This is a genomic window from Clostridium perfringens, from assembly GCF_016027375.1.
GTDB lineage: Bacteria > Bacillota > Clostridia > Clostridiales > Clostridiaceae > Sarcina > Sarcina perfringens.
This window is the reverse complement of record NZ_CP065681.1, coordinates 265,172-322,842: the sequence shown is the minus strand read 5'-3', so window position 1 is coordinate 322,842 and position 57,671 is coordinate 265,172. Positions and strand designations below refer to the sequence as shown.

Here is a 57,671-nt window from a genome sequence, read left to right as displayed (position 1 = left end):
ATACTTTTGTATTGCTTCTAGTGCATATTGAGAACAAGTTGGATAAAATCTGCAACAAGGCCTCTTTAAAGGTGAAATATATTTTCTATAGAATTTAATCATTACTATGAACAATTTTTTCATTATCACGTAGACCTGCCTTTTTTATTAAATTATTCATGGCTTTCCCTACTTGCTTAAAATCCTTACCGTTTATAGCAACTCTAGCAATAAACACAAAGTCATAGCCTTCTTTAAGTTCACTAGAATTAAGTCTGTAATTTTCAAGTATAAGTCTTTTAACTCTACTTCTAACTACACTTTTTCCAACCTTCTTGCTAACTGAAACTCCTACCTTATTGAAACGTTCTCCATCCTTTGTAACATTTTTTCTGTTAGGATAAACATAAAGAACTAGTAGGTCATTAGCATAAGACTTTCCTCTTCTATAAACTGTTCTAAACTCATTGTTCTTTCTTAAACTTAGTAACATTTAAATTTGCTCTCCTTTTTTCTGCTTTTTAGTGCAGAAAAAGGCCACAAAATGCGGCCCTTATGCTGTTAATCTTTTTCTACCTTTTTGTCTTCTTCTCTTTAAAACATTTCTTCCAGATTTAGTTTTCATTCTCTTTCTGAAACCATGCTCTTTGCTTCTTTGTCTTTTTTTAGGTTGATATGTCATGAACATTTAAATACACCCCCTTCAACCAATATTTTATTCTAGTAAAAAGCTAAAAGCTTTTTTACTTATTCGCTAATTTAGGTTTTACTGTTTAATTATATCTTTCAAGTCGCCCTCTGTCAAGAAAATAACTCACTTAAAGATTTGTTACATCTACCTTATTTTCCTTTTTTAAATATATAAATAATAATTGTTTATACATTAAATTAAATCCCTACATTAATAACTCTAAAAAATATATAAACTGTATTCTAAATAAAACTATCTATTATTTTATCCACAATTTATTAAATTACTCATCTACTTAATTAATACTAATTACTTCAATAAAAAGTTTATTTAAATCTTAAAGATATACAATTACATATATATAGATAAGATTAGCTCATTTATCATAAATAAACTTAACTTTATAACTTTAGTTATAAAGTTATCCACATATAAATAACAATATGTTATTAACTTTTTACCTTTATATTATCTCTCCCTCTTTTTACACCCTAATTTATCCTTATTATATTTAAATATTGATTATCTTAACTTCTATTATGTTAAAAATTCAAATTTCAAAAGATATTTTTCCTAATATGTACCTTTAAATTTTAATATTTTCACTTAACTATAAATCTAAATAAGTTTTACACAAAATAAGTTATCAACAGCTGTTATTTTTGTGGATAACTTATTGAATCCAACTATACCTTTATGTTATCATATTAATGCATTGTGAATAACTTTATCTAATATAACAACTTATCCACACTTGTGAATAATCCTGTTGATAACTTGTATATTATTCTTATTATTTTTTATTTATAGTCTTTATAATCCTTTTATTTCAACGGTTTTATATATTTTAAACTTTCAACAAGAACTGTGTATATTTCTTGTTGATAATTTTTTTATAATAAAATTTATCCACATTATCAACAGCCTGTTAATAATTTTATTCACAACATGTAAAGTAATAATCTAATATGTTAATTATATGTGCATAACTAAAAGTTAAAATCATTTTATGATTGGAGGATAGAAGATGGATGCCCAACTAAATAATCTCTGGGAACAAGCATTGAATATAATAAAAGGAGAAATTTCTGAAATAAGCTTTAATACTTGGATTAAAAGCTGCACTCCTATATCAATTTCAGATAATATATTAAAACTTTCTGTTCCTAATGAATTCACTAAAGGGATTCTAGATACAAGATATAAAGACTTATTAATTCAAGCTTTAAAGATAGTTACATCTAGAAAGTTTAAAATAGAGTTCTATCTTGAGTCTGATTTAGAAGAAGAAAAAGAAAATGAGGAAAAGCAGAAAGAAGAGAAGAAAGAGAATACAAATGATGTCGATGGATCTATAGTTGTAAGTGATGAAATGTCAGCTACATTAAATCCTAAATATACTTTCCAATCCTTTGTAATAGGTAATAGTAACCGCTTTGCTCATGCAGCATCTTTAGCCGTTGCAGAATCACCAGCAAAAGCTTATAACCCATTATTTATCTATGGAGGAGTAGGACTTGGAAAAACTCACTTAATGCATGCAATAGGACATTATATTCTTCAAGAAAATCCTAAAGCAAAAGTAGTTTATGTATCATCTGAAAAATTCACTAATGAACTTATTAATGCTATTAAAGATGATAAGAATGAAGAGTTTAGAAACAAATATAGAAAAGTCGATGTTTTATTAATAGATGATATTCAATTCATAGCAGGTAAAGAACGTACTCAAGAAGAGTTCTTCCATACCTTTAATGCTCTACATGAAGAGAATAAACAAATTATACTATCATCAGATAGACCGCCTAAGGAAATTCCTACATTAGAAGACAGGTTAAGATCTAGATTTGAATGGGGTTTAATAGCAGATATTCAACCACCTGATTTCGAAACTAGAATGGCAATACTAAAGAAAAAAGCTGATGTTGAAGGCTTAAATGTACCAAATGAAGTTATGGTATATATAGCTACTAAAATTAAATCAAATATAAGAGAATTAGAAGGCGCACTTATAAGAATAATAGCTTATTCCTCTCTAACTAATAGGGATGTAAGCGTTGATTTAGCTTCAGAAGCACTTAAAGATATAATATCTAATAAAGAAAGTGCTCCAGTTACAGTAAAAACTATTCAAGAATCCGTAGCAAATTATTATAATTTAAGAATAGAGGATTTAAAATCTCAAAGAAGAACTAGAAATATAGCTTATCCTCGTCAAATTGCTATGTATTTAAGTAGAAAACTTACAGATATGTCTTTACCTAAAATAGGTGAAGAATTTGGTGGAAGAGATCATACTACAGTAATTCATGCTTATGAAAAAATTTCTGAAAATTTAAAGACTGATGAAGGTCTCCAAAGCATGATTAATGACATTACTAAAAAGCTTACTCAAAAGTAATTAACAAAGTACATAATAACTGTATATTATCTGTGGATAACCTGTGAATTATTATGTTTATTATTTTTTGCCTGTTATTTTATTGTGGATAATTGTTCACAGTAATCTACAGGTTATCCACAAGCAAAAAATCCCTGTAAGCCTTGGTATACAAAGGTGTCCAGGTTTTATCCACAAATCCACAGGTACTATTACTATTATTATTATATTTATTATCTATTAATATATCTATTATGCAAAAATTCACACTGTGTATAACTTATGTGAATAAGTCCTAAAAGGAGGGTTTTTATTTTGATATTTACATGTGACAAAAATAAATTACAAGAATCTATAGCTATAGCTCAAAAAGCTATAACTGGAAAATCAACAATGCCTATCTTAGAAGGTCTATACATAGAAGCTTCTGAGAACATAGTAACTATAATAGGATCAGATAAAGATGTTAGTATAGAAACTAAATTTGAAGCTGATGTTACTGAACCAGGGAAGTTAGTTGTTGATGCTAAAATATTTGGAGAGATAATAAGAAAGTTACCTAACGATAAAATTAAAATAGAAACAGTATCAGAAGAAGCTATAAGAATAACTTGTCAAAAGTCTGTATTTGATTTATTACATATGAATGCAGAAGATTTTCCAAGCTTACCTAAGATAAACGAGAACATGATATTCTCAATAAACCAAGGAATTCTTAAAAATATGATAAAAGGAACTTCTTTTGCCATAGCTCAAGATGAAACTAGACCTATTCTTCAAGGTATATTATTCGAAATTAAGGACTCTAAATTAAACTTAGTAGCTTTAGATGGATATAGATTAGCAATAAGAACAGAGAATATAGATACTAACAATACAATTAATGCTGTTATACCAGGAAAGACACTTAACGAAGTGGCTAAGATATTAGAAGATTCAGAGGAAATAGTCAACATAACATTTACTCCAAATCACATATTATTTAATATGGGAGATACAAAAGTTATTTCTAGATTGCTGGAAGGTGAATTCATAAAGTATGATGCCTTATTACCAAAAGAACATAAGTTACAAATTGAAGTTGATAAACAAACTCTTCAAAATGGTATTGAAAGAGCATCTCTTATGGCTAAGGAAGGAAATAGTAACTTAGTTAAGTTTGATATAACTGATGAAAATATAGTAATCACATCTAATTCTCAATTAGGAAAAGTTAGAGAAGAGGTTACTATCAAATTGCAAGGAGATGAAATTCAAATTGCATTTAACTCAAAATACTTACTAGATGTTTTAAAAAATATGGAAGAGGACAAAATAGAATTAAGAATGACAAGTAGCATATCTCCATGTATTATAAGAAATAAGAACAATGATTTATGTGAATATTTAGTTCTACCTGTTAGAATAGCAAGATAATTTAAATTAGATTTTTATAACTATGGTGAGTTTAGTATTGCTAAACTCACCATAGACTATTTTTTTATTTTATTTTTTTGAAAGGAGAAACAATGTAATTTTTAAATATACATTGTGTGTATAATTATGCAAGAAGTAAAAATTAATACAGAGTTTATAAAGTTAGATTCATTTTTAAAATGGTGTGGAGCAGTTAGTTTAGGATCAGAAGCTAAAATGTTCATAATGGACGGAGAAGTTTTAGTAAATGGTGAAGTATGTACTCAAAGAGGAAAAAAATTAAGAGTTGATGATACTGTAGAGTTCAATGGGGAAATTTATAAGTTAATTTAAAGATACATAGCCTAAAGAACATAAGAATATGGTATAATTAAATATAGGTGTTTTTATGTATATAAAAAGTTTGCAATTAATTAATTATAGAAATTATGAAAATTTATCAATTAAGCTTTGTCCTAATGTAAATGTCTTTATAGGTGATAATGCACAAGGTAAAACCAATGTAATAGAAGCTATATATTATTGTGGATTTGCTAAGTCACACAGAACTAATAGAGACAAGGAGCTAATAGAGTGGAATAAGGACAGAGCTTTTATAAGGTTAGATGTTCATAAGGATAGATTAGACAAAATCATAGATGTGAATATTTTAAAAGACGGAAAAAAAGCTATTAGCATAAATTCAATAAAGATAAGTAAAATTGGAGAATTAATTGGAACATTTAACGTAGTTATGTTCTCTCCAGAAGATTTAAAAATAGTAAAAGAATCTCCTGGAATAAGAAGAAGATTTATTGATATGGAACTTAGCCAATTAAACAAAAGGTATTATCATAATTTAGTTCAATATAATAAAGTCTTACATGAAAGAAATTTAGTTTTAAAGAATAAAAATATAAATGAGGAAATGTTAGACATATATGATATACAATTGGCTCAATATGGAGAGAATATTATAAAGACTAGATTAAAATATATAGAACAGTTAAACAAATATTCTAAAGAAATTCATAAAGAGATAACTTCAGGAAAAGAAGAAATTGAATTTAAATATATTTCCACTGTAAAAGATTTAGATAATATTAAAGATTCTATGATAAAACTATTAGAACAAAATAGAAAAAAGGATATAGATAAAAGAGCTACATCTATAGGTCCACATAGAGATGATTTTAATATATATTTAAATAATATAGATGCAAAGATTTATGGTTCACAAGGTCAGCAAAGAACTAGTGTATTAACAATAAAATTTGCATCTTTAAAAATAATAAAAGAAATAACAGGTGAATATCCTGTGTTATTATTAGATGATGTATTGTCAGAATTAGACTTTAATAGAAAAAGATATGTTTTAACATCAATAAAAAATATACAAACAGTAATAACATGTACGGGAATAGAAGATCTAACCAGTTATTTAGATGAAAACTCAAAAGTATTTAGAGTTATAAATGGACGTATTCAATGTTAAAGGAGGAGTATTTGTGTTTTTACACTTAGGAGAGAATGTAGTAGTTCCAGTTAAAGATGTTATAGGAATATTCGATATACAAACTGCTATGTATAGTTCAGATACTATACAATTCTTAAGAATGGCTGAAGAGGATGGCTTTGTTGAAAGAATTACAGATGAAAAGCCAAAATCTTTTGTTATAGCTGAGATAGATAAAATGAGTAAGGTATATCTTTCACCTATTTCATCATCTACATTAACAAAGCGTACAGATATTAATTATAATCCTTAAATTTTTGAATTAAGATAAATTTGAGGTTATTACTAAAGATTTATTTTTAAAAGATTTTATAAAAATAGGATTGCCACATTTATTTTGGGAAGGGTTAACCCATAGCCTTTAAATTAATAGCTCTTAAATAATGTTTACATTAAGTGTGAGGATTGAAGGAATTTCGACTAAGTTGTTTGAGATTATTCACGGAAGACCCTATAAAAGGTAAATTGCTGCTATATAGGAGGAGTTATATGTTGGAGCAAAACAATCAAAATTATGATGCAAGTCAGATTCAAGTCTTAGAGGGACTAGAAGCTGTAAGAAAAAGACCAGGAATGTACATTGGTAGTACTAGTTCAAGAGGTCTTCATCATTTAGTTTACGAAATTGTTGATAACAGTATTGATGAAGCATTAGCTGGATACTGTAAAAATATAAAAGTATACATACACAAGGATAATTCAGTTACTGTAGTTGATGACGGAAGAGGTATGCCAGTAGGAATTCATCCAAAGATGGGAAAACCAACTGTAGAAGTTATAATGACAGTTCTACATGCTGGAGGTAAATTCGGAGGTGGCGGATACAAAGTATCTGGTGGATTACATGGTGTTGGTGCATCTGTAGTTAATGCTCTTTCAGAATTATGCGAAGTAATTGTAACAAGAGATGGATATGTTTGGAAACAGTCTTATAAAAGAGGGGCTGTGCTTACAGGTTTAGAGAAAATAGGAGAAGCTGAAGGTAGTGGAACTAAAGTTCACTTTAAGCCTGACCATGAAATATTCGAAGAAACTGAATATGATTTTGAAATTTTATCACAAAGACTTAGAGAATTAGCTTTCTTAAATAAGGGAATAAACATAACTCTTATTGATGAAAGAGAAGATGAAGTTAAAGAAGAAGTATATCACTATGAAGGTGGTATAAAATCTTTTGTAAGTTATCTAAATAGAAATAAAGAGGTTTTACATGATGAACCAATTTATGTAGAAGGTCTTAAAGATGGAATTGCTGTAGAGGTTTCTTTACAATACCATGATGGTTTCAATGAAAATATCTTTACTTTTGCTAATAATATAGACACTGTTGAAGGTGGTACTCACTTAGCAGGATTTAAAACTGCTTTAACAAGAGTAATGAATGATTATGGTAGAAGATTTGGTCACTTAAAGGAATCAGATAAGAACTTATCAGGAGATGACATAAGAGAAGGTTTAACTGCTGTTGTTTCTGTTAAAATATCTGAGCCTCAATTTGAAGGTCAAACTAAAACTAAATTAGGAAATAGTGAAGTTAGAAGTGCTGTTGATTCAATTTCAGGAGAAGGAATTTCTACTTTCTTAGAAGAAAATCCTGAGGTTGGTAAAATTATAATAGAAAAAGCTTTATTAGCATCAAGAGCTAGAGAAGCTGCAAGAAGAGCTAGAGAACTTACAAGAAAATCAGTACTTGAAAGAAGTTCATTACCAGGTAAGCTTGCTGATTGTTCATCAAAAGATCCAAAGGAATGTGAAATTTACATAGTTGAGGGAGACTCAGCTGGTGGATCTGCAAAGCAAGGAAGAGATAGAAAATTCCAAGCTATATTACCTTTAAGAGGTAAAATAATGAACGTAGAAAAGCAAAGATTGGATAAAATCTTAGGTTCAGATACTATAAGATCAATGGTAACTGCAATTGGAGCTGGTATAGGACCTGAGTTTGATATAGAAAAAATAAGATATAATAGAATAATAATCATGACTGATGCTGACGTTGATGGTGCTCACATAAGAACTCTATTATTAACATTCTTCTATAGATATATGAGAGACTTAGTTGAGCAAGGACACGTTTATATAGCGCAACCACCACTATATAAAATTTCTAAAGGAAAACAAGAGAGATATGCATACTCAGATGCTGCTGCAGATGAAATAATAGAAGAGTTTGGTGGAAAGGATAGTAGTGTAAATGTTCAAAGATACAAAGGGCTTGGAGAAATGAACGCAGGACAACTTTGGGAAACTACTATGGATCCAGAATCAAGAATATTATTAAGAGCAGATATTGAGGATGCTATGGTAGCTGATGAGATATTTACAATTCTTATGGGCGATAAAGTAGAGCCAAGAAGAGAATTTATTCAGAAGAATGCTAAAAATGTTAGCAATTTAGATATATAGTACTAATATGAGGTGAAGTACATGAGCTTAAATGAGGGAAAAGTAATACCCATAGATATAAATAAAGAAATGAAAAAGTGCTACATAGATTATGCTATGAGCGTTATTGTTGGTAGAGCATTACCAGATGTTAGAGATGGTTTAAAACCAGTTCACAGAAGAATTTTATATTCAATGCAAGAATTAGGACTATATCCTGAAAGAGGATATAGAAAATGTGCCAGAATAGTTGGGGAAGTTTTAGGTAAATACCACCCACATGGTGATTCATCAGTTTATGATGCATTAGTTAGAATGGCACAGGATTTCTCTTTAAGATATATGCTTGTTGACGGACATGGTAACTTTGGTTCTGTTGATGGAGACTCAGCAGCGGCAATGAGATATACAGAAGCTAAAATGAATAAAATAGCTTCTGAAATGCTTAGAGATATTAATAAAAATACAGTTGATTTTATTCCAAACTTTGATGGTGAGGAAAAAGAACCAGTTGTATTACCTTCAAGATATCCTAACCTTTTAGTTAATGGTTCGTCAGGTATAGCTGTTGGTATGGCTACTAATATACCACCACATAACTTAGGTGAGGTAATTGATGGAACTATAGCTCTTATAGACAATCCAGAATTAACAAGCTTAGAATTAATGACATACATTAAAGGACCAGATTTCCCTACAGCAGGAATAATAATGGGTAAATCAGGAATAAGAGCTGCTTATGAAACTGGAAAAGGTAGAATAGTAGTAAGAGCTAAAGCTGAAATTGAAGAGGAAAATGGAAGACATAAAATAATAGTAACTGAACTTCCATACCAAGTTAATAAGGCTAAGCTTATAGAATATATTGCAGATCTTGTTAAGGACAAAAAAATTACTGGAATATCAGATTTAAGAGATGAATCTGATAGAGAAGGTATGAGAATGGTTATAGAACTTAAGAGAGATGCAAATCCAAATGTTACATTAAACCTTTTATATAAACACACAAAAATGCAAGACACATTTGGAGTTATAATGCTTGCTTTAGTTGATAATCAACCACAAGTATTAAACTTAAAACAAGTTTTAGTTCACTATATAAACTTCCAAAAGGATGTTATAACTAGAAGAACTCAATTTGAGCTTAATAAAGCTAAAGAGAGAGCTCACATATTAGAAGGATTAATAATAGCCCTTGATAATATTGATGAGGTTATAAATATCATAAGAAGTTCTAAGACTTCAGAAATAGCTAAAAACACACTTATTGAAAGATTTAGTTTAAGTGAAAAGCAAGCTGCTGCAATCTTAGAAATGAGACTTAGAAGACTTACTGGTCTTGAAAGAGATAAGATTGAAAATGAGTATAATGAGCTTATGAAGTTAATAGATTACTTAAATGCAATCTTAGCTAGTGAGGAAAGATTATTAGAGGTTATAAAAGAAGAGCTTCTAGAAATAAAAGCTAAGTACTCAGATGAAAGAAGAACACAAATAGAAAAACAAGAAAATGAAATAGATATAGAAGACTTAATACAAGAAGAGGATGTTGTAATAACTCTTACTCACACTGGATATATTAAGAGAATATCTTCAGATGTTTACTCAGCTCAAAAGAGAGGTGGTAAGGGAATACAAGCAATGACAACAAAAGAAGATGACTTTGTTGAAAATGTACTTGTAACATCAACACACTCAAACTTATTATTCTTTACAACTAAGGGTAAGGTTTATAAGATAAAAGCTTATGAGGTACCAGATGCAGGAAGAACTGCTAAGGGAACAAATCTTGTAAATATATTACCATTAGAAGCAGATGAAAAAATACAAACTGTTCTTTCATTTAAGGATGTTCAAGAAGATGGATACTTATTTATGGGAACTAAACTAGGAATAGTTAAGAAAACACCATTAAAAGACTTCAAGAATATAAGAAAGAATGGATTAATAGCATTAAACCTTAGAGAAGGTGACGAGCTTCTAAGAGCTAAAATAACATATGGAGACGCAGATATTATATTTGTAACTCAAGACGGTAATGCTATAAGATTTAATGAAACAGATGTTAGACCTATGGGTAGAACTGCATCTGGAGTTAAAGCTATAAGCTTAAGAGAAGGCGACGTTGCTGTTTGTATGGATATAGCTGTAGAAGACGAAAAATTACTAGTTGTCAGTGAAAATGGTTATGGTAAGAGAACTAACCTAGATGAATATAAAGTTCAAAATAGAGGTGGAATAGGTCTTATAACATATAAAGTATCTGATAAGACTGGTAAAGTAGTTGGTGCTACTGTATGTAAAGAAGATGATGAGCTTATGCTTATAAATAACCAAGGGGTAGCTATAAGAATAAATGTAAGTGATATTTCAGTTACAAGTAGATCTGCAATGGGAGTTAAACTTATGAGGACTCTAGAAGATGAAGCTGTTGTAACTATTGCTAAAATCTCTGGAGATACTAATGAAGAGGAAGAAGAAATGACTTTATTAGATGAATCAGAAGATACAAATATAATTGTAGAAGAAGTAGCTACTGAAGTTAAGGATGAAGAAAACTAATAAGTTTTAATGAAACTCTGGTGCTTTTAGCATCAGAGTTTTTTTATTTTTTAAATTTTTCTATTAAAATTTATATTTTTTAAGTTAAATAATAAAATATAAATAAAATTAAATTAGATTAAAAAGGGTTTTATTAGGCAAATTATTATATTAAAATACCTAAAAAAACTTATAAATAGCAAATAAATAGTATAAATATAATATAAACTTTACCAAGTGTATCAATAATTGAATTTTTGAGAAAAATAAAGAAATTAATAGAAAATATAATATAATTTTATAATATAGCATATAAACTAAATGTTTATGTAACCTTATGTGATAAGATATTACTTGTCGCTGACGAACAGCAACAAAACAAAAAACAAAACTTAGCAAATAAGTTAAAAAAGTTTTTTGAAGAAAAATGTTGACAAAGTTCGAAAGTGATGATAAAATAAAGAAGTCGCTTGAGAGCGATAAAGAAATGGTCTTTGAAAATTAAACAGAAGATATTAACATAAACCAGCAATTCTTTTATAAGTAATATGAGTATAGATTAAACTTTTAAATTGAGAGTTTGATCCTGGCTCAGGATGAACGCTGGCGGCGTGCTTAACACATGCAAGTCGAGCGATGAAGTTTCCTTCGGGAAACGGATTAGCGGCGGACGGGTGAGTAACACGTGGGTAACCTGCCTCATAGAGTGGAATAGCCTTCCGAAAGGAAGATTAATACCGCATAACGTTGAAAGATGGCATCATCATTCAACCAAAGGAGCAATCCGCTATGAGATGGACCCGCGGCGCATTAGCTAGTTGGTGGGGTAACGGCCTACCAAGGCGACGATGCGTAGCCGACCTGAGAGGGTGATCGGCCACATTGGGACTGAGACACGGCCCAGACTCCTACGGGAGGCAGCAGTGGGGAATATTGCACAATGGGGGAAACCCTGATGCAGCAACGCCGCGTGAGTGATGAAGGTTTTCGGATCGTAAAGCTCTGTCTTTGGGGAAGATAATGACGGTACCCAAGGAGGAAGCCACGGCTAACTACGTGCCAGCAGCCGCGGTAATACGTAGGTGGCGAGCGTTATCCGGATTTACTGGGCGTAAAGGGAGCGTAGGCGGATGATTAAGTGGGATGTGAAATACCCGGGCTCAACTTGGGTGCTGCATTCCAAACTGGTTATCTAGAGTGCAGGAGAGGAGAGTGGAATTCCTAGTGTAGCGGTGAAATGCGTAGAGATTAGGAAGAACACCAGTGGCGAAGGCGACTCTCTGGACTGTAACTGACGCTGAGGCTCGAAAGCGTGGGGAGCAAACAGGATTAGATACCCTGGTAGTCCACGCCGTAAACGATGAATACTAGGTGTGGGGGTTTCAACACCTCCGTGCCGCCGCTAACGCATTAAGTATTCCGCCTGGGGAGTACGGTCGCAAGATTAAAACTCAAAGGAATTGACGGGGACCCGCACAAGTAGCGGAGCATGTGGTTTAATTCGAAGCAACGCGAAGAACCTTACCTACACTTGACATCCCTTGCATTACTCTTAATCGAGGAAATCCCTTCGGGGACAAGGTGACAGGTGGTGCATGGTTGTCGTCAGCTCGTGTCGTGAGATGTTGGGTTAAGTCCCGCAACGAGCGCAACCCTTGTCGTTAGTTACTACCATTAAGTTGAGGACTCTAGCGAGACTGCCTGGGTTAACCAGGAGGAAGGTGGGGATGACGTCAAATCATCATGCCCCTTATGTGTAGGGCTACACACGTGCTACAATGGCTGGTACAGAGAGATGCAATACCGCGAGGTGGAGCCAAACTTAAAAACCAGTCTCAGTTCGGATTGTAGGCTGAAACTCGCCTACATGAAGCTGGAGTTACTAGTAATCGCGAATCAGAATGTCGCGGTGAATACGTTCCCGGGTCTTGTACACACCGCCCGTCACACCATGAGAGTTGGCAATACCCGAAGTCCGTGAGCTAACCGCAAGGAGGCAGCGGCCGAAGGTAGGGTCAGCGATTGGGGTGAAGTCGTAACAAGGTAGCCGTAGGAGAACCTGCGGCTGGATCACCTCCTTTCTAAGGAATACGTCTTAGGACAACTAAGATGATAATGAATTCTGGATAATATCTCTGTTTAATTTTGAGAGACTATCTCTCAAAATTGTTCTTTGAAAATTGCACATAATTTAATTTATAGAAACAACAAGCCAAATTGGCAAAACCAATTTCTATTCTTTGTAAAATGAGAACTATAACTAATATAGGTCAAGCTACAAAGGGCGCATGGTGAATGCCTTGGCATCAGGAGCCGATGAAGGACGTGATAAGCTGCGATAAGCTTCGGGTAGGCGCACATAGCCTGAGATCCGAAGATCTCCGAATGAGGAAACTCACATGGGAAACCCCATGTATCATTAAGTGAATACATAGCTTAATGAAGGTAACCCAGGGAACTGAAACATCTAAGTACCTGGAGGAAGAGAAAGAAAAATCGATTTTCTTAGTAGCGGCGAGCGAAAGGGAAAGAGCCCAAACCGGAAACTTGTTTCCGGGGTTGTGGACATAGCATCAAAGTGGAGGCTATTGTAACTGAAGAGAACTGGAAAGTTCCACCGTAGAAGGTAATAGTCCTGTAAGTGAAACGAGAAGACCACGAGTTATGATCCAGAGTACCACGAGACACGTGAAACCTTGTGGGAAGCAGGGAGGACCACCTCCCAAGGCTAAATACTACCTGATGACCGATAGTGAAGCAGTACCGTGAGGGAAAGGTGAAAAGAACCCCGGGAGGGGAGTGAAATAGAACCTGAAACCGTGTGCCTACAACCGCTCAGAGCCCCTTATGAGGGTGATGAGGTGCTTTTTGTAGAACGAGCCAACGAGTTACGGTATGTAGCAAGGTTAAGTACTTAAGGTACGGAGCCGAAGGGAAACCGAGTCTGAATAGGGCGACTAGTTGCATGCCGTAGACCCGAAACCGGGTGACCTATCCATGGCCAGGTTGAAGCGAGGGTAAAACCTCGTGGAGGACCGAACCACGTTGCTGTTGAAAAAGCATGGGATGAGCTGTGGATAGCGGAGAAATTCCAATCGAACCCGGAGATAGCTGGTTCTCTCCGAAATAGCTTTAGGGCTAGCGTCGAGTATGAGTAGTGGAGGTAGAGCACTGAATGGGCTAGGGGGCATAGCGCTTACCGAACCTTATCAAACTCCGAATGCCACATACTTTGAGCTCGGCAGTCAGACTACGAATGATAAGATCCGTGGTCAAAAGGGAAACAGCCCAGATCGTCAGCTAAGGTCCCAAAGTGTAAGTTAAGTGGGAAAGGATGTGAGATTTCTAAGACAACTAGGATGTTGGCTTAGAAGCAGCCATTCATTAAAAGAGTGCGTAATAGCTCACTAGTCGAGAGATCTTGCGCCGAAAATGTAACGGGGCTAAACTTACCACCGAAGCTACGGGCTTGAACATAGTTCAAGCGGTAGGAGAGCGTCGTAACCGGGCTGAAGTCGTACCGTAAGGAGCGGTGGACTGGTTACGAGTGAGAATGTTGGCATCAGTAGCGAGATGTGGGTGAGAATCCCACAGGCCGAAAACCTAAGGTTTCCTCAGGAAGGTTCGTCCGCTGAGGGTTAGTCGGGACCTAAGCCGAGGCCGAAAGGCGTAGGTGATGGACAACTGGTTGATATTCCAGTACCACTACCATCGTTATTATCGATGGCGTGACGCAGGAGGATAGTGTGTGCTAGCTATTGGATGCTAGTCTAAGCGTTTAGGCAGTGAGAGTAGGCAAATCCGCTCTCATAATGCTGAGGCGTGATGGGGAAGGTTCTACGGAACCGAAGTACATGATTCCACGCTGCCAAGAAAAGCGTCTAGAGAGAGAAGTAGTGCCCGTACCGCAAACCGACACAGGTAGGTGAGGAGAGAATCCTAAGGCCGGCGGAAGAATTACAGTTAAGGAACTCGGCAAATTGACCCCGTAAGTTCGCGAGAAGGGGTGCCTACGAGAGTAGGCCGCAGAGAATAGGCCCAAGCAACTGTTTAGCAAAAACACAGGTCTCTGCTAAAGCGTAAGCTGATGTATAGGGGCTGACGCCTGCCCGGTGCTGGAAGGTTAAGGGGAACACTTAGCGCAAGCGAAGGTGTGAACTTAAGCCCCAGTAAACGGCGGCCGTAACTATAACGGTCCTAAGGTAGCGAAATTCCTTGTCAGGTAAGTTCTGACCCGCACGAATGGCGTAATGACTTGGGCACTGTCTCAACTGTAAATCCGGCGAAGTTGTAGTGCGAGTGAAGATGCTCGCTACCCGCGATTGGACGGAAAGACCCCGTAGAGCTTTACTGTAGCTTAGCATTGAGTTTTGGTATTGTCTGTACAGGATAGGTGGGAGACTAGGAAACCAGGGCGTCAGCCTTGGTGGAGTCAACCTTGGGATACCACCCTGACAGTACTGAAATTCTAACTGGCGGCCATGAATCTGGTCACAGGACATTGTTAGGTGGGCAGTTTGACTGGGGCGGTCGCCTCCTAAAAAGTAACGGAGGCGCCCAAAGGTTCCCTCAGAACGGTCGGAAATCGTTCGAAGAGTGCAAAGGCAGAAGGGAGCCTGACTGCGACACCCACAAGTGGAGCAGGGACGAAAGTCGGGCTTAGTGATCCGGTGGTACCTCGTGGGAGGGCCATCGCTCAACGGATAAAAGCTACCTCGGGGATAACAGGCTGATCTCCCCCAAGAGTCCACATCGACGGGGAGGTTTGGCACCTCGATGTCGGCTCGTCGCATCCTGGGGCTGAAGTAGGTCCCAAGGGTTGGGCTGTTCGCCCATTAAAGCGGCACGCGAGCTGGGTTCAGAACGTCGTGAGACAGTTCGGTCCCTATCCGTCGCGGGCGTAGGAAATTTGAGAGGAGCTGTCCTTAGTACGAGAGGACCGGGATGGACTGACCTCTGGTGTACCAGTTGTTCCGCCAGGAGCACAGCTGGGTAGCTAAGTCGGGAATGGATAAACGCTGAAAGCATCTAAGCGTGAAGCCAACCTCAAGATGAGATTTCCCATAGCGTAAGCTAGTAAGATCCCTTGAAGAACACAAGGTTGATAGGTCGGGGGTGTAAGCATGGTGACATGTTCAGCTGACCGATACTAATAGATCGAGGGCTTGACCAAATATAGTAAATTAAATATGTGCAATTTTGAAAGAACAAAAACTTTCAAAAATATGTTGACAAATTATTAGAGATTTGATAACATATACATGTCATCTGGTGATGATGCTCTTTAGGGTAACACCCGTTTTCCATTCCGAACACGAAGGTTAAGCCTATTGAGGCCGATAGTACTGCACGGGAGACTGTGTGGGAGAGTAGGTGGTTGCCAGGTAATATGGATCTTTAGCTCAGTTGGTTAGAGCAACCGGCTCATAACCGGTAGGTCCGGGGTTCGAGTCCCTGAAGGTCCACCATTTTTGGGGGTATAGCTCAGTTGGGAGAGCACCTGCCTTGCACGCAGGGGGTCAGGAGTTCGAATCTCCTTACCTCCACCAAAAACTCTAAACATTTGTTTAGAGTTTTTTTATTTTTCTTAAATATATTCAAATCTAAAATAAATCTATTGATTTAACTAATCTTAAAAGTTTTCCACAAAATTTTAAAAAGAATAACAAGTTATCCACAGAAAACAAATAAGTTATCTACATATAAGGAGTATTTAGTGGATAAATATTTTAACGGAAAGATAATATATAATAATTATCTTTATATGGTATAATTTACAGTATTAATATCTTTAATGAGAATAGAAGGTGAATACCTAAAGATGTCGTATAGAATAAAGCAATTTTTATGGGCTATTTCTGCAAATTTTAAAGAGTTAGATTATAGTTATGTAATATCAATCTTAAATGATTATGAGTTTAGCTTATTTAAGAGATTGAAAAAAGGAGAACAGTTACATTCTATAAAGGTTTCTAAGGATTGTGTTAATTTAGCTAAGAGGAAAGGAATAAATTTAGAGAGTGAATTAAAAATTTTTTCTAAGCTAGGATTATTACATGACATAGGAAAATTATATTATCCTTTAAATATAATAACAAAGTCATTTTTAGTGTTAGGTAAAAAAATATCTAAAAATAGAATAAGTAAATTTCAAAATATAAAACCAATATATATTTATTATAATCATGGTGATAAGGCATTTGATTATCTAAGGGAAGATGATTATGATAAGGAGTTTGTAGAAGCAATTAGAGGACATCACTCTATTAAATCTAGTGAAAACATATTGCTATGTATATTAAAAGAAGCTGATGATATGAATTAATTTTAATAATAGGTGCATAGTTTTTAAATAAATTTTATTAAAGCTAATATTCAGTATAAATTATGTTGAAATAATTTCAATTTATATTCTGTGGAGTTAAATAATTTACTTTAACTTTAATTATAAGGATAATACTTCATATAAATTTTATGTCTAGAAAATAAGCTATAATCTAAAGAATATTCTATATAAACTTATATTGCTTAGATTAAAACTCTATATAAATTATATTATTTAGATTTAAGACTTATATGAATTTTAGTTTTAGTGAAGTTTTATTTTATATATATGAAATGTCAAAATTTAAGGAGGGGAAGTTTTGAAAAATAAGATACTTAATACAGTTCTTATTAGTATCTTACTTCTAGTTGTAGTTTTTTTCGTTTCAACTAATTTTATTATTAATGTTCAATGGTTTAAGGAAGTAGGATATTTAAATGTATTTTTTACTAAGCTTATAGCTATATGTAAGTTATTTGTACCTATATTTATTTTATATTTTTGTGTAATAGCTATATATTTATTTACTTTGAGAAAAAGTATTAGAAGCTTGGTAGGTGATACTAAGTTTAAGTCAGTTAAGAAGTACTTTTTATTATCAAATTTAGTAATATCAATATTAGGAGCTGGAGCTACTGCCACAACTCAGTGGTATAAAATTCTTCAATTTACTAATGCGGTTCCTTTTGGAGAAGTAGATCCTATTTTTAATAAGGATATATCTTTTTATGTCTTTAAATTACCTTTAGTACAGTCTCTTTTTAGTACAGCTATTTCCCTAATAATTATTTTAGTTCTTATAACAGTTATTATATATTTAGCTTTAGGGTTTAAAGATAAAATTTATCAAAACAAGGATAACGTTATAAATATAAATAGTAAAACTTATGGAATAAGAAAGTTTGCAGGAAAACAACTAGCAGTTTTGGCTTCAGTATTATCACTGCTTATAGGGTGTAGCTATTTATTAAAGTCATATAATTTAGTTTATAGTACTAGAGGAGTATCCTATGGAGCTGGTTATACAGATGTTAAAATAACAATGATATTTTATAAGGTTATAGCTGTAGCTTGTGTAATATCTTCAATAGTAGTTTTTATTTCAATTTTAAAGCTTAAATTTAGACCTATTATAATATCAATTGCATCAATTGCTGTACTTATTGTTTTAGAGCCTGTAGTAGCCATTTTTACTCAACAGTTTGTAGTTAAACCAAATGAAATGGAACTTGAAAAACCTTATATTTCATATAGTATTGATGCTACTAAAAAGGCTTTTAATATTGATGAGATTGAAGTTAAAGAAATGGAACCAAACGAAAATATAACTAGTGAAAAATTAGAAGATAATAAAGATATCATTGAAAACCTAAAGGTTAATTCAACAGGACCTTTATTAAGTTTTTATCAGCAAGTTCAACTTATAAAAAATTATTATGAATTTAATGATGCAGACACAGATAGATATAATATAAATGGCAAATATACTCAAGTATTTGTATCTCCAAGGGAAATAAACAGAGATTCTATGACTACATGGCAAAATAAGCATCTTAGATATACCCATGGGTATGGCTTAGCTATGAGTAGGGTTAATAGTGTAACAGAATTTGGACAACCTGACTTTGTTATGAAAGATATACCGACAGTAAATACAACAGATATTAATCTTGAAAATCCAAGAATTTATTTTGGAGAAAGTGATAATGATTATGTTATTGTAAATACTGAAGGAGGAGAGTTTGACTATCCAACAGGAGATACTGAAAATACATTTAATTATAATGGAACTGGTGGATTAAAGATGACACCTTTTAATAGAGTGTTATTTAGTATTTATGAAAGAAATCCTAAAATATTAATGTCTAGTTCCATAACTTCAGAAAGTAGAATAATTCTTAATCGTAATATAGTTAAGAGGGTTCAAGAAATAGCTCCATTTTTAACTTATGATAGTGATCCATATATAGTAGTTCATGATGGAAGATTGGTTTGGATGATGGATGCATATACATCAACAGATAAGTACCCATTTTCAGAGCCTCATGAAGGAGTAAACTATATAAGAAATTCAGTTAAGGTTGTGATTGATGCTTTTAATGGAAATGTAGATTTTTATGTAACAGATGAGAATGATCCTATAATTAATTGTTATTTAAAAATATATAAAGGTTTATTTAAACCTTTGTCAGAAATGCCAGAGGATTTAAAGGAGCATTTTAGATATCCTCAAGACTTATTTGAATTACAAAGTAAGGTATTAACAAAATATCATGTAGATGATCCTATTAAACTATTTACTGAGGAAGATTTATGGGATAGATCACTAGAGGTTGTTAAGCATGGAGGAGAGAACCTAAGTCAAGGAGATGAAGGGAAGGAAGAATCTATTCTTAATAAGGCAAAAGAAAATAAAAACAATGAAGCTGAAAATGAAGGCCTTTATCTTATGACGAAATTACCAGATGAAGAAAATGTTGAAATGATGCTTCTAGATTATTTTAATATGAGAGGCAAACAAAGTATGGTAGCACTTTTAGGAGCTAGAATGGATGGAGATAAATATGGAGAACTAGTTATGTATAAATTCCCTCCTCAAAGAACTATATATAGTCCAATTTTATTTAAGAATAGAATACAACAGGATCCTAATATTTCTAAGGAAATAAGTCTTTGGGCTGGAAAGGGATCAGAGGTTATATATGGTGATATAATTATTGTTCCTATAGAAGATTCATTACTATATTTAAATACAATTTATTTAAAGGCAAATTCAGAAAATAGTATGCCTGAAATGAAAAGAGTAATTCTTTCTAATGGAGATAAAATAGTTATAGAAGAAAATATAGAAAAAGCACTTTTAAAGCTATTTAATTATAATTCATCTGAAGAGAATAAAAACTCAAATAAGGATGAAACTCCAAATACTGAAAAAACTTCAGATAAGAGTGGAGTAAAGGAAGCTGCTGATTTATTTAATAAAGCTATAGAAGCTCAAAAAAATGGAGATTGGGCAACTTATGGGGAATTTATAAATAAATTAGGAGATATTCTAAACAAAATATCACAAGAGTAAATTAATTATTAGTTCTTAAAAAATAACTAAGGACTAGTTAAAAATTTTATATTGTGATTTATATAAAATAAATTTGAGTATTTTAAGTGGATTTTTTTAATTTTAATTTATTAAGATTTTATAGAAATTTACTTGAATACTCTTTTTTTATATTGCTATAATTTTAGGAATGATTACAATAGTATATATATTTTATGATATAATTTTTAGTGGAATATATCTAAGAGCTAGGGGTGAAACATATGGATTATGATGTGTTGATATTAGGTGGAGGAATCATAGGATGCTCTGTTGCGTATGAGTTATCAAAGTATAACTTAAATATAGCTCTTATAGAGAAGGATTTTGATATTGCAGATGATGTTTCCTTTGTTAATACAGCAATTGTATATGACGGTTCTGAATGTAAGGACAATTTAATGAGTTACTTAGAGAATATGGGAAACATGATGTTACCTGAAATAACTAAAAAATTAAATGTTCCATTTAAGAGGGTAGGACATTTAACTATAGCTGATAATGATGAAACAGTTAGAATAATTGAAGAGAACTATAAGAGAGCTAAATCAAGAGGAATAAATAATATTTATTTAATTGATGAAAAAAGAGCAAGAGAAATAGAACCTAATTATAAAGGTGAAATAAAGAAAGCTATGTATTCAGAAAATATAGCTGTTACAAGTCCATATGATTTAGCTATAGGATTTGCTGAAATAGCTTATGATAATGGAGTAAGCTTTAGACTAGAGGAAGTAGTTTTAGATATTCAAAGTATAGCTAAAGGCTTTAAAGTAACTACAAATAAGAATAAATTTACTTGTAGATTTGTTATAAACACAACTCCAAGTGAACATTATACTATAGATCAAGATAAGGATTATGAACAAAAAAATGCTTTAAAAACATATTATCTATTATTAAATGATGAAATAAAAGAGAAAACATCAAATATAGTTGTTAAATTAAAAAATGAAGAGGAGTTTATAATTCAAAAGAATACTGTTAATGGGGATACTTTAATAGGAATAAACTCAAATAATTCATTAGGATTTATGAAATCATTAAAAATAGCTAAAGAGATGATAAATAGCATTAGTAGAAAACATGTTAAGGATATTTTTTATGATAATCATAATCAGGATAGACTAATTATAGATGATAGTAGAAAAAATAAGGGATATATAAAGGTTATGGGTAATCACTATGGAGAGGTTACTATAGCCCCAGCTGTATCTAAGATAATATGTGATGAGATAATAGATAAATTAAATTGTAGTTTAAATAAAAACTTTGTAGATAAAAGAAGGGAATTCTATCGTTTTAGAGAATTATCTAATGAGGAGAGAAATGAACTTATATCTTTAGATAAGAGGTATGGAAAGATAGTATGCCTTTGTAATGGTATTAGTGAAGGGGAAATTGTAGACTGCATAAGACGTCCACTAGGGGCAAGAACTGTTGAGGGTGTAAAAAGAAGAACAGGTGCTACCTTTGGAACTTGTCATGGAGCTTACTGTATAAGCAAAATAATAAATATATTAGCAAGAGAGCTTGAAAAAAAGCCAACAGAAATAGTTGAGGATTCAAAGAATTCCAAGGTTTTAGCATCTAGAATTAAGGAATTTGATAGAGTCTAAAGGGGTGGTTTAATGCATAAAGATATATTTACTAGTGTGGTAAGAGTTAGAGGATCTAAAAAATATAATGTAGTTCCTGTAAAAAGTAATAAACCAGTTGAGATATCTAAGTGGATTGATTTTTCAAATGTTTTAAGTAGATTATACGTTGGAGTGCCAACTAAAAGTGGAAATGTGGTATGCAAAAATATAATGAATACTGGCGTAGACATTATATGCACAAAAAATCTACCAAAAGATAGTTAAGAATTGACAAAAAGCAAATATTAAAGTATATTTTTTATATATTATGTTTAAATTAATAATAAACCGTTGATCAGGCTAGTAATGTTATATATTGCTTTCAGAGAGCTAGTGGTTTTGGTGTGAACTAGTACAATATTTTCATGAATCCACCTGTGAGGGACTGTGATGAGCAGTACGGAATTAACCGTTAAAGTTTTTAAGAGGATAAAATCTTTTTTTGATTTTATCAATTAGGGTGGCAACGCGGAGTCTTTTCGTCCCTTTTTATAGGGAATGGAGGCTCCTTTTTTATATATTTTTTTAGTTAATAAAATTTTAAATATAAATAAGGTTCTTGAAAGGAGAATGGCAATGTTAGATTTAAAAAAGTTAAGAAGTAATACTGAAGAAGTGAAAAAAGCTTTATCTAATAGAGGAGAAGACTTTGATGTAAATGTTATAGACGAAGTTATAGCTTTAGATGAAGAAAGAAGAAAAATTTTAGTTGATGTTGAGGCTTTAAAGAAACAAAGAAACGAAGTATCAGCTGAAATTCCAAAGAGAAAAAAAGCTGGAGAAGACGTTACAGAAGTAATGGCTGAAATGAGAGAAATAGGGGATAAAATAAAGGCTGATGATGCTAAAGTTGCTGAGTTAAACGATAAAATTAACTACATCATGCTAAGAATTCCTAATATACCAAACCCAGCTGTTCCAGAAGGGGAAACTGATGAGGACAATGTTGAAATAAAAAGATGGGGAGAACCTACTAAATTCAACTTTGAACCAAAAGCACACTGGGATTTAGGAACAGATTTAGATCTTTTAGACTTCGAAAGAGGTGGAAAGGTTGCTGGATCAAGATTTACAGTTTACAAAGGAATGGGTGCTAGATTAGAGAGATCTATAATAAACTACTTCTTAGATAAACACACATTTGAAAATGGATACACTGAAGTATTACCACCATACATGGTAAATAGAGATAGTATGACTGGTACTGGTCAACTTCCAAAATTCGAAGAAGATGCTTTCAAAGTAGAAAACAATGGATATTTCTTAATACCAACAGCTGAGGTTCCTGTAACTAATATGTACAGAAATGAAACTTTAGAGGGAGATAAACTTCCAATAAAACATGCTGCATATAGTGCTTGTTTCAGAGCAGAAGCTGGTTCAGCAGGAAGAGATACAAGAGGGCTTATAAGACAACACCAATTTAATAAAGTTGAGTTAGTTAAGTTCTGTAAACCTGAGCAAAGCTATGAAGAATTAGATAAATTAGTTCAAGATGCTGAATCTGTATTACAAGGTTTAGGATTACCATATAGAATAGTTAGAATATGTAAAGGTGATTTAGGATTCACTGCTGCATTAAAATATGATATAGAAGTTTGGATGCCAAGCTACAATAGATATGTTGAAATTTCAAGTTGTTCAAACTTTGAAGATTTCCAAGCTAGAAGAGCTAACATTAAATATAAAAATTCTCCAAAGGAAAAACCACAATTTGTTCATACATTAAATGGATCAGGGGTTGCTATTGGAAGAACTGTAGCTGCTATATTAGAAAACTATCAACAAGAAGATGGATCAGTAGTTATACCAGAAGCTTTAAAAGAATATATGAGATGTGATTTACTAAAATAATTACAGTTTCTTTTAGAAGAAATATATAATTAGATTTATGGTTATATATTAAAATAAATAAGTTTAGTATAGAGTTAAAAAACGGTATTTTAATACCGTTTTTTTTATTTTTGTGTCAAAAAATAAATCATTAACATAGTATAAATTAGGTGAAATAAAAGTGAGGTGTAATTATTATGGATAATTGTAAATATAACTATAAATGTAATTGTGAATGTAATTGGGATAAATATGAGGATAATTGTCATAAATGTAGAAAGTTAGAGAAAGTAGCTGAAGAGTTAACTAGAGAATCTGCTGAACTTAATGAAGCAGTTGAAGAAAAACTTGAAGGTGTAAAATATATTCAAAAAGAAATTGATGAATTAGAAGAAAGATTAGAATGTTTAAGAAAAAAACAAAAATCTTTATTCTGTGAAGCAATGGAACTAGATAGGGAATTAGACAAAACAGTTTTTGAAGCTTTTAAACACTTATTTGCTACAATTGAATGCTATAAAAAATGCAAAAATAATGAAAGACCTGAAAGACCAGAAAAACCTGACAAACCAGGAAGACCTGGATGTGGTTGCAAATATTGCTGTAAGGATAGATAATAAACTTATTTTTGTATAGGTTTTAAATTTTATATAAAAGATACTGTATTTAAATCAAATATAGTATCTTTTATTTTTATTTTTTTATAAAAAAAGTATTGACATAAATTTAAACCGTTGATATAATAATTATCGTACCGCGGAGAGATGGTCGAGTTGGTTTAAGGCACCGGTCTTGAAAACCGGCGTGCGTGTGAGCGTACCATGGGTTCGAATCCCATTCTCTCCGCCATTTTTTTTATAAAAAATAAAAATGGGATATTATGGAGAATTACTCAAGTGGCTGAAGAGGCTCCCCTGCTAAGGGAGTAGGTCGGGCAACCGACGCCCGGGTTCAAATCCCGGATTCTCCGCCAAAGCATCTAGTTTTACTAGGTGCTTTTATTTATGTTTAATGTAAAATAAAAAATAATTTGAAGAGACATTTACTTTATAGAGTATTTTAGATAAACTTCTTTATGTAATTAATAAGTCTTAAAAAAACAGGTTTAAGCAAAATATTTTTATAATTTATTAAATACAAAAATTGTTAATATAAAATTTATAGATAATATAATCTTGTTTGTAGTTAAAAATGTATAATTTAATTATATGAATTTTATTGGGAGGAGATATTTTGAAAGGATCATCAGGGCCAGTTAGACCTAAAAAACCAAAAAGATCAACAGCATATACACTATCTTTATATTTAGGATGGAGTAGTATTTTTGCAGCACTATACTTTTTTATTGTAGGATTACCTTTTTCAATTCCTGGTATTATTGCTGGTTACATAGCTTTTAAAAAGCACAATGAAGGTAAATTACCATTAATATTAAATATAATAGGATTTCTTTTAACAGTATTTACTTGGGTATTATTTATGAAGATACCATTAAAATAATTATTAAGAAAAAAGATACTATAATGGAATAAAAAATAGTATCTTTTTTTATAAAAAAATAGTTGACATATAAAATGAAAATGATATAATAATAAATGTGTCAAACATGGAGAGATGGTCGAGTTGGTTTAAGGCACCGGTCTTGAAAACCGGCGTGCGTGTGAGCGTACCATGGGTTCGAATCCCATTCTCTCCGCCACAAGTGGAGAATTACTCAAGTGGCTGAAGAGGCTCCCCTGCTAAGGGAGTAGGTCGGGCAACCGGCGCCCGGGTTCAAATCCCGGATTCTCCGCCAAAAGCATCTAGTTTTACTAGATGCTTTTTTTTGCTTAATTTTTATTTCTTTTAGAGAAGTCATGTTCTCTAAGACATTCCTTAATAAATAGCTTAAGCTTTTCATTATCTTCATTTAAAAGTTCAATAAAAGCTTCCTTAAAAACCTTTTTAAAAAATCCAGTAAGTAATATATAAATAATAAAAGTAAAAAATATAAAATAAAGAAATGTACTCATATAGATTTCCCCTCCTTAATTAAAAAATATTATACCATAAATTTGAATTTAAGTAATTAAGAGTAATTAAAATAAAGAGTTTTTATGAGATTTTATTAATTTAATATAATATTATTCTTAAGAAGAAGTAATTAAGTTATATTTATCTTTAATTAACTTTAAATTAGTTAGCATAGAGAATATATCAATGTAAGAAAAATATAAATATATATGAAGCAGTATTTTATGGAGTTATGAATGAAAGTTGAAAAACTAAATGATATTAAAAATAATTCTAAAGAAATTATTTTTAATAGTAATTCTAAAATAGTCTTATTTAGTGATTGTCATAGGGGAGATGGAACATATAAAGATAGTTTAGCTCCTAATATCAACATTTATCTATCAGCTATAAGGTATTATTATAAAAATAAATTTACTTATATAGAAGTTGGAGATGGTGATGAATTATGGAAGTTTAAAGATATACAAGAGATATATGATATGAATTATGAGATCTATGAAGTTTTAGAAGAATTTAAAGAAAAAAATAGACTTTATATGATATATGGAAATCATGATAAGGATAAGAGTAAAATAAAGTTTTTAAGGAAAAACAAGAGAAGAAATAGATTTAATCACTCTGCTTCAGATTTTTATAGTACTTTAGAGATATATGAATCTTTAGTACTAGTGCATGAAGAAAGTAAAAAAGATTTTTTTGTAATTCATGGTCATCAAATAGACTTTTTAAATAATGAATTAGCCTTTTTATCAAAATTTTTAGTGAGATATGTCTGGGCTATTTTAGAGGCTTTTATGGGATTTAAAGATCCTACAAGTCCTGCAAAAAGTAATAATAAAAGAAATTTATTTGATGAGAAAATAAGTAAGTGGGCAGAGGAAAATAAAACTAGAGTTATTTTAGGACATACGCATAAAACACTATTTCCTAAGAGTAGGAATGAATCAACATACTTTAACATAGGGTGCTGTGTATTACCTAGAACTATTACAGCTATAGAAATTGAGAGGGGCGAGATTTCACTTATAAAGTGGACAATAAAGGCTGATGAAAAGGGATCACTTTTTGTTGGAAGAGATATTATAGGTGGACCTATTAGAATAGAAAATTATTAAAGAAAAAACTCTAATGTTATACACAAAAAACATTAGAGTTTTATATTTTCTGTTGATAATTTCAATTTTTATGTTAATAAATTATATTTTAATTATCATTCTTTCCCTTAGCTTTTACTTCTTTATGGTGTGCTTTTTTCTCTTTTTCTTCTCTCTCTTGCTCTTCAAGAAAACATGCCATTGGATTGCCAAGCTTAGTTTCAATTTCAGCTGTAGTATCCATAAATTTTTTGAAAGTATCACCTATTTTCATTTAAAACACCCCTTATTGGTTAATAACCATCTTTATGATTATTTATGATTTCACCATTATTATATAATGTATTGTAATCTATTTCTATAATAAAATACCTTATATATTTTTTTTGTCATATTGCTATTTAAAAGGCATAATTAAGTATAAAATGTTATTATAAGAGGTAATAATTTGGAAATATATAAATAAATTTCGAGGTGTAAATATGGGCTTAAAAATTATATATGGAAGAGCGGGTACTGGTAAAAGTACTTTTTGTATAAATCAAATAAAAAAGAAAATAAATAATTCACCTACCAATAAATTAATTTTAATTGTTCCAGAACAATTTACTTTTCAGACTGAGAATAAAGTGTTAAATGCCATAGGAGAAAGGTATGTTTTAAATGCTGAGGTTCTTAGTTTTAAAAGACTTGCTCACAATGTTTTTAATGAGTGTGGAGGAGCAACTAGAACTATTATGGGGGATGCTGGTAAAAGCATGCTTATTTTTAAGGTACTAGAAGATTTAGGGGATAATATGACTGTGTTTAAAAATGCTTCTAGACAAAAGGGTTTTATAGACATAGCATCAAAAACAATAACTGAGTTTAAAAAGTATAATGTTAATAATGAAGTTTTAGATTTAACTATTAATGAAATAGAAGATGAAAATCTAAAAATGAAGATGGAAGAATTAAAGGATGTTTTTAATGAATTTAACTCAAGACTTCATGAGGGATATGTTGATGAAGAGGATCAACTTTTACTATTAAATGAGAAGTTAGATGGATGTTCTTTATATGATGGAGCTGAGATTTGGATAGATGAGTTTAGTTCCTTTACTCCAAATCAGTTAAGTGTTATAGGAAAATTATTAAAAAGAGCTAAAAGTGTTAACATAACTTTATCCATAGATGAAGTAAATTCACCTAAAGGGGAAAGTGATCTTTTTGTTGCTACAAAAAATACAGAAAAAAGATTAATGAATTTAATACAAGAAGAAGGAATTGCTTTTAATGGATATATTAATTTAAATGAGGATATTTCCTATAGATTCAAAGAAAATAAGGAATTAGCACATATAGAAAGGCAACTCTATGCATATCCTTTTAAACAGTATAGAGGGAAAAATAATAGTTTAAGGCTTTATAGAGCAAATAATAACTATGATGAAATAGAGTTTGTAGCTAAGGATATATTAAGACTTGTTAGAGAGAAGCAATACAGATTTAAGGATATTTCAGTAATATGCAGGGATGTAGATAATTATGAGAAGGTTGTATCAGCTATTTTTGCAGAATATGAGATTCCTTATTATATAGATAAAAAGATAGATATAGCTAGTAATCCACTTATTGTTTTTATAAATTCAGCAGTAGATATAATAAGCAAGAATTGGACTTATGAAAGCATGTTTAAATATCTTAAAACTGGACTTATTAAAGAGTTTAGAGGGGTTGAAGGAGCAGAGCTTATTGATGAACTAGAAAACTATGTATTGGCCTATGGAATAAAGGGTAAAAAGTGGATGGAAGAATGGGTTAACTATAGTTCTAGCATTTTAAAAGAAGAAGAGGTATCAGAGGAAAATAAGCAAAGATTAGAAAGATTAAATGATATTAGAGAGACTATAGTAACTCCTTTAGATGAGTTTAATAAGCAGTGTAAAGGAAAGAAAACCTTAAAGGAATTTGCCACAATTTTATATGAATTTTTAGACTCTAAATTAGATATTATGGATACCATAGATAAATATGTTGAGTATTTCAAGGAAAATGATATGGCAATTGAGGCAAAGGAATATTCTGAGGTAAGAGATATTTTCATAGATGTTTTAGAGCAAGCAGTTGATGTTCTAGGAAATGAAGTTATGAATTTAGATGAATTTATGAAAGTATTAAATATTGGATTATCTCAATATGAAATGGGTTTAATTCCTGTAGCCTTAGATCAAGTAAACATAGGGGATATAACAAGAATAAAAAGTAGGGGAACAAAGGCTTTATACATTATAGGAGTAAATGATGGGGTGCTCCCTTCAGCTAGCAAAGAAGAAGGAATATTATCAGATAATGATAGAGAAATTTTACTTGAAAAAGGGATTTCACTAGCTTCAGATACTAGAACAAAAATCTTTGAAGAGCAATTTTTAGTTTATACAGCCTTTACCATAGCAGAGGAATACTTAGTTGTTACTTATCCTTTAGCAGATTTTGAAGGTAAATCTCAAAGACCTTCTATTATAGTTCATAGACTTAAAAAGATACTTCCAAATGTAAAGGAAGAAAGTGAAGGCTTTAAATTAGTAAATGATAAGTATGATAAGATTTCTGCTAAAATTCCTACTTTAAATGAGCTTATGATAGCAATTAGAAAAAATTATGATGGTGCTGAAATAGAGGACTATTGGAAATATGTTTATGATTGGTATTTAAGAGAACCTAAGTGGAAAGAAAGAATAGAGTATGTAAGGAAGGGGCTTGAATACACTAATTTAGAAAATAATATTTCCAAGGAAAAGGCTAAAAAGCTTTATGAAGATAATAAAAATAAAATTTCACTAAGCGTTTCAAGATTAGAGAGATATGCCCAGTGTCCATTTGCTTACTATATACAATATGGATTAAAAGCTAAGGACAGAAAAATATATGAGTTTACAGCACCTGATTTAGGTAGCTTTATGCATGAAATATTAGATGAGTTTACCAATGAAATTAAAGAAAAAGATTTAAAGTGGAGTGATTTAAGCAAGGAGAATTGTAGAAACATAATAAATTCTTTAGTTGATAATCAGGTTAAAAACAATAAGTCATCCATATTAAATAGTTCAAAGAGATATTCTTATTTTACAGATAGATTTAAGAGAATTCTTACAAAATCAGTTATGGTAATTAGTGAACAAATGAAGAGAAGTGATTTTGAAATTTATAAAAATGAATTGGCTTTTGGATTTTCTAAAGATGTGAACTCAATAAAACTAGACCTTCCTTCAGGAGAAAGTTTTTATTTAAATGGAAGAATAGATAGAGTTGATAAATTAAATTTAGATGGTGAAACATATTTAAGAATTATAGATTATAAAACTGGTTCTAAAAAGTTTGATTTAAATAAATTTTATAATGGACTCCAAATGCAACTTTTAGTTTACTTAGATGCACTTATAAATAATTCAGAAAATATAGTTGAAAATCAAGCTATGCCAGGCGCAATACTTTATTTTAGAATAGATGACCCTATATTAAAGTCTAAGGGAGATTTAACAGAAGAAGAAATAAAAAGTGAGGTTTTAAAAGAGTTAAAATTAGAAGGTCTTTTACTAGACGACGTAAAAGTTGTTAAGGCAATGGATAATACTTTAGAACCTGGAACACACTCTCTTATAATACCTGCAAATATGAAAAAGGCTGGGGATTTAGGGAAAAATAAAGCTTTAATAACCATGGAGCAGTTTGAATTATTAAGAAAGTATGTAAATGAAAAAATGATTGAGATATGCCAAAACATGATAGAAGGTAAAATTGATATAGAACCATGTAAGGAAAATAAAAATATAGTGTGTGATTATTGCAACTACTCACATATATGCCAGTTTGATTCTAGTTTAGAAGACAATAGATATAAAGTTATTCCAAAGAAAAAAGATGAAGAGATATGGAAGAGTATAAATGAAAAAGTAGGTGGTGAAGTAAATGGGGACTAAATGGACTGAAGAACAAGAATTAGCTATAAATACTAGAAAATGCAACCTTTTAGTAGCGGCTGCGGCTGGCTCAGGAAAAACTGCTGTATTAGTTGAAAGAATTATAAAAATGATAACAGAGGGAGAAAATCCTGTTGATATAGATAAGTTACTAGTTGTTACATTTACTAATGCTGCTGCTTCTGAAATGAGAGAGAGAATAGGTGATGCGATATCTAAAGCTTTGGAGAAGGATCCTAGTTCTGAAGTGCTTCAAAGACAATTAGCTCTTTTAAATAGAGCTAGTATAACAACTATGCATTCTTTTTGTTTAGAAGTTATAAAAAATAATTTCCACTTAATAGACTTAGACCCAGGGTTTAGAATAGGAGATCAAACAGAATGTGAACTTATAAAGCAAGATATTTTAGCTGACCTTTTTGAGGATATGTATGCTAAGGATGATGATTGCTTTAAAGATTTAGTTGAGGCTTATGGTGGAAGCAAAAGTGATGATAATTTAAATAGCATAATATTAAAATTCTATAATTTTATAATGAGTGGTCCTTGGCCAGAGGCTTGGTTAAATGATAAGGTAGAAGAATTTAATATAAATTCTATAGAGGAACTTGAAGGTAAGAAGTGGATAGAGGTATTAAAGGAAAGTATAATTTTAGATTTAAATAATGCCTATTCAATGCTTACTCAAGCTAGGGATATAGCTGAAATGGGGGGAGGACTTGAGCCTTATTTAGTCAATATATATCCTGAAATAATTCAAGTTGAAGAGCTTAGAATTGCTTTAAGTGAAGGAATAGTAAAGTTTTATAATAAGCTTATGGGAGCAAGCTTTGGAAGACTAAAATCAGTTAGAAAAGCTAGTGTTGATGATGAAAGAGCCTTAGAAAAAACTAAAAGCCTTAGAGATGAAAGCAAAAAAATAATAGAAAATTTAAGGGATAATGTTTTTGAAACTTCTTTAGAAGAAGCTGTTTTAGGCATGAAAAAGATGTATCCATTAATGAAATGTTTAAGTGGTTTAATAATTGAATTTTCTAATAGGTATAGAGATAAAAAAAGAGAAAAGGATATTTTGGATTTTAATGACTTAGAGCATCTTTGCTTAGAAATATTAATAGATAAAGATGAAGATGGGAATATAAAACCTTCACAGGTTGCCTTAGAATTTAAGGATAAATTTGAAGAAGTTTTAGTTGATGAATATCAAGATAGTAATACCATTCAAGAAACTATTGTAGGAATGGTATCAAGAAGAGATGTAGAAAATCCTAATGTATTTATGGTTGGAGATGTTAAACAAAGTATATATAAGTTTAGACAGGCAAATCCAGAACTTTTCTTAGAGAAATATATTAATTATAGAGAGTTTGAAGATTCTAATAGAAAAATAATGCTTTATAAAAACTTTAGAAGCAGAGAAGAAATTATAAATGGAGTAAACTATATCTTTAAAACATTAATGAGCAATACTGTAGGAGAGCTTGAATATGATGAAAAAGAGGCTTTAAACCTAGGGGCATCCTATGGGGAGTTAAATGAGGAAAATGTAGAGAAAGAATATATAGATGAAATAGAAAATCTAAAGGTAGCTGGTGATATAGAGCTAAACATATTAAATAAAGCAGGTAACAAGGATTATAGCAATGAGGATGAACTAGGAGAAGAGGAAGAAGATTTAGATAGCATACAGTTAGAAGCTAGAATAATTGGCAAAAAGATTAAGGAGCTAATGAATCCTGAAGATGGAAGTCACTATATGGTTTTTGATAAGGATTTAGGAAAATATAGAAAGATTAAATACAAGGATATTGTTATCCTGCTTAGAGCAACTAAAAATTGGGCAGAAACCTTTGTTGATGAGTTAGGAACCTATGGAATACCTGTTTATGCTGACACAGGAACAGGATATTTTCAAACTATTGAAATTAGAACTATATTAGCCTTATTACACATAATAGATAATCCAATGCAGGATATTTATATACTATCTGCTTTACGTTCACCAATATTTTCATTTACATCTGAAGAATTTGCAGATTTAAGATTATTAAATAGAGATAAATACTTCTTTGAAATAATAAAGGAAGTTGTAGATGGAACTTATGATGAAAGTATATCTAAAGATTTAAAAGGAAAGTGTAAGTACTTCCTAGACTATTTAAATAAGTGGAGAGAAAAGGCAGCTTATATGCCAATAGATGAATTTATTTGGTTCTTATATTCTGATACATCATACTATGGGTATGTTGGAACAATGCCAAATGGAGTTCAACGTCAAGCAAATTTAAGAATACTATTCCAAAGAGCAAAGCAATATGAATCAACTAGTTTTAAGGGATTATTTAATTTTATAAACTTCATAAATAAACTTAAAAAGTCTTCTGGAGATATGGGAAGTGCAAAGATTCTTGGAGAAAATGAGAATGTTGTAAGGATAATGAGTATTCACAAGAGTAAAGGTCTAGAATTCCCAGTTGTTATATTAGGTGGAACAGGAAAGCAATTTAACAAGATGGACTTAAGAGAAGATATACTACTTCATGAAACCTTAGGTATAGGAACAAATTGTATAGATGTTAAGAAGAGAATAAAGTATGATACTCTTCAAAAGCATGCTATAAAGAAAAAATGTGAATTAGAAGTTTTATCAGAAGAAATGAGGATACTTTATGTTGCCTTTACAAGAGCTAAGGAAAAATTAATTATAACTGGTGCTGTATCAGACTTAGAAAAGTCTTGTGAAAATTGGTGCAAAGCTTCAGCTTCTTCAGGGGATAATAGAATAAATCCTGGAAATGTTTTAAAGGGAAAGAGTTATTTAGATTGGATTTGCATGGCTTTAACAAAACATAAAGATGGAGATGCCATAAGAAATATTGGTAATGGAGATATAACTTTAAATTTAGATGATAAATCTAATTGGAGTTTTAAAAGCTGGGACAGAAGTGAGCTTTTAGAAACAAATAACAATAAAAAAGAAAAAAATAATATTGATATTTTTGAAAGTAATAATTGGATTGAATCTAAAAAAGATATAAAAGAAGTTATAGAAATAAGAGATAGACTAGGCTTTAAATATAAATATATAGAGTCTTGTAATACTCCTTCAAATATTTCTGTAACTGAATTAAAGAGAGCTCATCAAGAAGAAGAGTTTATGCAAGAAAGTTATAATATTATTGATAATGAAAGTAATGAAGAAAATAAAAAAGAAAAAATAAAAAGAAAACCAAGATTTATGGAGGAAAGACAGGAAGAATTCTCAGCAGCTAAGAAGGGGACTATAACTCACTTTGTAATGCAACATATTGATTTAGATAAGGTAACTTATATAGATGAAATAAGAGAAGAAGTTCTTAAAATGGTTAAAAAAGAACTTTTAACAGAAGAAGAAGGAAAAGTGGTAAATGTATTTAAAATACAGAAATTCTTTAAAAGTGATTTAGGTCAGAGAATGTTAAACTCATATAAATCTGGTAAAAAGGTATATAGAGAATTACCTTTTATAACTGAGATTCCAAGTAGTATTATAGAAAAAAATCTTGATCCTAAAATCTATGGAGAGGAAAAAGTAAGATTACAGGGTATTATAGATGCCTTCTTTGAGGAAGAGGATGGATATGTTCTTTTAGATTATAAAACTGATTATGTTAAAGAGGGAGAGGAAGAAGACTTCATAAATAAATATAAAATTCAAATTAATTTATATAAAGACACATTAAATAAAATTTTAGGGGAAGAAGTTAAGGAAGCTTATCTGTATTCCTTCTATCTTGAAAAAGAATTAAAAATATAATAAAACTTACAAACATATTCCGAGAATTACTAGATTGCGCTAAGAATTTATAATTATTACTACGAAGATATTACTAAAGCTTCGAAACTTGCTACGCTTCGAACAGTCTCAGCTTTTTAACGTAATATCTTCTCCGTAATAATTTAAATTCTAAAGCTTATCTAGATATTCTCTTCATTATGTTTGTAAGTTTTATATTATAAAAAGTTATTTCAATACAAATACTTAATATTTTCTATGTTTAGGATTAAACTTGCTTATGGTGTCAGGCGCCTTAAAGTTAAAGCACATGTTTTCAAAGTTTTAGAGTAGATAAATTTAATTATATGAATAAAATTGCTTACTAAGGTTTAGTAAGTCTTCCTTATTGTTTAACTCTGGTGTTTGCATTACATTTTCAAGAAGAAAATTTAATATAACACCTATATTTTTTCCAGGTTTAAAATTAAGTTCGGTAATTAAGTCATTTCCTGTTATGGCTAAGTCCTTAATAAATATGGGTTCTTTTGAAGCTAATATATCAGAAACTCTGTTTTTTAATATATCTATACATTCAGTATCATATTCATCCATGTAAGATAGATATGATTTTTGTAAATCTAATAAATCAAAGATATTTTCAGTTCCAACTGAATTTATAAGTAGTTTTAGTTTTTTTCTTGTCATATTACATGAAATATTATTTATATTTTCTACTAAGTTGCAAGTATCATTGATTGTATTATTATCATATTTAAGTTTCTTTAATATAGTTCTGCACTTCTCAACTGCATTTTCAGAATTAAAAACTTTATAGAATAATCCTGCTAATCTTACATGAAGCTTTTTAGGAAGTGAATTTATTAATCCATAAGTATCATGGATATCATCATATAAATCATAACAATTTATTAGTTTTAAATTCTTAAATTCCTCAACTAAAAAGTCAGAAAATCCTAGCTTTCTAAGAAGCATAAGACCTCTATCTGGATCATTGCTTAGAATTATTTTAGTAAATTCACTTTGAATTCTTTCCATGCTTATATTTTTTATTAATTTAAAATTCTTTCTTATAGATTCAGCAGTTAATTTTTCTATTTTAAAGTTTAATTGACAACTAAATCTAATTGCTCTAAGCATTCTTAAGGCGTCTTCAGAGAAGCGTTTATCAGGATCTCCAACGCATCTTATTAATTTGTTTTTTAGATCATCTTTTCCATTAAAACAATCCTTAAATCCTAAATATGGGCTATATGCCATTGCATTTATAGTAAAATCTCTTCTTGATAAATCTTCTTCTATATTAGAAACGAACTTTACGTCTTTAGGTTTTCTATTATTTAAATATTCCCCATCTACCCTATAAGTAGTTACTTCATAAGGATTTTTATCGATTAAAACTGTTACTGTTCCATGTTTAATACCAGTAGGAATAGTTTTATCAAAAAGCTCTTCTATTTTTTCAGGGAATGCATTGGTTGTAATATCATAATCTTGAGGTTTTTTATTTAATAAAGAATCTCTTACACAACCACCAACTATAAAGGCTTCAAAACCATTAGAGTTAAATTTCTCTAAGATATATTGGACATTGTTAGGTAATTTCATTAACATGTCACCTCCTAGTAGTTATTTTATCAATTAATATAAATTTTAGCTATAAATAGAGTACTTATTTGTTTACAAAAAATAATAATATGCAATAATTAAAATAGAGATTAAAATGGAAAGAAAGGATAGACTTATGGAAATACCGGTAAAAAAAATAGGTGAGTTCGTTAAAGGAGAAAGAGTCGAAGGTTTTTTTCTTTTAAAATCAGTTACTTTAAAAACTACTAATTCTGGTGGAAAAAAATATTTAGATTTAGTTTTAAGTGATAAAACTGGTGATATATTAGGTAAAGTATGGGAGATTAAACCTGAGCATGAAGAATTAAAAAGCAATACAGTATTTAAGATTAGAGGTACGGTGAATAGTTGGCAGGGAACTTTACAGTTAAAAGTGGAACATGCTAGCAAGGTTACTGAAGAAGATAATATAAACTTAGATGATTTTGTTCAGAGTGCGCCATATACTAGCGATGAAATGTTTAATACTATAAAAGATACTGTTCATAATATGAATGATGTGGATATAAAAAATATTCTAAATAGAGTTTTAGAGATTAATAAGGATAAACTTATGTACTATCCAGCAGCAAAGTCAAATCATCACTCTATAAAGGGTGGACTTTTATATCACATAACAACTATGTTAAAGTTAGCTGAGAATATTTGTGGAATATATGATTTCTTAAACAGAGATTTAGTTTATGCAGGGGTAATACTTCATGATATGGCTAAAATCAAAGAGATGTCTTCTAATGAAATGGGCATAGTAGATGAATATACTTTAGAGGGAACTCTACTTGGACATATTACTCAAGGAATAAAGGAAATTGAGGTAATAGGAAAAGAAGTTAATGCTGATAGCAAGATTATAATGTTACTTCAACATATGGTCTTATCACATCACTATGAGCCTGAATACGGAAGTCCTGTTAAGCCTCTTATACCAGAAGCTGAGATGTTACATTATTTAGATGTAATGGATGCTAGAATGTACGATATGAAAAAGGCAATTAAGGAAACTAAGGAAAATGAATTCTCAGAAAGAATTTGGTCTTTAGATAGTAGAAGAATATACAATCACGGAATGTATGAAAAAAATAATTAAAAAAACAGCTCGTAATGAGCTGTTTTTTTATTTAGTAAATTATTATTTTTGAACCATTTTGTACATTATCATATAACCATTTAGAATCTTCAACTGATAATCGTATACATCCATGTGAAGCTGGTACCCCTAAGGTTGGATCTGATACTGTGGTTTTATCAGAATCAAATGGGATTGAATGAAATAAATAGTTACCCATAAATTGAACATAGTATTTACCACCTTGTCCGTATTTAGGTGAGAAAAACCAAGGAGCTCTATTTTGTACAGTAAATACTCCTACAGGAGTTTCCTTTCCTTCAATACCTGTTGAACAAGTAAAGGTCTTATCTAAAGTCCAATCATTTTTTGAACCCTCATAGACATAAGTTTTTTGTTCAGCTATATTTACAAAAACCAAATAATTAGTGTTACTAGTTATATCAAATTGATTTATTGTATCTTCATTTAATTTTTTGTAATATTCCATAACAGGAGCAGTTCTAGCTGTAGCTTTATCTATATTCTTTTGGCTATAATCTTCAAGATGCTCTAATCTAAGCTTTTCTAATTCATCTCTTTTTTCCTGCAATTTTGGATCATCAGGGAGAGAATTTATTTGAGAATCTAAATACTCTATTCCTTTTGAATATTTTTCATTAGATATATATTCATCTACAGTTTTTAAAATAGGTTCTCTTATTTTATCTAAGCAAGTTTCTTCATATTCTAGTGCTTGAGCTTTACAATCTGAAAGATTATGTACACTTTTAAAGTAGTTTAAAGCTTCTAAATAATTTTCTTCATCTAGATTAGAAACTCCAATATCAAAGGAGTCCTTTGAATCTTTTATTAGAGGAAGTGTGTTTTTAAAATTTAAAATTTCCTCATTAGACGTATTTAAGGATAATAGTCCATTTAAATCTTCTACAGTTTCTTCTTCAGATATATCTCCAGAATAATACTCATTTTCTATTTCTGATAGTTTTTCTGTAATTATATCTTCTGATGATTTAATAAAAGTTTTTTTCAATATAATATTTTTTGTTCCATTATTAAAACAATAGGAGGCATCCTCATAATTATTTGATGATAAATCCTCTTTAAATTTGTTTAAGTTATTTGAGTATGAGAAAATAAAGTATGAAACAACTATAATTAATAATACGGATATTGCTGAAGAAATTGAAATTAAAAGTTTTTTATTTTTCATATTTTACCTCGATTAAATTTAGTAATTTAATTTAATTATGGACAATAATACCAACATTAATCATTATAGGATATTTTTACTTATTAATAAATGACAACTATTGTATTTTTTTTGTGAAACAGTCATAATATTAGTATAAAGTAATGGTTTTAACAAAATATTAACAATTTTTATATAAGGTGGTGTTGAGCATGAAGAAAGTTCATGAAAGGTTTTTAGAATATGTAAAAGTAGATACTAAATCAGATGAGACAACAAGGGTTACTCCTAGTACAAAAGGTCAATTAGAATTAGGAAAAATCCTTGCAGAGGAATTAAAGGAAATCGGAGTAGATGAAGTAAGAATAAGTGATAAAGGATATGTATATGCTTGTTTAAAGAGTAATTGTGATAAGGATATTCCGAAAATAGGATTTATTTCACATATGGATACTGCACCAGATATGAGTGGAAAAAATGTTAATCCTAAAATTGTTGAAAATTATGATGGTAAAGATATTGAACTTGGAAATGGATATACATTATCACCAAGTTTTTCACCAGAACTTCCAATGTATAAAGGTCAAACTTTAATAACTACTGATGGAACTACTCTTTTAGGTGCTGATGATAAGGCTGGGGTAGCAGAAATAGTAACAGCTATTGAATACTTAATAAATCATCCAGAAATAAAACATGGTGATATTAAAATAGGATTTACTCCAGATGAAGAAATTGGAGAAGGAGCAGATCACTTTGATGTTGAAGGCTTTGGAGCAGATTTTGCTTACACATTAGATGGTGGAAGAATAGGTGAATTAGAATATGAAAACTTTAATGCTGCAAGTGCTAAAGTTGAAATAGTAGGTAAAAATGTTCACCCAGGAAGTGCTAAAGGAAAAATGATTAACTCTATTTTAGTTGCTCATGAATTTGTTTCTATGCTTCCTTTAGATGAAGTTCCAGAAAAAACAGAAGGATATGAAGGTTTCTCATTCTTATTAGATATACAAGGTGAAGTAGAAAAAACTTCATTATCATTTATAATAAGAGATTTTGATAAAGAAGGCTTTAAAAATAGAAAAGAAAGATTTAATGAAATAGCTAAAGAGTTAAATAAAAAGTATGGAGAAGGTACTGTTACAGTAACTTTAAAAGATCAATACATGAACATGAAGGAAATGATAGAACCTAGAATGCATATTGTAGAAACTGCTGAAAAAGCAATGAAACAATGTGGAATTGAGCCAATCAAAAATCCTATAAGAGGAGGTACTGATGGGGCAAGATTATCATTTATGGGACTACCAACACCAAATCTATTTACTGGCGGAGAAAACTTCCATGGAAGATATGAATATATATCAATAAATTCAATGGAAAAAGCTGTTGAAGTAATACTAAACATAATAAAAATTTATGCTGAAAAATAAGATTAAATAAAATAAACCTATAAATATATTTAGATAATTAATCAAAATATATTTATAGGTTTTAATTTTTTATTTATTTTAATAATTTATAATAAATTTACTTTATTAAGGTTCTTTTGTATCCCCTAAAAAGAAGACAGCTAATGTTCCTATACCTGTGTGAGAACCTATAACTATTCCTATATAATCTATAAGTATGTCTTTTACAGTATATTTTTCTCTAATCATTTCTGCTAAAGTCTCTGCATCTTCAATACAATCACTATGAGCGATAAAAATTGTTTGCTCATTAGGGTTTACAATACGTTTTTCAAGCTCTTGGAATAACATTTTTAAAGATTTTTTTCTTCCTTTAGCTTTAGCAAAGTTATGAAGTTCACCTGCATCATTTACATATAGCATTGGCTTTATACTTAATAAGCTACCAATAGCCGCTGCTGTAGATGAAATTCTTCCCCCTCTTTTTAGATGATCTAAGCTATCTACTGTAAAGTAATGACATAACTTATTTTTGTTTTCTTCTACCCAAGAGTAGATTTCATCTATAGATTTTCCATCCTTTTTCATTTGAGCAGCATAATAAACTAGTAATCCTTGGCCTAAGCATGCAGCTCTAGTATCTACTATCTTTATATCAGCATCAGGATATTTTTCTAATAATTCCTCTCTAGCTATAAGTGAACTATTATATGTTCCACTTAGGGCTGATGAAAATGCTAAGTATAAAATAGAGATCCCTTGTTTAACATATTCTTCAAAGGCTTCAACAAATCTAAATGAGTTTACTTGACTTGTTGATGGCATGATACCTTCTCTTAATTTATTATAGAAAGCTTTTGGAGTTAATTCGCTATCAATATTATCAATATATTCTGTATTATTAATATTACATATAAGTCCTAAATAATTAATATCTAAATCTTTTACCATGCTTTTTGGCAGATCAGCTGCCGAATCAGTAAATATAACAAATTTTTTCAAAATAAATCTTCCTCCTTTTCTTAATAGAGTTATTCTAAATAAGTATAATATTTAATATGAAAAATATCTAGGGTATATAATACAAGAATGATCCATAAATAGTGTATTTAATAATAATTTAAGTTTTGGGAAGAATATGTAATATCTTGATTTATTAATGAATATATGATATTATAAGTCTGTTAATATGCGGTGGTAGCTCAGCTGGATAGAGTAGTCGGCTACGAACCGATTGGTCGGGGGTTCGAATCCTCTTCGCCGCACCATAAGCTTGTAACTTTAAGTTACAAGCTTTTTTTATTTATATGTATATAATTTCAATTTAGAATAAAAAAATTTACTTAGGTGAAAATAATTATAAAATGAGCTTAATTCATCAAGAATTTTAGTCCGATTATCTTATAAATAAGATAAAATAATATGCTAAAGGTGATAATATGAATTATGATTTTATAATTACGATTTTAGATGAACATAATGAATCAAGTATTTTATTAGCTGAAAAGTTAAAGCCTAAAGAGATAATTTATTTATATAAAAAGGATGAAGAATTAAAGGTTTTAAATTCATTGAGACAGTTTTATTTAAATAAATTTCCTAATTGCAATTTTAGTGATGAAAAATTAGGGAAGGATACTATTTCATCCATAGAAGAAATTATAAAGAGAATGAAAAGTAAAAATACAGCTATATGTTTAAATCAAGGGGATAAAAAGGATATTTTAATAATGTATACCCTAACATTAAAACATAATATAGATGGGTTTTTTCTGGATATACCTAAAGAGGAACTTTTAAAGTTAAATTTAGAAAGTGTACAATGTGAAAAGTGTAATTTCGTAGATTTAGATGTAGAAGACATCATAGACAGTATAGGAGCTTCTATTGTTGTGGATTCAACAGAAATTTCAGAGATAAATGTTATAGAGACCATGACTAACTATATAGCTGATAATTTAAACCTTTGGAAAAAGTATAAAATAAGATTAAGTGATAATTCTGTTTTTATCCATGATGAATCAAATCCTAGAATTATAAAAATAGATAAGGAATTATTGAGCAGAGAAGAAGTTATGCTTCTTGATAAAATACTTAACTTTTTAGAGAAAAATGGCCAAATAAAAGTAAAAGAATTAGAGCAATGTTTAAAGGTAACATTCCAAAATGAATTTATAAAAGGATTTATTTTTAAAAGTGGAACATGGCTTGAAGTTTTAACAAAAAATATTATTGAAGAAATAAAAAGCATTGATGATATAAAAAGTGGTTTATTATTTCTTTGGAATGATAAAGAATCTAGAGTTAAAAATGAGCTAGATGTTGTTGCCATAAAGGATTCAGTGCTTATTTGTGTTTCTTGTAAGGATTCAAAAAAATATGATGAAGTTGCCTTAAATGAATTAAATGTTTATTCTGAGCAATTAGGAGGAGAAAATGTAATAAAAATATTAGTAGCAACACACCCTCCAATTAAATCATCTATTTCAAAAAGAGCTAAAGAGATGGGAATAAATTTAGTTGTTTTTGATGGGAATAAAAAAGCATTTAAAGAAGAATTAGAAAAAATAATAAAATAAAATTTTTATTTGGGATAAATAAAGAAAATAGGGAGAAAATAAATTTAAATTCTCCTATAATCTTATTTTATAAAAAAGGAGCTTAATTATTAACATAATTAAGCTCCTTTTTAACTATTTATGACCAATAGTTTCACCCATATTAACTTTAGTTTCAAAACCTAATTTAGTTTGTTCAACTATATCACTATCTATTTTTATAGTATCTTTCTTAAAGAATAAGATAGTAGTTGAACCACCAAACTTAAAGTATCCTTTTTCTTCTCCTTTTTTTACTCTCTTTTCAGGAGAATATGTTTGAAGTATTGTACCAACACAAGTAGCACCAACTTCTACATGAAGAATTTTACCAAAATTATCAGAGTTAAAAATAGACCATTCTCTTTTGTTCTTACAGAAAAGTTCAGATACATTATTAAGAGCTATAGGATTAACTGAATAATAAAAACCTGAAATTTTCTTACTTTCACTACAAGTTCCACTATCTACGAAGTGAAATCTATGATAGTCAGTTGGGCATAATCTTAGTATAAGACAAGTTCCACCTTCAAATTCTTCAGCTACTTTAGGATCATCTATTAATTCTTTTAAAGAATATGTATATCCTTTTATCTGAACAACTTTATTAAGATCTATATTTTCAAATGCAGATAATCTGCCATCTCCAGGAGAAATTAAAATATTCTCACTATAATCAATAGGTCTAGCTTCAGGAGTTAAGGTCCTTGCAAAGAAATCATTAAAGTTTTCAAATTCATCTATATTTTTATTGCAAAGAGACATATCAATATTAAACTCATCAATAAAGGCTTTAATTTTTTTCTTACTTAAAGGAGAGTCACAAAAATTTCCGTAAAGTTTTGAGAACATCTTCTTTTTAATAAATAATTCTAAGAAGCTTTTTCCTATAGGAGATGCATAAGACCAATTTATATATTTAAGACCAGCTACTTGCTCAACATCATAAGCTTTTGTTTTCCTGTTATAAATTTTTATCATAAATTATAATCTCCCTTTAAAAATTATGTTAAATACATATATTATATTATTATATATATAAATTCAACTTGTAAACAAGAAATTACAAATTTATGTTGTTGATTAAATAAAATAAGTGGTATATGATTAAATTGTTTTAAGAATAAGTGTTGGAGTTGGTAGTATGAATAGAACTAAGAAAGCTATTTTTGAAGCAGCTATAAACGTTTTTGCTACTTCAGGTTATAATGGATCAACTGTAGATGAAATTGCATCTAAAGCTAATGTTGCTAAGGGAACACTTTATTATAATTTTAAAAGTAAAGAGGAAATTTTTAATTTTGTAATTAGTAAAGGCTTAGAAATTTGGCATGAAAAATTAACTGATATAGAAAATTTAGAAGATGAGCCTATAGAAAAATTAAAAAAACTTTTTAAAATGCAATTTGAATTATTATATGAAAATAGAGCATTTTTTAAAATGGTAATGAGTCAGCTTTGGGGAAAAGAAACTAGGCAAGATGAACTAAGAAATAAAATAACTGAGTATATTGAAGGAATAGAGAGAATATTAAAAGAAGCTATTTCAAAAAAACAAATAAGAGAGTGTGATATTTCCTTACTAGCTCACAGTTTATTTGGAAGTCTTATATCAACATCACTATATGAATTAAGTAGAGATAAAGAGTTTAATGTTAATAAAGTTATAGATGAGATTACAATTAACATCTTAGATGGTATAGTTATAAAATAAGCTTTGTTGACATATATTAGTTAAAGAGTTAAAATTATTATAAAATTCAAATAAGTCTCCATAGTTCAATGGATAGAACAATCCCCTCCTAAGGGATAAATGTAGGTTCGATTCCTACTGGGGATACCATGGTTTTAACTATGAAGGAAAAACTCCATATTTATATGGAGTTTTTTAAATATTATTATTTAATATGAAATTTTTGTATAATATAATAATTATATAGGAAAATAAAAAAGAAGAAAAATATATAGAATAATAGGAGGGGTTTATTTGGACCCATATACGTTTCAAATTGTGCTTCTTATTGTCTTGATAATTTTATCAGGATTTTTTTCAGCCTCAGAAACAGCTTTAATGTCTTTAAGCAGAATAAGAGTAAGGCATATGGTGGATGAAGAGGTAAAAGGAGCTAAGTTATTAGAAAAATTATTAGAAGACCCTAATAAATTATTAGGTGGAATCTTAATAGGAAATAATATAGTTAATATAGGTGCATCATCCTTAGCATCAACACTTGCTTTTAGGATATTTGGTGATGGTGGAGTTGCCTTAGCTACTGGAGTTATGACAATATTAGTATTAATCTTTGGAGAAATAACACCTAAATCCTTAGCTAAGCAAAATGCAGAGAAGGTTTCTTTAGCCGTAGCTCCTATAATAAATATAGTGGTTACAGTTTTCAAACCTCTTGTTTGGTTATTTTCTTCAGTATCATCCCTAATAGTAAGATTATTAGGTGGAGATTTAAATAAAAGTGAACCATTTATAACAGAGGAAGAATTAAAAACAATGGTTGATGTAAGTGAAGAAGAGGGAGTTCTTGAAGTTGAAGAAAAAGAAATGATATTCAATGTTTTTGAATTTGGAGATCTTCAAGTAAAAGATATAATGGTTCAAAGGGTAAATGTCATTGCAGTAAATGTTACAGCTACCTACGAAGAAGTATTAAAAGTAATAAAAGAACAACAATTTTCAAGAATACCAGTTTATAATGAATCAATAGATGATATTGTTGGTATTTTAAATGTTAAAGATTTAATTCTTTTAGATAGTGATGAGGAAAATTTCAATGTAACAGAATACATGAGAGAACCTTTTAGAACCTTTGAATTTAAAAAGATAACAGAACTATTTGCAGAGATGAAAACAACTAGAAATCACATAGCAGTAGTACTAGATGAATATGGTGGAACTGTTGGTATTGTTACTATTGAGGACTTAATAGAAGAAATCGTAGGAGATATTGAAGATGAATACGATGAGAGAGACAAAGATATAGAAGTTATCAAAGAAAATGAGTTCGTAGTAGATGGTAGCACAAGACTTTCTGACTTAAGTGATATGATAGGATTTGAAATAGAATCTGAGGAATTTGATTCTATTGGAGGATATGTAATAGGTTCTTTAGGAAGAATGCCTAAAGTTGGAGAGGAAATAAAAACTAATGACTTTAGAGTTATTGTTGAAGAATTAGATAGAAATAGGGTAAAAAAGGTTAGAGTTTACACATATAAACGAGAAAAAGAGGAGAGTTAAGGGTGCTTAGTTTAGCTTTGGAAGAGGCAGAAAAAGCAAGAGAAAAGGGAGAAGTTCCTGTAGGCGCTGTAATAGTAAAGAATGGAGAAATAATTGCAAGGGCTCATAATTTAAAGGAGACCTTAAAAGATCCAACAGCCCATGCAGAAATGCTTGCCATAAGAGAAGCTTGTAATAAACTAAATAATTGGAGACTTCATGGTTGCGAGATGTATGTTACTTTAGAGCCTTGTCCTATGTGTGCTGGAGCTATTCTTCAAAGTAGACTTTCAAAGATTTATATTGGTACCTTTGATGATACAACAGGAGCGGCTGGTTCTGTTGTTAATATTCTTCAAAATCATAATCTAAATTATTTTCTTGAAGTAGTTTGGGAGAATGATGAAAAATGTAGTAAAATATTAACAAAATTTTTCAAAGATAGACGAGGGTAAGTAATGATTTACTTACCCTTTTTATGTTATACTGAGAATACAAATATTGGTGGGGGTGCATTATGAGCAAATTAGATATGATGGTAGGATATGAAATGAATTTCTATGAAAAGAAATTTGAAGAAAACATAAAGAAATTATCTTACTATATGCATAGATGTTTTAATGAAACTATAGGAGAAAAAGTGGCAGGAATAGCTATAGAAGAAAATCTTTTATATGCTTGGTCATATTACTTCGTTACAATAGCTGATGAAGATCCTAAAATGGGTGACAGAATAATGATGGGGCTTATAAATCACTTTAATACATTATTAGAAGATGAAAATGTAAGAATAAATGGTAAAGAAGGGGCAAAATTAATGATAGATCCTTCTTTCTGCAGAGTATGGTTTGGTACAAGTTTAAATGTTATGTTAGTTAAAAAATATGGTGAAGAGGACTATAAAGAAGTTTTCAACTATATAAAAGATAACTACTTACAAAAAGAATGTAAAATAAGATCACTAAAGGTTTCATAATATTTTTAATCAGTAGGTAAATCTTTACTTACTGATTTTTTTATGTGCTATAATTAATAAAAATTTATGTTATTTTTATATGATTTTTATATAAAAAAATTAGTGTGAAAGAAGTGTTTTTATGAAAATAAATAAAAGATATTTAGTTGCCTTTTTAATCTTATTAATTATTGAGATTTTTATTGCGCTATTTGTACATGATAATTTTATTAGACCTTATATAGGTGATGTTTTAGTTGTAATAGTTATATACACATTTATAAGAGGAATAATTGGAAGAAAAATAAAAAATTTACCCATATATATTTTTTTATTTGGTATTTTAGTTGAGGTTTTACAATACTTTAAAATAGTTGAGATATTACATCTTCAAAATAGTAGATTTTTTACAATACTCATAGGTACATCCTTTGATGTAAAAGATATTATATGCTATTTTGTAGGAACTTTAATTTTAATCTTTTGGGAAGTTATTAATAAAGAGTAATGGTTTTTAGTGAGCTTAAGTTTGGGTTCACTTTTTTTACATAAATAAGAATAGGATATCATATTATTTATAGAGAATATTATGTAATAGTATTAGGAGGATCCTATTGTGAAGGAAGACCAATTTAACATAGAAACTTTAATAGTAGCAATATTAGTAATGTTAACAATTATAAACATAGACGTGGTTCATGTAACAGAGGCGCAGAGCGTAAAAATAGAAATAGAAACAGAAAAGGATATACCAATAGTTTCAGATGTTTTTATAACAGTAGATGATGCTAAGAAATGGGCACAAGGAAAAGGAGCCACTAAGGAATTTGTTGAACTTGCTGATTTATATTGGGAATATTCAGATGAACATGGGGATGTTAATCCAGCTTTAGCGTATGTACAAGCAGCTAAGGAAACTGCCTATGGTAATTTTGGAGGAGTATTAGATGCTTCATATCACAATCCATGTGGGTTAAAAACAAATAAGGGTGGGAGCGATAAAGACCCTAAAGCTCATATGAAATTTAAAAATTGGAATGAAGGAGTAAAGGCTCATTTAGATCATTTAGCCTTATATGCAGGGGCAGAAGGATATCCAAAGGCTGAAACAAAGGACCCTAGACACTTTGCTTCAATATTTGGGAAAGCTAATTCAGTAATTGATTTAAGCAAAAATTGGGCACCAAGTCCTACCTATGGAGAAGAAATTCTTGGAATGTACAATGAGATGATGGAAGGGGCAGGAAATAAAGACATAGAGGTAATGAATATATTTTAAGTTAGGAAAATTATATAAGAAATTTAGGTATAAAAATTGGGATATAAAAAGCTTATAAACAAAAGCTTTTTATATCCCATTAATTTATATTCTATTAATTTATATAATTAAATTTTAAGTTCCACAATATGTTACATAAGGAGTGTCACTTTTCTCAGGTAACTTAGTGTACTTTTCTAAATCTTTAGAATAACTATAAGGATTCTTTAGTGCTTCTAATAGATTATCCATAAAAGTAAAATCACCTTTTTCAGCATTTTTAAGAGCTTCTTCAACTAAGTGATTTCTAGGAATGATATAAGGATTATTATTCATCATTAAATTCCTTACTTCTTCATTTGGTCTATTTTCTTCTTTTAATCTATTTTGCCAAAGAGCATACCAAGTTTTGAATTCATCACTACTAAATACTTTTTCATCTTTAAATTTATTAAGAGTTAAAGATACAAAGGTATTAGTAAAATCTGCTTCATATTTTTGCATTGTGCTTAAAAGCCCTTCAATTAGCAATTCATCATTTTCTTTTTCTGTGAAAAGACCAAGTTTAGCTCTCATTTTATTGAACCAATATTTTTTATATAGTTTAGAAAAGTTTGATATGGACTTTTTAGCAATATTAACAGCCTCATCTAGGTTAGGGTTTAGAAGAGGAAGTAGTGCTTCTGAGAATCTAGCTAAGTTCCATAAAGCCATGTTAGGTTGATTTCCATAAGCATATCTACCAGCATAATCAATGGAACTAAATACTGTGTTTGTATCATAAGTATCCATAAATGCACATGGTCCATAATCTATAGTTTCTCCTGAGATTACCATATTATCAGTGTTCATAACCCCATGAATGAATCCAACACTTTGCCACTTAACTATAAGTTCAGCTTGACGATTTATTACCTCTTCAAGAAATAAAATATATTTATTTTCACTCTTAGCTATATTAGGAAAGTGTCTTTTAATAGTATAGTCAGCAAGACTTTTAAGATCTTCTAAAGTGCCCCATTGGGCCGCATAAGCAAAAGTTCCAACTCTAATGTGACTAGAAGCTATTCTTGTTAATATAGCACCTTGTTCAAATCTTTCTCTTAAAACTTCCTCACCAGTACTTACTACCGCAAGGCTTCTAGTTGTAGGAATTCCAAGACCATGCATACCTTCACTTATTATATATTCTCTAAGCATAGGTGCAAGTGCAGCCTTTCCATCTCCACCTCTTGAATAGATTGTTCTACCAGACCCTTTTAATTGAACATCATATCTTTTACCATCTTTAGTTACATGTTCTCCTAATAAGAGTGCTCTACCATCTCCTAGCATTGTAAAATGACCAAATTGATGACCTGCATAAGCCTGTGCAATTGGTACAATTCCTGGAAAGGTTTCATTTCCTGCAAATATATTAAGTCCAAAATCGCTGTTTAAAACTTCTTCATTAAGTCCAAGTTCTTCAGCAAGAGAAGTATTAAACTTAATAAGTTTAGGATTTTTTGAACCCTTGGGATTTTGTTCACTAAAGAATATATTTGGAAGAGTTAAATAAGTGTTTTCTAGGTTAAAACCTGTTTTTGATTGAAAATTTTTATTATCCATATTAAAATCCTTTGCCTTATAATTTATTTCAAATTTTATTCCATCCCTTATATTATGCGTAAAAATTCTTATTAAATTAAAAAACAAGATTTAACTTATTATAGCACTAATAATTGTAAATTTTCATATTAAAAATAAGTTTAACAATTTAGAGTGGGTAAGGTTAGATGTGTTTAATTGAAATTTGAATTGTATTCAAAAATATTTTAAAAAATATTCAAAAAATTAGTGAGCTTATGGTAATTATATGGTATAATTTCAGTGCAAGTGTTAATCGTTATCAAAAAAGGGGAGATTAATACTTGAAAAAAATTAACGGGGGATATAAAAATGAAAAGAAAGATTTGTAAGGCGCTTATTTGTGCCGCGCTAGCAACTAGCCTATGGGCTGGGACATCAACTAAAGTCTACGCTTGGGATGGAAAGATTGATGGAACAGGAACTCATGCTATGATTGTAACTCAAGGGGTTTCAATCTTAGAAAATGATCTGTCCAAAAATGAACCAGAAAGTGTAAGAAAAAACTTAGAGATTTTAAAAGAGAACATGCATGAACTTCAATTAGGTTCTACTTATCCAGATTATGATAAGAATGCATATGATCTATATCAAGATCATTTCTGGGATCCTGATACAGATAATAATTTCTCAAAGGATAATAGTTGGTATTTAGCTTATTCTATACCTGATACAGGGGAATCACAAATAAGAAAATTTTCAGCATTAGCTAGATATGAATGGCAAAGAGGAAACTATAAACAAGCTACATTCTATCTTGGAGAGGCTATGCACTATTTTGGAGATATAGATACTCCATATCATCCTGCTAATGTTACTGCCGTTGATAGCGCAGGACATGTTAAGTTTGAAACTTTTGCAGAGGAAAGAAAAGAACAGTATAAAATAAACACAGCAGGTTGCAAAACTAATGAGGATTTTTATGCTGATATCTTAAAAAACAAAGATTTTAATGCATGGTCAAAAGAATATGCAAGAGGTTTTGCTAAAACAGGGAAATCAATATACTATAGTCATGCTAGCATGAGTCATAGTTGGGATGATTGGGATTATGCAGCAAAGGTAACTCTAGCTAACTCTCAAAAAGGAACAGCGGGATATATTTATAGATTCTTACACGATGTATCAGAGGGTAATGATCCATCAGTTGGAAAGAATGTAAAAGAACTAGTAGCTTACATATCAACTAGTGGTGAAAAAGATGCTGGAACAGATGACTACATGTATTTTGGAATCAAAACAAAGGATGGAAAAACTCAAGAATGGGAAATGGACAACCCAGGAAATGATTTTATGACTGGAAGTAAAGACACTTATACTTTCAAATTAAAAGATGAAAATCTAAAAATTGATGATATACAAAATATGTGGATTAGAAAAAGAAAATATACAGCATTCCCAGATGCTTATAAGCCAGAAAACATAAAGTTAATAGCAAATGGAAAAGTTGTAGTGGACAAGGATATAAATGAGTGGATTTCAGGAAATTCAACTTATAATATAAAATAATGAAAATAAAAAAATAATTATTGGTTTTGGTGGTATTTACAAAATAAAAGCTTAGGAAAGATAAAGTCTTTCTTAAGCTTTTATTTTACTTATTTTTAGTGATTTAGGGATTATTACTTTAAGTAATAATCCTTTTGTTTTAAGAATATAATCAATAAGAATATGGTTTCTATATTAGGAGGATTAAATGAAAGTAGATATAATTTCAGGATTCCTAGGAGCTGGCAAAACTACTTTAATAAAAAAGCTTTTAGATACCTTAGTAAAGGATGAAAAGGTAGCTATTGTGGAAAATGAATATGGAGAAGTTGGAATTGATGGAGATTTACTTAAAGATAGAAGAATTGAAGTAAAAGAAATTAATTCTGGGTGTATATGTTGCACCATAAAGGGTGACTTTAAGCAAAATATCTTAGACATAATATCAAATTACAGACCAGATAGAATTATAATTGAACCTTCAGGAGTAGCTAATTTTTCTCAAGTTCTTGAATCTATAAAAGAAGCTCATATAGAGGGCTTAAGAATAAATATGAAAATAACCATGGTTGATGCTCAAAATGTTCATATGTATATGAAAAACTTTGGGGATTTTTATAGAAGTCAATTAGTAAATGCAAACACAATAATATTAACTAGAGTAGAAAAACTTTCTGATAATGAAATTACTCATGTTTGTAATGAAATAAAAACAATAAATAATAAGGCTAACATTATAACCACTGAGTTAAGTAAGTTAAGCCCAGAAAGAATAATTCAAGTTTCAGAGAAAAAAGTTGAAAGTTTAATAGAAAATATAAATATTAAAAAGCCTAAAAGAATAGGTTTAAGAAGAGTTTCTGCACCTGAGTTTTTTGAAAATTGGGGAGTGGAGACACCAAAAACCTTTGAATATTCTGATTTGGTAAAAATTTTAAATGAATTTCAAAACAACAAGCATGGTGAGGTTTTGAGGGCAAAGGGGATAATAAAATCTAAAGATAATAAGTGGTTTAAATTTGATTTTGTACCAAATGATATTTCTATTGTTAATTATAAAAGTGATTATACAGGCAGAGTTTGTGTTATAGGAAGAAATTTAAATAAAGATAGCATAGATAAATTATTTTCGTAAAAATAAGGGAGAGGGTTATGTGAAAAAATGTTCAGTTGATTTAATAACAGGTTTTTTATCATCAGGAAAAACATCCTTTATAAATCACATTTTAGATGATTTTTCTAAGGAGGAGGTTTTAGTAATACAATGTGAGCGTGGACAGGAAGAATTAATAAATTGTAGGAAAAATATTAATGTAAAAAAGTTTTATAGCATGGATGAATTAAAGGAAGAGGATTTAATAAGAAGCTTAAAGTTTTATGCGCCTAAGAGAGTTTTTATTGAGTGCAATGGGGTTAGTGAAACTAAAAAGTTTATAGATAAAGTTACAAATAGTAAGCTTAAGGAATATTTAAAGATTGGGATTATAGTTAATTTAATTGATATGACAACTTTTAATATGTTTTTAAAGAACATACCTTCAATGATAATACCGAACATATCATTAAGCAATCTTATTGTCTTAAATAAATGTAATGAAATAAGTGAAAATGCTTTAAAAGAATATAAAGATATGATAGAAAGATTTAATCATAATGCCCATATAGTTAATTGCATAGGTAAGGAAGGAACTAATATGAACTTTAACAAAGAAAGACTTATAAACAGGATGATGGGATAAATATGGAGCTTTTAAATAAATTTTCTATAGTCTTTTCTAGTATAGTAATAGAAGCACTGCCTTTTATACTTATAGGGGCAGTGCTAGCTTCCTTTATGCAAGTTTATATTTCAAATAATATTTTTAATAAAATCATATCTAAAAATAAATTATTAGGATCAATTCAAGCTGGGATAATAGGAGTTTTTTTACCTGTTTGTGAATGTGCCACAGTGCCTATAACAAAGGGATTATTAAATAAAAAGGTACCTTTAAATGTGGCCATAACTTACATGTTGGCGGCTCCTATAGTTAATCCACTGGTTATATTATCAACATATTATGCTTTTGATGGAAACATAAAGGTAGTATTGTTGAGAGTGGGCGTAGGCTTTTCAATAGCTGTCATAGCTGGGCTACTTATGCTTTGTTTAAGTGGAGAAAATAATATTTTCATAGATAATGGTGAGGGAGAATTACAAGGAAAATGTCTTTGTGGATGTTCAGAAATAGATGATAATTCTAGTAAACTTATAAGACTTTTAAAGCATACATCTCTAGAGTTTTATGAAATAGGGAAATATTTTATAGTTGGAGCAACTTTAGCAGCCATATTTCAAACCTTTGTACCAAGGGATATTATTTTTTATTTTGAAAATAGTGCAGTTTTATCAATAATAATCCTTATGGCTTTTTCATTCTTAATTTCCTTGTGTTCAGAGGCAGATGCCTTTGTTGCTAGTACCTTTATGAATAGATTTTCTTTAGGATCAATAACGGGATTTTTGATTATAGGTCCCATGATAGATTTAAAAAATACAATAATGTTATTTTCTATATTTAAACAATCCTTTGTAATTAAACTTTTATTTGTAGTCTTTTCACTTTGCTTCATAGCTTCAGCTTTGATATTTTAAGGAGGAACCTTTATGAGAAAATTTAATTTTAGTGAATTTATATGGTTTCTTATATTATTTTGCTTTGAATATTTAATAGTAAAAATGTTTATGAGTGAAAAGATTTTTTTGATTATATCAAGAGATATGAAGGCATATGTAATTTTGGCCATAATATTATTATTTTTGATTTTAGTTATACAATTTTTCAATATTTTTAAAACATCAACTAGAAGGAGTTTTAAGGGTGGATATTTAATTTTTATTTTTGCTTTAGTTATTTTAAATATAGCTAATGGATTAAATATTAATCAGGTCTCCTTAAACTTAAAAGGGGTTAAGTTATATCATGATAGACATAAAGAGAGTGAACATAATCACCTGCACTCTGATGAAAAATTAAATAGTAATGAAGCGTTAGTATTTACAGAGAAAAATTTTCATAGTTCCTTAGAAGAATTAATACTTCATCTAGAAGATTTTGTAGGAAAAGAAATTTCTATAGAAGGACTTTTATATGTTAGTGAATTATATGAAAAAGAAGAATTTGCAATTACTCAAATAGATATGACTTGCTGTATAGCTGATTCAGTGTACTTAGGAGTATTATGCAAGGGTGATTTGCCAGATTTAAAAAATGGAAGTGAAATAAAAGTTAAGGGATTAGTTGAATCTAAAAAGATTAAAAATAGTGCAGGAGAAGAAATTGAAATTCCATTTATAAATGTATTTTACACAGATACATTACAGTAAATTTAATCAATAAAAAATTAAAGAAACTTTTTAATAAATTAACTTATGTATGAATATATCAATAAAAATTAATACTAGCTTAAAACAGGATTCTAAATATAAAACTAAATAGATAAGATAGAAGCTTAATAATAAGACTGTTATATTACAGATTTTATTATTAAGTTTTTTTATAATATTTTTATTTAAATGAGAATGATACATATTTACTTAATAATTTTACTGTAGTATTATTATAAAAAATTAAAAGGAATGGGAGAGGTTAGATGAATCCAGTAGCATTTTCAATTGGTAGTTTTGAAGTAAGATGGTATGGCATAATCATAGCATTAGGAATTTTAATTGCAATGACCTTGGTAAGTATTAACGCAAAGAAAAAGAATTTAAACTTTGATGTTATCTTAGATTTATTTTTATGGTGCTTTCCTTTTGCTATTATAGGGGCTAGAGCATATTACGTGCTTTTTGAGCTTGAAAATTATCATAGCTTTTGGGATATGATAAACATAAGACAAGGTGGCTTAGCAATTCATGGAGGAATAATAGGAGCTTTCTTAACTGCATTTATTTATTGTAAGGTTAAAAAAGTAGATTTTTTAGCCTATGCAGATATTGTGGCTCCAGCTTTTATATTAGCCCAAGGAATAGGTAGATGGGGGAATTTCTTTAACCAAGAGGCGCATGGTGGACAAGTAACTAATGAGTTTATTAGTAAATTTCCTGAGTTTATTCAAAGGGGTATGTATATAAATGGAGCATATTATCACCCTACATTCTTATATGAAAGTATATTGGATATATTTGTGGCCATTTTATTGATGATAATTTTATATAATATTACAGATAGATATAAGGGAGTAGTTATTTCTGCTTATATATCTTTATATTCTCTAGGAAGATTCTTTATTGAAGGGCTAAGAACAGATAGTTTATATTTTATGAATATTAGAGTTGCTCAATTAGTTAGCTTACTAGGAATTATTATTGGAATTGTGGCAATAATAATTATTGTTTCAAGAGGAAAGAAAAAGAGAAAAGGTATATTTATAAATTAGATTTATATGAGAGTTGTATCAATTTTATTTAGAAGATATTATTTTTAATTTTCTTTTTAAGCTTTGATACAGCTCATTTTTAAGTAATTATATTAAAATAAATATAAGGTAAAAGTATTATTTAAATTAAAATTTCTAATTTATACTAATTTTATTCATACAAGTATAATAATTATAATTAAATTTTCAGTATTGAATTGGTTAGACTTATATGTTAGAATGAAAAAGTATTACAAATTAATATTTATTATGGAGAGATGTCCGAGTGGTCGAAGGAGCACGCCTGGAACGCGTGTGTAGGGGAAACTCTACCGAGGGTTCAAATCCCTCTCTCTCCGCCATGCCGTGCTAGATGGGGAGTTAGCGGTGCCCTGTAACCTGCAATCCGCTACAGCAGGATCGAAGTCCTCATAGAGGCTCTAACTTGTGGAGTCTGCCCTATGTAAGTGGTGTTGAGAGTTGGGCCCCACGCAATGGAAACCTGTGAACCTCGTCAGGTCCGGAAGGAAGCAGCGATAAGCAGTCATTTTCATGTGCCGTGGATACGTCTGGCTTGAGCTAACTGCATAGGTAACGTTCATAAGTTATTGTCGAAGTGAGGTGCACGGTTTTATTATGTAATTAAACTTTTAACAGAGTATGTTAAAAGTTTTTTTTATTTTGTAAAATTATGTTTTCTATATGTTCATGAAACATTAATAAAATTTTTTATACTTGTTGGTATAATTATATAGACATACTTATGACAAAAATGTAATTTTACGGAGGAAGTTATGGGAAGAAAACTTTTGGTAGGAATACTGTGGGTAACTTTATCGCTTTTCGTTCTTGGATGTAGTACAAGCAGTGAAAAAAATACAATCAATATTCCTAGAGAAAAGAGTAGGGAAGAAGAGAAAAGTAAAGACGAAGAAGAGTACATAGATAAAATTTCATCAACTATTGTTAATATGAGCGTAGATGGTTCTATAAAAAATATGAGAACAGTATCTGAAACTGGTAAATTAAATAATACTATGATTGAACAGTTAGAAAGATCAAATAATTTTTTTAAATGTTTAATAGAGGATCTTAAAGGGGTAAAGGTTCCAGAAAAATTTGCTTCATATAATGATGATATAATAAATAATTTAAATAAGGCTAAATCCTCTTTGGAAGTTATGAAGAATTCTCATGATGAAGAAACTATAAAAAGTAATGCAAAGATTTTTGTAGAAAGTAATAAGGAAGTATCTAACTTAGTAGATAAAATATTAGTTTACTATGCTGGATGCTAAACTAATAATATTAAATTGCCATAAATAAGTTAATATTTAAAAGCTATTTTATGTTATTCATAGGTTTTTCAAAGTTTTTTTAATATTATATCATTAATTCCTATTGACTTTTTATGGTTTAACAATTAAAATTCTATTAAGATAATAAATTGAAATTTGGAGAGTATTGAGTATGAAAAATTTAAACTTAACTAGAGCTTCAAAATTAAATACCTTTTACTTTAGCTATTATAGTTAAGTTTGCGTTTATGATATATAAAAGATTCATAGATGCAAACTAGGTTTGTATCTATGATGGCTAAGTTTAAAATGCATGTAGAGCCACATAGATAAACACTATGTGGCTTTTTATTTAAGGCACTAAGGCCACATAGTTTTACACTATGTGGCTTTTTTATGTGAAAAATATAAATTAATTAGATTGGGGTTGTAAAAAATGAACAAAAAGAAAGATATATTAGTAATAGGATTTGCCTTATTCTCTATATTCTTTGGGGCTGGAAACCTAATATTTCCTCCATACATAGGATTAACATCAGGAAGTGAATGGTTAATTAGTTTTTTAGGATTCATAATATCAGACGTAGGAATAATATTTTTATCAATAGTTGCAGTTTCTAAGGCTGGATCTTTCCAAGGGGTTGTTGGAAGAGCAGGTAAAAAGTTTGGTATTACCTTAGAAATTTTAATGATGCTATGCTTAGGACCTATATTAGTAGTGCCAAGGACTGCGGCAACAACATTTGAAATGAGTATTTCTCCACTTTTAGGAAATGTAAATCCATATGTATTTTCAGTAATATTCTTTTTAATAGTTTTTGTGCTAACAATAAAGCCTAATAAGGTTATGGATATAATCGGAAAGGTTCTAACACCATTATTACTTATATCATT

Annotated in this window: 44 protein-coding genes, 9 tRNA genes, 3 rRNA genes, 1 other RNA gene and 1 other annotated feature (2 of these 58 running past the window's edge); of the genes, 47 read left to right on the top strand and 10 right to left on the bottom strand. The window is 30.0% G+C overall.

Annotated features, from left to right (window positions below):
* The 3 genes in view from yidD to rpmH are tightly spaced (at most 60 nt apart) and all read right to left on the bottom strand, a layout consistent with a single transcriptional unit that may run on beyond the window.
* On the bottom strand, positions 1–123 hold the 5' portion of the coding sequence (yidD, locus tag I6G60_RS01650; protein WP_003451050.1) for a membrane protein insertion efficiency factor YidD. The gene continues 87 nt to the left of window position 1, outside the view; the window shows 123 of its 210 coding nt (coding positions 1–123); the start codon lies at positions 121–123; the stop codon falls past the left edge of the window.
* Positions 95–472, bottom strand: a complete 378-nt coding sequence (gene rnpA, locus I6G60_RS01645) for a ribonuclease P protein component (RefSeq protein WP_003450986.1) — start codon at positions 470–472, stop codon at positions 95–97. The genes yidD and rnpA overlap by 29 nt, the downstream gene beginning before the upstream one ends.
* 60 nt (positions 473–532) lie before the next feature.
* Positions 533–667, bottom strand: coding sequence for a 50S ribosomal protein L34 (gene rpmH / locus I6G60_RS01640; RefSeq protein ID WP_003451019.1), 135 nt, complete (start codon positions 665–667; stop codon positions 533–535).
* Positions 668–1,697: 1,030 nt separating this feature from the next.
* On the opposite strand from rpmH, the gene dnaA reads away from it, so the two are divergent.
* The 23 genes from dnaA to I6G60_RS01525 all read left to right on the top strand — a co-directional run bounded on the left by dnaA (position 1,698) and on the right by I6G60_RS01525 (position 25,574).
* Positions 1,698–3,071, top strand: coding sequence for a chromosomal replication initiator protein DnaA (gene dnaA, locus I6G60_RS01635; RefSeq protein WP_003451025.1), 1,374 nt, complete (start codon positions 1,698–1,700; stop codon positions 3,069–3,071).
* A gap of 294 nt (positions 3,072–3,365) precedes the next feature.
* A complete protein-coding gene (gene dnaN / locus I6G60_RS01630; protein ID WP_003451044.1) occupies positions 3,366–4,466 on the top strand; it encodes a DNA polymerase III subunit beta in 1,101 nt (366 codons plus the stop codon).
* A gap of 126 nt (positions 4,467–4,592) precedes the next feature.
* A complete protein-coding gene (gene yaaA / locus I6G60_RS01625; RefSeq protein ID WP_003470354.1) occupies positions 4,593–4,799 on the top strand; it encodes a S4 domain-containing protein YaaA in 207 nt (68 codons plus the stop codon).
* Between the two features lie 55 nt (positions 4,800–4,854).
* On the top strand, positions 4,855–5,940 hold the full coding sequence (gene recF / locus I6G60_RS01620) for a DNA replication/repair protein RecF (RefSeq protein WP_003450989.1): 1,086 nt from the start codon (positions 4,855–4,857) through the stop codon (positions 5,938–5,940).
* A 13-nt stretch (positions 5,941–5,953) separates the two neighbouring features.
* Complete coding sequence (gene remB / locus I6G60_RS01615; RefSeq protein ID WP_003451015.1) at positions 5,954–6,214, top strand: extracellular matrix regulator RemB; 261 nt, start codon at positions 5,954–5,956, stop codon at positions 6,212–6,214.
* A 236-nt stretch (positions 6,215–6,450) separates the two neighbouring features.
* Positions 6,451–8,367: a DNA topoisomerase (ATP-hydrolyzing) subunit B gene (gyrB, locus tag I6G60_RS01610; RefSeq protein ID WP_003466052.1), complete on the top strand. Its 1,917-nt coding sequence runs from the start codon at positions 6,451–6,453 to the stop codon at positions 8,365–8,367.
* Between the two features lie 21 nt (positions 8,368–8,388).
* Complete coding sequence (gyrA, locus tag I6G60_RS01605) at positions 8,389–10,908, top strand: DNA gyrase subunit A (RefSeq protein WP_057230289.1); 2,520 nt, start codon at positions 8,389–8,391, stop codon at positions 10,906–10,908.
* Positions 10,909–11,455: 547 nt separating this feature from the next.
* Positions 11,456–12,968, top strand: a 16S ribosomal RNA gene (locus tag I6G60_RS01600).
* 187 nt (positions 12,969–13,155) lie between these two features.
* Positions 13,156–16,060 (top strand): 23S ribosomal RNA (locus I6G60_RS01595).
* A 94-nt stretch (positions 16,061–16,154) separates the two neighbouring features.
* A 5S ribosomal RNA gene (gene rrf, locus I6G60_RS01590) occupies positions 16,155–16,273 on the top strand.
* The 16S, 23S and 5S rRNA genes sit together here with 2 tRNA genes alongside, the layout of an rRNA operon.
* A 5-nt stretch (positions 16,274–16,278) precedes the next feature.
* Positions 16,279–16,355: transfer RNA gene (locus I6G60_RS01585), tRNA-Ile, on the top strand.
* 5 nt (positions 16,356–16,360) lie between these two features.
* Positions 16,361–16,436, top strand: a tRNA-Ala gene (locus tag I6G60_RS01580).
* Between the two features lie 272 nt (positions 16,437–16,708).
* Positions 16,709–17,212: an HD domain-containing protein gene (locus tag I6G60_RS01575; protein WP_025648869.1), complete on the top strand. Its 504-nt coding sequence runs from the start codon at positions 16,709–16,711 to the stop codon at positions 17,210–17,212.
* Positions 17,213–17,531: 319 nt separating this feature from the next.
* A complete protein-coding gene (locus I6G60_RS01570; protein ID WP_164808904.1) occupies positions 17,532–20,288 on the top strand; it encodes a UPF0182 family protein in 2,757 nt (918 codons plus the stop codon).
* A gap of 242 nt (positions 20,289–20,530) precedes the next feature.
* A complete protein-coding gene (locus tag I6G60_RS01565; protein ID WP_003458179.1) occupies positions 20,531–21,925 on the top strand; it encodes an NAD(P)/FAD-dependent oxidoreductase in 1,395 nt (464 codons plus the stop codon).
* A 12-nt stretch (positions 21,926–21,937) separates the two neighbouring features.
* Positions 21,938–22,171, top strand: a complete 234-nt coding sequence (locus I6G60_RS01560; protein WP_003450903.1) for a DUF1667 domain-containing protein — start codon at positions 21,938–21,940, stop codon at positions 22,169–22,171.
* A 57-nt stretch (positions 22,172–22,228) separates the two neighbouring features.
* Positions 22,229–22,436: a binding site (T-box leader), on the top strand.
* Between the two features lie 86 nt (positions 22,437–22,522).
* Complete coding sequence (serS, locus tag I6G60_RS01555; RefSeq protein WP_003450982.1) at positions 22,523–23,800, top strand: serine--tRNA ligase; 1,278 nt, start codon at positions 22,523–22,525, stop codon at positions 23,798–23,800.
* 176 nt (positions 23,801–23,976) lie between these two features.
* Positions 23,977–24,396, top strand: a complete 420-nt coding sequence (locus tag I6G60_RS01550) for a hypothetical protein (protein WP_003450960.1) — start codon at positions 23,977–23,979, stop codon at positions 24,394–24,396.
* A 141-nt stretch (positions 24,397–24,537) separates the two neighbouring features.
* Positions 24,538–24,628 (top strand) — tRNA-Ser (locus I6G60_RS01545).
* A gap of 33 nt (positions 24,629–24,661) precedes the next feature.
* A tRNA-Ser gene (locus I6G60_RS01540) sits at positions 24,662–24,752 on the top strand.
* A 260-nt stretch (positions 24,753–25,012) separates the two neighbouring features.
* The gene (locus tag I6G60_RS01535; RefSeq protein WP_003450912.1) at positions 25,013–25,279 is read left to right on the top strand and encodes a hypothetical protein; all 267 of its coding nucleotides are present in this window, start codon (positions 25,013–25,015) and stop codon (positions 25,277–25,279) included.
* Positions 25,280–25,387: 108 nt separating this feature from the next.
* Positions 25,388–25,478: transfer RNA gene (locus I6G60_RS01530), tRNA-Ser, on the top strand.
* Between the two features lie 5 nt (positions 25,479–25,483).
* Positions 25,484–25,574 (top strand) — tRNA-Ser (locus I6G60_RS01525).
* Positions 25,575–25,608: 34 nt separating this feature from the next.
* On the opposite strand, the gene I6G60_RS01520 is transcribed toward I6G60_RS01525, so the two are convergent.
* Positions 25,609–25,791: a hypothetical protein gene (locus I6G60_RS01520; RefSeq protein WP_003450940.1), complete on the bottom strand. Its 183-nt coding sequence runs from the start codon at positions 25,789–25,791 to the stop codon at positions 25,609–25,611.
* Positions 25,792–26,028: 237 nt separating this feature from the next.
* On the opposite strand from I6G60_RS01520, the gene I6G60_RS01515 reads away from it, so the two are divergent.
* The gene (locus I6G60_RS01515) at positions 26,029–26,910 is read left to right on the top strand and encodes a metallophosphoesterase (RefSeq protein WP_003450881.1); all 882 of its coding nucleotides are present in this window, start codon (positions 26,029–26,031) and stop codon (positions 26,908–26,910) included.
* 88 nt (positions 26,911–26,998) lie between these two features.
* Here the strand turns inward: I6G60_RS01515 and I6G60_RS01510 are convergent, their stop codons facing one another.
* A complete protein-coding gene (locus tag I6G60_RS01510) occupies positions 26,999–27,163 on the bottom strand; it encodes a hypothetical protein (RefSeq protein ID WP_003450864.1) in 165 nt (54 codons plus the stop codon).
* Positions 27,164–27,371: 208 nt separating this feature from the next.
* Between I6G60_RS01510 and addB the strand changes: the two genes are divergently transcribed.
* Together addB and addA are read left to right on the top strand one after the other, a co-directional pair.
* On the top strand, positions 27,372–30,848 hold the full coding sequence (gene addB / locus I6G60_RS01505) for a helicase-exonuclease AddAB subunit AddB (protein ID WP_003458184.1): 3,477 nt from the start codon (positions 27,372–27,374) through the stop codon (positions 30,846–30,848).
* The gene (gene addA / locus I6G60_RS01500; protein ID WP_096071784.1) at positions 30,838–34,644 is read left to right on the top strand and encodes a helicase-exonuclease AddAB subunit AddA; all 3,807 of its coding nucleotides are present in this window, start codon (positions 30,838–30,840) and stop codon (positions 34,642–34,644) included. Before addB ends, addA begins: the two co-directional genes overlap by 11 nt.
* A 318-nt stretch (positions 34,645–34,962) precedes the next feature.
* Here addA and I6G60_RS01495 read toward each other — a convergent pair whose 3' ends face one another.
* The gene (locus I6G60_RS01495; protein WP_041702735.1) at positions 34,963–36,231 is read right to left on the bottom strand and encodes a CCA tRNA nucleotidyltransferase; all 1,269 of its coding nucleotides are present in this window, start codon (positions 36,229–36,231) and stop codon (positions 34,963–34,965) included.
* Between the two features lie 115 nt (positions 36,232–36,346).
* On the opposite strand from I6G60_RS01495, the gene I6G60_RS01490 reads away from it, so the two are divergent.
* Positions 36,347–37,339, top strand: coding sequence for a 3'-5' exoribonuclease YhaM family protein (locus I6G60_RS01490; protein WP_003472587.1), 993 nt, complete (start codon positions 36,347–36,349; stop codon positions 37,337–37,339).
* Positions 37,340–37,370: 31 nt separating this feature from the next.
* Here the strand turns inward: I6G60_RS01490 and I6G60_RS01485 are convergent, their stop codons facing one another.
* Entirely contained in the window at positions 37,371–38,531 is a 1,161-nt protein-coding gene (locus tag I6G60_RS01485) for a L,D-transpeptidase family protein (RefSeq protein ID WP_096071782.1), read from the bottom strand.
* A gap of 191 nt (positions 38,532–38,722) precedes the next feature.
* Here I6G60_RS01485 and pepT point away from each other — a divergent pair, with 191 nt between their 5' ends.
* Positions 38,723–39,943, top strand: a complete 1,221-nt coding sequence (pepT, locus tag I6G60_RS01480; protein ID WP_096071781.1) for a peptidase T — start codon at positions 38,723–38,725, stop codon at positions 39,941–39,943.
* A gap of 105 nt (positions 39,944–40,048) precedes the next feature.
* Here pepT and I6G60_RS01475 read toward each other — a convergent pair whose 3' ends face one another.
* Positions 40,049–40,924, bottom strand: a complete 876-nt coding sequence (locus I6G60_RS01475; RefSeq protein WP_003479655.1) for a DegV family protein — start codon at positions 40,922–40,924, stop codon at positions 40,049–40,051.
* A gap of 189 nt (positions 40,925–41,113) precedes the next feature.
* On the opposite strand from I6G60_RS01475, the gene I6G60_RS01470 reads away from it, so the two are divergent.
* Together I6G60_RS01470 and I6G60_RS01465 are read left to right on the top strand one after the other, a co-directional pair.
* Positions 41,114–41,190: transfer RNA gene (locus tag I6G60_RS01470), tRNA-Arg, on the top strand.
* Positions 41,191–41,361: 171 nt separating this feature from the next.
* A complete protein-coding gene (locus I6G60_RS01465) occupies positions 41,362–42,501 on the top strand; it encodes a Card1-like endonuclease domain-containing protein (protein ID WP_115635079.1) in 1,140 nt (379 codons plus the stop codon).
* Between the two features lie 114 nt (positions 42,502–42,615).
* On the opposite strand, the gene I6G60_RS01460 is transcribed toward I6G60_RS01465, so the two are convergent.
* Entirely contained in the window at positions 42,616–43,500 is an 885-nt protein-coding gene (locus tag I6G60_RS01460; protein WP_061414177.1) for a phosphatidylserine decarboxylase, read from the bottom strand.
* Between the two features lie 163 nt (positions 43,501–43,663).
* On the opposite strand from I6G60_RS01460, the gene I6G60_RS01455 reads away from it, so the two are divergent.
* The 7 genes from I6G60_RS01455 (at position 43,664) to I6G60_RS01425 (ending at position 47,985) form a co-directional block, all read left to right on the top strand.
* The gene (locus I6G60_RS01455; RefSeq protein ID WP_011009579.1) at positions 43,664–44,233 is read left to right on the top strand and encodes a TetR/AcrR family transcriptional regulator; all 570 of its coding nucleotides are present in this window, start codon (positions 43,664–43,666) and stop codon (positions 44,231–44,233) included.
* Between the two features lie 54 nt (positions 44,234–44,287).
* Positions 44,288–44,362: transfer RNA gene (locus I6G60_RS01450), tRNA-Arg, on the top strand.
* A gap of 144 nt (positions 44,363–44,506) precedes the next feature.
* On the top strand, positions 44,507–45,772 hold the full coding sequence (locus I6G60_RS01445) for an HlyC/CorC family transporter (RefSeq protein WP_197925555.1): 1,266 nt from the start codon (positions 44,507–44,509) through the stop codon (positions 45,770–45,772).
* 2 nt (positions 45,773–45,774) lie between these two features.
* Entirely contained in the window at positions 45,775–46,206 is a 432-nt protein-coding gene (locus I6G60_RS01440) for a nucleoside deaminase (RefSeq protein ID WP_003468585.1), read from the top strand.
* A gap of 62 nt (positions 46,207–46,268) precedes the next feature.
* Positions 46,269–46,727 carry a hypothetical protein gene (locus I6G60_RS01435; RefSeq protein ID WP_003450846.1) on the top strand — a complete coding sequence of 153 codons (459 nt, stop codon included), beginning with the start codon at positions 46,269–46,271 and terminating at the stop codon, positions 46,725–46,727.
* Positions 46,728–46,848: 121 nt separating this feature from the next.
* A complete protein-coding gene (locus I6G60_RS01430) occupies positions 46,849–47,214 on the top strand; it encodes a ribosomal maturation YjgA family protein (RefSeq protein ID WP_111743959.1) in 366 nt (121 codons plus the stop codon).
* A 108-nt stretch (positions 47,215–47,322) separates the two neighbouring features.
* Entirely contained in the window at positions 47,323–47,985 is a 663-nt protein-coding gene (locus I6G60_RS01425) for a glucosaminidase domain-containing protein (protein WP_111743960.1), read from the top strand.
* Between the two features lie 114 nt (positions 47,986–48,099).
* Here the strand turns inward: I6G60_RS01425 and I6G60_RS01420 are convergent, their stop codons facing one another.
* Positions 48,100–49,572, bottom strand: coding sequence for a protein adenylyltransferase SelO (locus I6G60_RS01420; protein WP_111744348.1), 1,473 nt, complete (start codon positions 49,570–49,572; stop codon positions 48,100–48,102).
* A 330-nt stretch (positions 49,573–49,902) separates the two neighbouring features.
* Between I6G60_RS01420 and cpa the strand changes: the two genes are divergently transcribed.
* From cpa to brnQ, 10 genes are all read left to right on the top strand, one after another.
* Entirely contained in the window at positions 49,903–51,099 is a 1,197-nt protein-coding gene (gene cpa / locus I6G60_RS01415) for an alpha-toxin (RefSeq protein WP_111743961.1), read from the top strand.
* A 187-nt stretch (positions 51,100–51,286) separates the two neighbouring features.
* Positions 51,287–52,213: a CobW family GTP-binding protein gene (locus I6G60_RS01410; protein ID WP_111743962.1), complete on the top strand. Its 927-nt coding sequence runs from the start codon at positions 51,287–51,289 to the stop codon at positions 52,211–52,213.
* A 19-nt stretch (positions 52,214–52,232) separates the two neighbouring features.
* A complete protein-coding gene (locus I6G60_RS01405; protein WP_003458152.1) occupies positions 52,233–52,817 on the top strand; it encodes a GTP-binding protein in 585 nt (194 codons plus the stop codon).
* Between the two features lie 2 nt (positions 52,818–52,819).
* On the top strand, positions 52,820–53,713 hold the full coding sequence (locus I6G60_RS01400) for a permease (RefSeq protein ID WP_111743963.1): 894 nt from the start codon (positions 52,820–52,822) through the stop codon (positions 53,711–53,713).
* 12 nt (positions 53,714–53,725) lie between these two features.
* Positions 53,726–54,445 (top strand): TIGR03943 family putative permease subunit, encoded by a 720-nt coding sequence (locus I6G60_RS01395; protein WP_003479640.1) that lies wholly within the window; start codon positions 53,726–53,728, stop codon positions 54,443–54,445.
* 266 nt (positions 54,446–54,711) lie between these two features.
* Positions 54,712–55,500, top strand: coding sequence for a prolipoprotein diacylglyceryl transferase (gene lgt / locus I6G60_RS01390; protein WP_111743964.1), 789 nt, complete (start codon positions 54,712–54,714; stop codon positions 55,498–55,500).
* Positions 55,501–55,751: 251 nt separating this feature from the next.
* Positions 55,752–55,841 (top strand) — tRNA-Ser (locus tag I6G60_RS01385).
* Positions 55,842–55,843: 2 nt separating this feature from the next.
* Positions 55,844–56,108: signal recognition particle sRNA large type (gene ffs, locus I6G60_RS01380), an RNA gene on the top strand.
* A 165-nt stretch (positions 56,109–56,273) separates the two neighbouring features.
* Positions 56,274–56,777, top strand: a complete 504-nt coding sequence (locus I6G60_RS01375; protein WP_111743965.1) for a hypothetical protein — start codon at positions 56,274–56,276, stop codon at positions 56,775–56,777.
* A gap of 436 nt (positions 56,778–57,213) precedes the next feature.
* Positions 57,214–57,671, top strand: partial view of a branched-chain amino acid transport system II carrier protein gene (brnQ, locus tag I6G60_RS01370; RefSeq protein WP_111743966.1) — the 5' portion only. The gene runs 829 nt beyond the window's last position; the window shows 458 of its 1,287 coding nt (coding positions 1–458); it begins with the start codon at positions 57,214–57,216; its stop codon lies off the right edge, out of view.

What these genes read in the sequence shown, in the direction of transcription:
- rnpA (WP_003450986.1), bottom strand. Translation starts at nt 472, where the DNA reads ATGTTACTAAGTTTAAGAAAGAACAATGAGTTTAGAACAGTTTATAGA.
- rpmH (WP_003451019.1), bottom strand. Translation starts at nt 667, where the DNA reads ATGTTCATGACATATCAACCTAAAAAAAGACAAAGAAGCAAAGAGCAT.
- dnaA (WP_003451025.1), top strand. Translation starts at nt 1,698, where the DNA reads ATGGATGCCCAACTAAATAATCTCTGGGAACAAGCATTGAATATAATA.
- yaaA (WP_003470354.1), top strand. Translation starts at nt 4,593, where the DNA reads ATGCAAGAAGTAAAAATTAATACAGAGTTTATAAAGTTAGATTCATTT.
- recF (WP_003450989.1), top strand. Translation starts at nt 4,855, where the DNA reads ATGTATATAAAAAGTTTGCAATTAATTAATTATAGAAATTATGAAAAT.
- gyrB (WP_003466052.1), top strand. Translation starts at nt 6,451, where the DNA reads ATGTTGGAGCAAAACAATCAAAATTATGATGCAAGTCAGATTCAAGTC.
- gyrA (WP_057230289.1), top strand. Translation starts at nt 8,389, where the DNA reads ATGAGCTTAAATGAGGGAAAAGTAATACCCATAGATATAAATAAAGAA.
- I6G60_RS01575 (WP_025648869.1), top strand. Translation starts at nt 16,709, where the DNA reads ATGTCGTATAGAATAAAGCAATTTTTATGGGCTATTTCTGCAAATTTT.
- I6G60_RS01565 (WP_003458179.1), top strand. Translation starts at nt 20,531, where the DNA reads ATGGATTATGATGTGTTGATATTAGGTGGAGGAATCATAGGATGCTCT.
- I6G60_RS01560 (WP_003450903.1), top strand. Translation starts at nt 21,938, where the DNA reads ATGCATAAAGATATATTTACTAGTGTGGTAAGAGTTAGAGGATCTAAA.
- serS (WP_003450982.1), top strand. Translation starts at nt 22,523, where the DNA reads ATGTTAGATTTAAAAAAGTTAAGAAGTAATACTGAAGAAGTGAAAAAA.
- I6G60_RS01550 (WP_003450960.1), top strand. Translation starts at nt 23,977, where the DNA reads ATGGATAATTGTAAATATAACTATAAATGTAATTGTGAATGTAATTGG.
- I6G60_RS01520 (WP_003450940.1), bottom strand. Translation starts at nt 25,791, where the DNA reads ATGAGTACATTTCTTTATTTTATATTTTTTACTTTTATTATTTATATA.
- I6G60_RS01515 (WP_003450881.1), top strand. Translation starts at nt 26,029, where the DNA reads ATGAAAGTTGAAAAACTAAATGATATTAAAAATAATTCTAAAGAAATT.
- I6G60_RS01510 (WP_003450864.1), bottom strand. Translation starts at nt 27,163, where the DNA reads ATGAAAATAGGTGATACTTTCAAAAAATTTATGGATACTACAGCTGAA.
- addB (WP_003458184.1), top strand. Translation starts at nt 27,372, where the DNA reads ATGGGCTTAAAAATTATATATGGAAGAGCGGGTACTGGTAAAAGTACT.
- addA (WP_096071784.1), top strand. Translation starts at nt 30,838, where the DNA reads ATGGGGACTAAATGGACTGAAGAACAAGAATTAGCTATAAATACTAGA.
- I6G60_RS01495 (WP_041702735.1), bottom strand. Translation starts at nt 36,231, where the DNA reads ATGAAATTACCTAACAATGTCCAATATATCTTAGAGAAATTTAACTCT.
- I6G60_RS01490 (WP_003472587.1), top strand. Translation starts at nt 36,347, where the DNA reads ATGGAAAGAAAGGATAGACTTATGGAAATACCGGTAAAAAAAATAGGT.
- I6G60_RS01485 (WP_096071782.1), bottom strand. Translation starts at nt 38,531, where the DNA reads ATGAAAAATAAAAAACTTTTAATTTCAATTTCTTCAGCAATATCCGTA.
- pepT (WP_096071781.1), top strand. Translation starts at nt 38,723, where the DNA reads ATGAAGAAAGTTCATGAAAGGTTTTTAGAATATGTAAAAGTAGATACT.
- I6G60_RS01465 (WP_115635079.1), top strand. Translation starts at nt 41,362, where the DNA reads ATGAATTATGATTTTATAATTACGATTTTAGATGAACATAATGAATCA.
- I6G60_RS01460 (WP_061414177.1), bottom strand. Translation starts at nt 43,500, where the DNA reads ATGATAAAAATTTATAACAGGAAAACAAAAGCTTATGATGTTGAGCAA.
- I6G60_RS01455 (WP_011009579.1), top strand. Translation starts at nt 43,664, where the DNA reads ATGAATAGAACTAAGAAAGCTATTTTTGAAGCAGCTATAAACGTTTTT.
- I6G60_RS01435 (WP_003450846.1), top strand. Translation starts at nt 46,269, where the DNA reads ATGAGCAAATTAGATATGATGGTAGGATATGAAATGAATTTCTATGAA.
- I6G60_RS01430 (WP_111743959.1), top strand. Translation starts at nt 46,849, where the DNA reads ATGAAAATAAATAAAAGATATTTAGTTGCCTTTTTAATCTTATTAATT.
- I6G60_RS01420 (WP_111744348.1), bottom strand. Translation starts at nt 49,572, where the DNA reads ATGGATAATAAAAATTTTCAATCAAAAACAGGTTTTAACCTAGAAAAC.
- cpa (WP_111743961.1), top strand. Translation starts at nt 49,903, where the DNA reads ATGAAAAGAAAGATTTGTAAGGCGCTTATTTGTGCCGCGCTAGCAACT.
- I6G60_RS01410 (WP_111743962.1), top strand. Translation starts at nt 51,287, where the DNA reads ATGAAAGTAGATATAATTTCAGGATTCCTAGGAGCTGGCAAAACTACT.
- I6G60_RS01400 (WP_111743963.1), top strand. Translation starts at nt 52,820, where the DNA reads ATGGAGCTTTTAAATAAATTTTCTATAGTCTTTTCTAGTATAGTAATA.
- I6G60_RS01395 (WP_003479640.1), top strand. Translation starts at nt 53,726, where the DNA reads ATGAGAAAATTTAATTTTAGTGAATTTATATGGTTTCTTATATTATTT.
- lgt (WP_111743964.1), top strand. Translation starts at nt 54,712, where the DNA reads ATGAATCCAGTAGCATTTTCAATTGGTAGTTTTGAAGTAAGATGGTAT.
- I6G60_RS01375 (WP_111743965.1), top strand. Translation starts at nt 56,274, where the DNA reads ATGGGAAGAAAACTTTTGGTAGGAATACTGTGGGTAACTTTATCGCTT.